Raw genomic sequence first — 57,671 nt, 5'->3', positions numbered from 1 at the left:
CCAGGTGCTTGACGATCAGCGGACGCGAAATCGCAGACACCAGTGGGTACTGCTTCATGTACATGCCATTGGCCTGGACCGTCGGCAAGCAATATTCTTCAGCGAACTCGTCGCGAGCATCGACGACAATGGATTCCACAGCGCCGCAATCCAGTGCACGCTGACGGACCGATTCCATGTCTTCGCCCCCCTGGCCCAGGTCTAGTGCCACGGCGACAACTTCGCCTTCCGTTTGGCGTGCCAGGTATGGAATAGCTACTGAGGTGTCCAAACCTCCGGAGTACGCAAGTACGATGCGGTTTTTCATGATCGTTCCTTTACTGTTGTTTGTTGCTTTCGGTTGTTCCGGGCGCTATCGACGAGAAGCGTGACCCGCCGTTGGTACGGAGCCAACACCGTCCGGATTCAGTGTAGAGGCCCGCCATTGTTTAACAATGTTCGGGGTTTTGGGTACTTTTCGCGCTGGGGTTACTCGGGGTCAATCGTGGCTGCCCCATCCGCCAAGGAGTCGATGAGTTCTTTTCCAGTGAGCGGATCACGTGCGAGCACAAAGACGGTATCATCACCAGCAATCGTGCCGACGATGTCGGATACACCCACTCGGTCAATGAAACTCGCGAGGTAGGGCGCGGCACCGGGCGGCGTACGCAGCACCGCTGTATTCGCCGAGTGATCAGCTGCAACCACGAGATCAGCCATCATTTTGCGGAGTTTATCCCGAGGCCCGGACGCAGACGGTACTTGTAGTGATTCGGCGTCGCCGACCACATAAAAGCTGCGCCCGTCGACGGGTTTGACCTTCCGAGCGCCGAGCTCGTCAAGGTCTCGAGACAGCGTGGCCTGGGTGGTTTCGAAGCCTTCGGCCAATAAGAGCTTGGATAGTTGCGCCTGCGAATAAATGCGCGTCTGTTCCAGCAATTCCACGATCCGTGCTTGGCGCCCGGTACGGGAGTAGGTGTGTGTCATAGCTTCCTCGCTTTCGCTACTGGATTACCGGAGGCAATGCCCAGCAACCACACAAGCACGGCCTTTTGTGCATGCAGACGGTTTTCTGCCTCGTCAAAAACACGTGAAGCTGGGCCATCAATGACCTCTGCCGTGACTTCATTACCACGATATGCCGGAAGGCAGTGCAGGAAAATCGCGTTTTCTGCGGCCTTGTCCATGATTTCTTGCGTTACCCGATACGGCACGAATGGCGTGGTGCGATCTTTACCGTCGCCTTCTTGCCCCATGGATACCCAAGTATCAGTGATCACGACTTCCGCGCCCGCCACATCTGCCGGATCCGCACTCACGGTCACATTGCCGCCAGTAATTTTTGCTTGTCGACGAGCACGATCAACGAATTTCACCTGCGGTTGGAAATCTTCGGGTGAAATGATCCACACATCCATACCAGCCATCGCCAGGCCCAGCATGTAGGAGTTAGCCATGTTCTGGTCGCCGTCGCCCAGATATGCAACTTTCTTGCCGGACAATCCTGCTGCTCCTTTGTCTGGGCAGAGAGATTCCGTCATGGTCTGCAGATCTGCCAAGATCTGGCACGGGTGGAAATCATCTGAAAGCGCGTTGATGACAGGCACGGTGGCGTGTGCCGCCATATCTTCTAAGCCTGCTTGCTCGTACGTGCGCCAGGCAATCGCCTCGACGTAGCGCGAAAGCACCCGCGCAGTATCGGCAACAGTTTCACCTTTGCCCATCTGGGAGGCGCCGGCCTCGGTAACGATGGCACTTCCTCCCAGCTGAGCGATACCGGCATCGAAAGAAAAACGGGTACGAGTCGAAGTCTTATCGAAGACGACTGCCACACTGCGGCCGCCGGACAATGGGCGGTGGCTCAGCGGGTCGGCTTTCAATTCAGCAGCGAGAGCAAGAATTTCTTTTTGCTCAGCGGGAGTAATCGAATCATCCGCCAATAAATGACGAAGCTGTGAAGGTTGTGCTTGCGATGTCATAAAAGTCCTTAATCGAGTATTTCTTGCAGTATTGTTACGCATTCATCGACGTGTCGTCGTTCGATAATTAGCGGTGGAGTCAAGCGCACGACCTTGTCACTTGGAGCGTTAAGGATCAGGCCGCGCTCGAGACCTGCAACGACGATCTCTTTCGCGTTCGCTGACTCGAGCACCACTCCGAGCATCAAACCGGTACCGCGAACTTCCGAGACTGCGGAAAGCTGCTGCAGCTGGCTGCGAAGATACGCACCGATTTCACGTACGTGCTGCAAGAATCTTTCATCCAGAGTGTTAAGCACCGTGCGGGCTGCTGCCAAGACCACAGGATTTCCACCAAACGTGGTGCCGTGCTGGCCGGGCTGGAGGTATTGTGCAGCTGCACCGCGAGCCAGCACTGCCCCCATCGGCAGACCACCGCCGAGGCCTTTGGCCATGGTGACGACGTCTGGAACCACTCCGGCGTACTCATGGGCGAAAAACTTTCCGGTTCGTCCTACCCCGGTTTGTACCTCATCAGCGACCATAAGAATGCCGTAGTCGTCGCACAGCTGACGCACTGCAGCCAGGAAACCTTCCGGCGCGGGAATCACCCCGGTTTCGCCTTGAATTGGCTCGGCGAAAATCGCGGCAATGCCGTCAGGATCTTCCTCGACGATCTCACGCAGTTTCTGCACGTCGCCGTAGGGGTAGAAATCCACACCACCTGGCAGCGGTTCAAATGGGGCTCGTTTTTCTGGTTGTCCCGTCAGCGCGAGTGCGCCCATAGTGCGCCCATGAAAGCCGGCCTCTGCTGCCAATACCCGGCCACGACCTGTCAGGCGGGCAATCTTGAACGCAGCCTCATTAGCTTCCGCCCCGGAATTGCAGAAAAACACCCGAGCGCTGTCGTCTTTGCCATCAGCGAAGCGCTGTTTCAGCGAAGTAGCAACCTCAACAGAATGCGGGGTGGCGAAGATGTTTGAGGTATGCCCCAGTGTGGCGATCTGCGTGCTCACAGCCTCGACAATATCCGGGTGCGCTTGCCCCAAAGCATTGACCGCGATGCCAGCTAGCATATCGAGATAACGCTTCCCCTCAGTATCTGTGAGATACATGCCTTGCCCACCGGTTAAACTGATAGCGGGGATCCCGTAGTTATTCATCAATGCACTAGACCAATCGTTTGCTGTTTTCTGCATCATGCGTGATCATCCTTTCGCAGCACGGTTCCGCCGGGATAGTCCCTGCTTCGGTGATTATTTGGCAACACCATGGTGCCCACACCGCCTTCGGTGAGTAGCTCCAGCACCACCGAGTGCGCTTCCCTGCCGTCGATAACATGGGCTGCATTAACGCCACCGCGAACTGCATTGAGGCAGGCTTCCATTTTCGGGATCATGCCGCTATCCAGCCCCGGTAACAAGGCGTCGAGCTCGTCAACTTCAATGGTAGAAACCAGCGAATCGCGGTCCGGCCAGTCTTTATAAAGGCCTTCCACATTGGTCAGTACCAACAAACGTTCCGCCCCAATCGCAGAAGCTAATGCTCCAGCAGCAATATCGGCGTTAATGTTGTACACCTCGCCGTCGTGATCAGGCGCAATTGTGGAAACCACAGGAATGCGCCCGGCAGCAATAATGTCCATCAAGGCTTCCGGGTTGACGCTGACGATATCACCCACGTGTCCGATATCTACTTGTTCTCCCTCGATATCTAGATAGCGCTTTTCTGCGGTAAACAGCCCCGCATCTTCGCCAGAGGTTCCGACCGCATACGGCCCATGGGAATTGATAAGACCTACCAAATCACGGCCAACTTGCCCAAACAACACCATGCGAACGACATCCATGACCTCTGGAGTAGTAACCCGAAAGCCGCCCTTAAACTCCCCTTCAAGGCCAAGACGCTCTAGCATCTCCGTAATCTGCGGTCCACCGCCGTGGACGACTACGGGTCGAGCCCCGATCGTGCGCAACAACACCATGTCTTTCGCAAACGCTGCTTTTAACTCGTCATCCACCATGGCATTGCCGCCATACTTGACGACGACTATCTTGTCGCGAAGGTGTTGTAGCCATGGCAATGCTTCAGACAGCACTGCTGCTCGGTCGCGGTTACTGAGGTGTTCCAACATGGCCACGGGCTCCTTATTTCCTGGTTTTTGTCTTGGGGACGCGTTATGAGCTGTATGCCGAATTAATTTCGACGTAGTCATGAGACAGGTCAGTGGTGCGCACGAAAGCGCTGCCCGGACCACCGGTGCCAAGATCTACTCGGACGTCGATATCAGCCCCAGACAGGTCGACCTCGCGTGCAGCCGGCGTACCAGTGGTGGCTTTGCAGACCGCATGATTGTTGAAATAGACGCTGATGTTATCCGGATCCATGTCCGCATCAGCCATACCGACGGCGGCCAAAACGCGCCCCCAGTTGGGATCTGAACCAAACATGGCACATTTGAAAAGGTTGTCGCGGCCCAGCGTGCGAGCGGCATTGAGCGCCTGTAAGTCATCCGTGGTGCCTTCGACAGTGATTTTCACGCGCTTGGTGACACCTTCGGCATCCGCTTGCAATTGGTCTGCCAAGTCCGCACAGGCCGCGAGAACCGCTTCATTCAATGCTTCTTGCGTGGTAGTCTCACCGGATGCCCCGCTGGCCATCAGTACCACGGTGTCGTTCGTGGAGGTCGATCCGTCCACATCGAGGGTGTCAAAAGTCAGCGCAGTTGCTTTCTGCAACGCAATAGCGAGTTGTTCTGGGGTAGCTGACAAGTCCGTCGTCAAGCACACCAACATGGTGGCCAGCGATGGTGCCATCATGCCTACACCTTTGCCCATTCCACCGAGGCTCCAGCCATCGCCATTCACCAGAGTTTGTTTCACCGTGGTATCGGTGGTCATGATCGCTCGTGCTGCACCCTCGCCATGGTCTGGGCTATTTCCCAACACACCAGGTAGTTTTTCGATACCAGCCGATACGTTGTCCATCGGCATCGGCTCACCAATCAGCCCGGTTGAACATACAGCTACGTGGTTGGAGTCGAAATTCAGTAATTCAGCAAGTTCAGTCTGCATCTGCTGTGCGTCGCGAAGCCCCAGTGCACCATTGCACGCGTTGGCATTGCCAGCGTTATACAGCACTGCGCGCAACTGACCGTCGGCAAGAGCTTCACGCGAGACCTTAACCGGCGCAGCCACCACGCGGTTCCGAGTGAAAACACCTGCCGCGGAAAATTCTGGGCCATCGTTGACAACTAACGCTAAGTCAGTCTTGCCGGAGGGCTTGATTCCCGCTTTGACACTCGCCGCCCGAAATCCCTGTGGCACGGTAACTCCGCGGGCACTATGGGCAGATTCGCTATTCGATCCTGCCTGTGGCGTGGAGCTATCTGCGCTGCTCTCTAGGTTGGTCATAGGAAATCCTCGTAGTTTTATGGTTGGCTAAAACATTTGTGCCGGCGCTGTGCGCAAAGCTGGTATTAGCTTCGTTGGCGTTTTATTCGGCGCATCTACGGTTCGCCCTCGTCGGGTTAGGGCGCTAGGCCTGGGTGAGTAAGCCCGGCGGTTTCCTCAAACCCCAGCATCAGGTTCATGCATTGCACAGCCGCTCCACCGGTCCCTTTGGTTAAGTTGTCGAGTACTGCGGTGATCAACAAAGTGTTGGTTGCTTCGTTGACCTCGGCTTGTATCTGGCAAGTGTTTGCGCCAATGACATGCTGCGTTTCCGGTTGCTGACCTGCAGGGAGCACCTGAATGAATGGCTCATCACGGTAGAAATCATGAAAGATATCGGTGATTTCTTCTTGCGACAACGGCGCCGTAAGTTGTGCGGTAGCCGTGGTCAAAATTCCGCGGGTTGCGGGTGCAAGCACCGGCGTGAAGTTGATGCGGTAGTCCTGATCGCGGATTTCGCGGAGGTTTTGCACCACTTCTGGGTTGTGGCGGTGCTTGCCGGAGGTGTTATAAGCACGCAGGTTACCCGTGGTTTCAGACCCTAACAGCGCAACCGCGGCCTTTTTACCAGCACCAGACGTACCGGTAATCGAGACGATGTTGATTGCCGGTTCGATTACTGCTGCCGCTACGGCAGGCAGTAAAGCAAGCGTCATTCCCGTGGGAAAACACCCAGGAACAGCTACCTTGTTTGCTGCCGCAATTTCAGCGCGGTGCCCTGGCATTTCTGGAATACCATACGGCCACTGGCCTGCATATTCCCCGCCATAGTACGCATCCCAGTCCGCTTTCTTCTGTAGCCGGAAATCAGCCGCACAGTCAATGATTATGGTGTCGTTTGGCAGCTGCTTCGCGAATTCTGCAGAGTGCCCGTGTGGCAGGCCCAAGAAAACAACATCGTGACCAGACAGAACTTCGACTGTGGTGTCTTCAATCATACGATCACGTAGCTGTAACAAATGCGGCATCTGCTGTGAAACAGGCTTACCGGCATGTGAGTGGCCAGTCAGTGCACCGATTCGCAAGTCACCATCCCGATAACGCGGATGGTTCAGCAACAAGCGGAGAATCTCACCGCCTGCATAACCGGTGGCTCCTGCTACAGCAACTGAAATCGTCATAGCGCCACCCTAGCAAACTTTATGCAAGAAAGTGCAAATTATTCAATCATGAATATTTACCGGCCTTTCTTCGCAGAAAACCGCGGCGTGGCCACCTTTAGGCGTACAGTGGGACACATATCGTAACCCACATCACCTGAAGGAGTGACCCATGTCTAGCACTGGTTCGATTTCTGCTTCACCCGACGGCTTGCTCATGGCCCTTGTGCAGTACCGCGTCCCCATCGTTGAAAGCCCAGAAGACGTACAGAAAAACGTGGACGAGATCTGCCGCCGTGTAGCATCAACCAAAGCCGGTTATCCGGACTTGGACTTGATCGTTTTCCCGGAATACTCCACATCGGGGCTCAACACCGCAATCTGGTCCTATGATGAATTCCTCATCGCAGTTGACTCTCCTGAGGTCGATCAGTTCCGCAAAGCGTGTAAAGACAACGACGTTTGGGGCGTCTTCTCCATCATGGAGCCACACCACGAAGAAGGAAAGCCGCCATTTAATACCGCGATCATCATCGACAACAATGGCGAACTAGCCCTCCACTACCGCAAGCTACAGCCCTGGACACCAATCGAGCCCTGGTCGCCCGGTGACCTCGGCATGCCTGTTTGTGACGGGCCAAAAGGGTCGAAACTCGCTGTTAACATCTGCCACGACGGCATGTTCCCGGAACTGGCCCGCGAAGCAGCATATAAAGGCGCAAATGTCTATATCCGCATTTCTGGTTACAGCACGCAGGTGCAAGATCAATGGATAATGACCAACAAGACCAATGCGTTCCAGAACCTCATGTTCACCGCATCCGTCAACTTGGCAGGGTACGACAATGTCTTCTATTACTTCGGTGAAGGCAATGTGTGCAACTACGACGGAAACCTCATCGCGGAAGGCCACCGTAACCCAGACGAGATTGTCACCGCCGAGATCTTCCCGGCGCTTGCCGATAAGGCTCGCATCAACTGGGGCTTGGAAAACAACATCTTCAACCTGGGCAATCGGGGCTATGTCGCTGTTCCTGGTGGCGCCACCGAAAACTACCTCACCTGGATCGATGATCTCGCCAAGGGGCAGTATAAGCTCCCGTGGGCGGATGAAGTACGCATTAAAGACGGCTGGAAGTACTACCCAGATGGCCCACAGCTGGGACCATTACCAGAAAAGTTCAAGAAATAAGAGGCCGTCTTTCCGGTAAAGCTTTCGTTCCAGAAAGCCCTAAAGCCAGAAAGCCTTAAAGGCTGATTGTCTCCTGTGGCTAACACGATGTCAGAGCGATGTCGTGTTAGCCACTTTTTGTTTAGCGATGCAGACTCGCCATGCTCAAAAACACCCCCCGCTGGCGGATTCATAGAAAATCCGAAAGCTGTTCAACAACCCCAGTTGTTTTCATAACCTGAGTCACTTATTCTAAGAACACTTGGGCGTAGCCCGTGTCACATTCTCTTTATGTGATGCCGCCAGGCACTTTAGCCTGCCGAGCGTTACACTCCACCGACTGGAAGGTGAATAAGTCATATGTCAGAACAAAAACCCCAGCCGCACGGCGGCGCAATGGGGCCGACAACAGACGGAAGGCGTGCATCCTATCTTGATGAGGATCAAGGCCTATCCAAAGGAATGGGTCAACGTCAACTACAAATGATCGCTATAGGTTCTGCGATCGGAACCGGCTTGCTGTTAGGCACCGGGGGACGTCTGGAACAGGCCGGACCATTCCTGGCAGTCCTCTATCTAGTTTGTGGTTTCTTCGGCTATATCATTCTGCGCGGACTGGGCGAGCTGATCGTTTACCGGCCGTCATCGGGTTCGTTCGTGTCGTATGCCCGTGAATTCTATGGCGAAAAAGCAGCCTTTATTACAGGGTGGCTGTATTGGGGCAACTGGGCGATGACCATCATCGCAGACTCCACCGCGGTGGCCCTCTACATCCTTTGGTTTGATCGCTACACGTCCGTTCTGGACAGCATCCCGCAATGGCTGCTGGCACTGGGAGTCGTTGTATTCATCCTGGGCTTCAATATGCTTTCGGTCAAGATTTTCGGCGAACTGGAATACTGGTTCTCCTTGATCAAGATCGTTGGGCTCTTGGTATTCATGGCTCTGGGTATTTGGGTAGTTCTCACCGGCCATCCGCAGGGATACGACACTGGATTCCAGCTCATTAGCGAAGGCGGCGGATGGTTACCAAACGGCTTGTTGCCTGCCATTGTCGTTATCCAAGGTGTTGTTTTCGCATACGCAGGTATCGAACTCGTTGGTACAACTTCGGGTGAAACCAAAAACGTCGAAAAGATCATCCCGAAGGCCGTCAATGCGGTGTTGTTCCGCATCATCTTCTTCTACTTTGGTTCGGTTATGCTGTTGACCATGGTTCTGCCGCACACCGAATACATTGCCGGCGTCTCACCATTCGTGACCTTCTTTGATTCTTTCGGCATTGGCGTAGCTGCACCGATTTTCCAGCTGGTTCTAATCACTGCGGCACTGTCCTCGCTCAACGCGGGTCTGTATTCCACTGGTCGAGTGATGTACAACATGTCGATTTCCGGTTCTGGTCCAAAATTCGGTAAAGCACTGTCAAAGGACGGTGTGCCTTACGGCGGTATCCTGCTTGCCGGAGCCATCGCATTCGCTGGCGTGTTCTTGAACTTCGTGGTCCCAGAAATGGCCTTCGAAATTGTGCTGAACCTGGCAGCTCTGGGAACCATGGCCAGTTGGGCAGCAATCAGCATGGCACACTGGAAATTCGTCAAACTTTCCAAGACCGGTGAGTACGAACGCTCCAGCTACCGCAGTCCGTTTAACGCCTGGGGCGATATCGCAGTTGTGATCTTTATCGGTGTTGTGATCATCCTCATGGCTTTCGACTGGCCGGTGGGAACCTACACATTGGCAGCGTCTCTGCTGCTCATCCCGATGTTCTGGTTAGGCTGGCGGGCGTGCAAACCGCAGGTAATGGCACAGCTAGAAGCTCGCCAAGCTCGAATGAACGCGTACAATGAAGGAAGCAATAGCCAGGAATCTGGCGAATAAATAGCTTTCGAACAGCTCTTCCGGCCAGCCCAAATAATCTTTAGCGGTCGGCCCGGAACGAAGAAGCACAATCCGAAAGGAGACCAAAAATATGGTCAAATTTGTAGATGTCGACAATATGGCACGCTGGATCCAGCGTGAAGGTGTCGAAAAAATCATCACCGGTATGGTTAGCTACCTGGAGAAGGATTACTCCGAGTGGGAGCGTTTCGATCTCATCCCTCGCGTTGCTAGCCACACCCCGTTTGGCGTCATCGAGCTGATGCCGACGTCGAACGGCGAAGAGTACTCCTTCAAGTACGTTAACGGTCACCCATCCAACCCAGCACGCGGTTTCCAGACTGTTACCGCGTACGGCATGCTTGCCGACGTCGACAATGGTTACCCAACCTTCTTGGCTGAGATGACGTTGCTGACTGCATTGCGCACCGCAGCAGTGTCTTCCATGGTGGCCAAGAAGCTGGCTCGCCCAGATTCCAAGACCATGGCCATGATTGGTGCCGGTTCGCAGGCTGAATTCCAGGCTTTGGGCTTCCGTGGAACCCTGGGCATCGAAGACATCCGTATCTACGACGTAGACCCTGAGGCCTTGGAGAAGGTTCGCCGCAACCTGGAACCGCTGGGCTTCAACATCACCGTCTGCTCCACCACCGAAGAAGCTGTCGAAGGTGCCGACATCATCACCACTTGCACCGCGGATAAGGCACAGAACCAGATTCTGGGCACCCAGCACGTCAAGCCCGGCGTACACATCAACGCAGTTGGCGGCGACTGCCCTGGCAAGACCGAGTTGGTAGAAGACATCCTGGATATGTCCACCGTCTTCGTCGAACTGCCTGAGCAGACCCGCATCGAAGGCGAGATCCAGCAGAAGCCAGACGACTACGAGGTTGTTGAGTTCTGGAAGGTCATCACCGGCAAAGAAAAGGGTCGTTCATCCGATGAGGAGATTACCTTGTTCGACTCCGTCGGTTTCGCCATCAATGATTTCTCGGCCTTGCGTTACCTCCGCGACGATGTCGCCGGTACCGAGCTCGAGACCGACATCGACTTGATCGCCAACCCAGAGGATCCAAAGGATCTCTTCTCGCTGGTCGCGGAAGTTCCTTCCCTGGTCTAACTCTGGTCTAAGCGATCTCAAGGGCTTAAGCACGCGGCTTATAAGCGCCTAGGCAGCTCATTAGTAGAGATGCTTAGGCACTAAGCTGAAAGGCACTAAGCTGAAAAATGCGCACTACCGGTTGGTAGTGCGCATTTTCTATCTGCAACTCTATTCCTTCAGCAATTCTTTTCCATGCTTGAGAGACAGTCCCCCACGCTGTAGATCGAAATCGCAGGCTGATGCTGCCCCAAGAAAAGCTGAAAGAAGCACCAGCACAGTCGGAAACTTTTTATGCACGCATGTGAGCTCCCAGCTCGACGCGAGCCTTCTCTGCAGCTTGCACACGGTATTCATTGACCTCATCATCAGTCAAGGTCCGATCATCGGCGCGGAATACCAAGTTAAATGCTAGCGACTTCTTGCCTGCTCCCAGTTGTTCGCCACGGAAGACATCGAAAAGCTCCACGGATTCCAGCAAGTCACCTGCTGCCGATTCAACGACGCGGCGCACAGTCTCGGCAGGTACCTCGTCGTCGACGACCAGCGCCAAATCTTGGTGCAAAGCCGGGAAGGCCGACAGGCGCGGCGCCGGGAAGGATTCGTCCAACGGCAAAGCGGAAAGATTCAATTCCATAGCGCACGCACGCGCAGGAAGTCCAAGAGCTTCGACAACCTGTGGGTGCAGCTCACCAGCGTGACCAACCACGGTGCCCGCAACACTCAGTTGCGCGCAGCGTCCCGGGTGCCACGGCAAATATTCTGCGTTCGCAATTTCCAGTTCTACCCCACACGCACGCGCCACGATGCGCGCAGACTCGATAGCATCTGCATAGGTGTAATGACGACCGCTACCCCACGGTCCGGTAAATTCCAGCTCACCGGAACCTACGGTTGCCACGTGCAGCGGCTGTCGCGGCAAACTATTGATTACGCTCGCCACGGTGGCATCATCCGGCCGCGCGGCAACCGACGGCATAGGGGTGTGATCCGCAACAGCGAAGCTCACCTGTTGGAGACCGAACAAACCAACCGAGTCACGGCCCCGTGCGACGTTACGGCGTACCGCATCCAGCATCGAAGGCAGCAGCGTGGTTCCCAAAACCGCATGGTCAGATTCCAGCGGGTTTTGCACTGCCACGGTGTTGCGGCGTGGGTCGTCAGCAGCCAATCCCCAAGTATCGAAAATATCATTAGCAATGAATGGCGTCGGCAAGATCTCCGCATAACCGGAATACGCCAAAGCATGACCAACTGCACGGCGGCGCTTTTGCGCAGGGCTTAACCCGCGCCCTGCCGATGGTGTCGGCAAGATGGTCGGAATATCTTCCAACCCTTCCAAGCGCAATACTTCCTCCACCAGGTCGACAGCAACCGTCAAGTCAGAACGCCAAGTTGGTGGAGTCACACGCAATTGTGCACCGTCCTGGGAGACTTCCGCGCCGATCTCTTCCAGACGCCCGATAACAGTTTGTTCCGGGTAGTCAACGCCAGCGATCCGAGACGGGAAATTGATATCCATGGCAATTTCCGGCGCCGCGGGAACTTCCCCCTGCACACTTCGGGTGGCTTCTACCGTTCCGCCAGCGATCTCCGCGAGCAACGCGCAGGCCAGGTCCAGGCTAATCTCAACCAATGCTGGGTCAACGCCGCGTTCAAAACGACGGGATGCTTCCGAGGACAACTTATGCCGGCGCGAAGTACGCGCCACTGTGATCGGATCCCAGTTAGCGGCCTCGAAGTAGACATCAGTGGTCTCAGCGCTGATTTCAGAGGTGGTACCCCCCATAACACCAGCCAGGGACTGGATGCCAGACTCATCACAGATCACGACGTCTTCTGCATTCAGGGTACGGTCGACGTGATCGAGCGTCTCAAATTTCTCGCCTTCTTCTGCACACCGCACCGTGAGGCCGCCTTGAATCTTGCTGGCGTCGAACGCGTGCATTGGCTGGCCTAGCAGCAACATCAGGTAGTTCGTGATATCCGTAGCAGCATTGACTGGACGCTGGCCGGAAAGCATCAGTTCGCGCTGCATCCACCATGGTGACTGCGCTTTCGGGTCAATTCCGGTGACTTTGCGGAGACCAAAACGACGAGTCTTAGTGTCCTCGGCGATGTTGACGGACAGGGTTTCGCCGTCGGCAGCAGGCACTCCTTCAGTGCTCAGTCCTGCAACAGAAGGGTCGACTGCGGGATCCACATATTTCAAGTCAAACGCCGAGGCGATCTCACGAGACAAACCACGAGCGGAAAGAGCGTAGCCACGGTCCGGAGTGATGTTGACATCGAAGATGACATCGTCCAAGCCCAAATAACCACGGGCATCCTCGCCTGGCTCACCGGCATCAGCCGGGAGAGTCAAAATACCATCAGATTTATCAGTCAGACCCAGCTCAGCTACCGAGCAAATCATGCCGCGAGACATCTTGCCGTAGGTCTTGCGCTCGCCGATGGCGAAGCCCCCGGGCAACACGGTTCCGGGAAGAGCGATAACCACTAGGTCACCTTCTGCGAAGTTCCGTGCACCACAAATAATTTCCTGCAGCTCGCCTGTGCCATTGGCTTTACCAACGTGCACATGGCAGTATCGGATCGGCTTTTTGAACTCGGTCAGTTCTTCGATGTTTTCCACACGCCCAAACACCAGAGGTCCAGTGGTTTTTTCGATTGCCTCATAGCCTTCAGTTTCAAAACCAACGCGGACATAGCCACCGTCGAAATCGGCTGGGCTGACGGCCCACTCCGGGTTGTGCTGGTTCAGTAGACGGCTAACCCAGTTCTGGGTGATCAACATTGTTGCGGCTCCTTATTCTGGGTTGATGGTTAAGCGTGGATTCCGAATGGCAAGGTAAAGCGGACGTCGCCTTCGACCATATCGCGCATATCCGAGAGACCATTACGGAACTGCAGGGTGCGCTCCAGCCCCATGCCGAAGGCAAAACCAGTGTATTCGTTCGGGTCAACACCAACGGCAGTCAAGACGTTGGGGTTGACCATGCCACATCCGCCCCATTCGATCCAGCCGGCACCGCCCTTTTTGTTTGGGAACCAGACATCGACCTCAGCGGAAGGCTCAGTGAACGGAAAATAGTTTGTACGCATACGCGTGGTGGTCTCTGGGCCGAAAAGCGTTTTTGCCAAGTGATCGAGAGTGCCGCGCAGGTGGGCCATGTTCAGCCCCTTGTCGACGGCTAAACCTTCAATCTGATGGAACACCGGGGTGTGAGTGGCATCGAGTTCATCGGTGCGGAACACTCGGCCCGGGCAAGCAATATAGAGGGGCACATCGCGTTCAAGCATAGACCGAACCTGCACCGGCGAAGTGTGGGTGCGCAACACCTGCTGTGAGCCTGGTTTACCAACGTGGAAGGTATCCTGCAGCGTCCGAGCCGGGTGGTCTGGCTTGAAGTTCAGCGCATCAAAGTTGAAATATTCGGCCTCGACCTCTGGTCCATCAGCGATCTCCCAGCCCATACCGATGAAAATATCTGAAATCCGCTCAGACAAAGCAGTGATTGGGTGCAGCGCTCCAGTTTGGTGCCGTGTGGTCGGAACAGTGACGTCAACTCTTTCCCGGATCAGTTGGGCTTGTCGCTCTTGTTCCTCTAATTCTGCATGAATTTGCGAATAAGCCTTTTCCGCTTTACCACGTGCCATATTAACGGCTTTTCCAGCGGCTTTGCGTTGGTCCTTGGGCAATGAGCCTAATGATTGTCGAGCGCGAGGAATATAAGCGCCATCCCCAAGATGTTGCCGTCGTGCTTCGGCAAGTTCTTCCATAGTGGATGCCGCTGAGAAATCTGCCATAGCTTTCTCAGCAGCAGCATCCAAAGCTTCCTGGCTCAAATCAATATCAGTTCCGTTATCAGGTGCGTTCGACACGTCAGCAGTCCTCGCAGTAATCGGTAGTAGTTAAGAATTCGGTTTCGTCCGCATGCCAGTCTAGCGATCAACAATACGTAACAGGTAGCGGAGTAGCCTTTACGTGCTCAGCACAAATGCTTTAGCGACGCCGGTTTTGCGCTTTGGCGGATTCGTAAAGGCAGATTGATGCAGCCGTCGCTAGATTCAGTGATTCCGCGTTGCCACGAATAGGGATTGACACTCGGTGATCAGCGCGAGCAGCCACACCCGCAGAAAGACCATGCGCCTCATTTCCCAACAACCAAGCAGTGGGTTTGTGCAACATGCCAGATTCTTCAGCTTCTTCTAGAGTTATCTCCCCATCGGCGGACGTCGCCAAGATCTGCAGATTTGCCGCGCGTAACTGGCCCAATACATCGTTAACGCCTGTTTCTCGCGCCACGGGTGTATGGAATAGTGAACCCGCAGATGCACGCGCCACTTTGTTGGAGTGCGGATCAACAGTGTTTCCCGCGAATACGACGCCGTCTGCACCAAGGGCATCCGAAACGCGGATTAGTGTGCCCGCGTTCCCCGGTTCTGAAGTTTCCACAGGTATCGTCAGCAAGCTCGGGGAAGATTTGATGATTTTGCCGGCACTAAACATCACGGGTAAACAAACCGCGAAGATACCCGGGGTGGTTGTCGTTTCCGAAAGTAATTTCGCCGCACCGTCAGTAATCGGGTGAATATACACATCCATAAACCCTGCGGTGCTCACAATATGCTCGAAACGCTCAGCAGCACTCTGCGTTACAAACAGATCAGTCGCTGCACCCGTCGAGACTGCCGCGTCTACTGAATTCTCGCCTTCGATAAGGAAACGTTGTTCTTTCTTACGGACGGCGGCACGGTGCAGCTTCGCTGCTCGGGACACGCGCGGTGTGCGCTCGGTAAACGGGGCGGAAAAATCTAGCGTCATGGTGGCTTAGTCTACGGGATCAGAGTTAAGGTCTGCAGAACAGCAAAACGCCCCCGGAATCTTCCGAGGGCGTGTGGCGCATACGTACGGTGTTGCGCGGAAAATTAAGCGTTTGCCGGTGCGTTGACGTCGGCAGGCAGTGCGGACTTGGCAGCCTCACACAGTGCGGAGAAAGTGTCAAAATCATTGACAGCCAGCTCTGCAAGCATCTTGCGGTCAACCTCGATCTCAGCCAAACGCAGGCCGTGGATCAGACGGTTGTAGGTGATGTCGTTCATGCGGGCTGCAGCGTTGATACGCTGGATCCACAGTTTGCGGAATTCCGACTTACGCGCGCGACGGTCGCGGTAAGCGTAAGTCATGGAGTGCAACCACTGCTCTTTTGCTACGCGGTAGCGGCGGGAGCGCTGACCCCGGTAGCCCTTTGCGGACTTCAGGATTGTGCGACGCTTCTTCTTGGCGTTAACGGACCGCTTTACTCGTGCCACGGTGAAACTTCCTTAAATCTTGTTGTTGGTACTGATGTGGGATGAAACGAGTGGGCCTTTAGGCCTTGCCAAGCAAACGCTTGATGCGCTTCTGATCAGCCTGTGCAACGTCAACGTCACCCTTCAGACGGCGGGTGCGCTTAGAAGGCTTGTGCTCCAGCAGGTGGCGACGATTCGCCTGCTCACGACGCAACTTGCCGGAACCAGTCTGCTTGAATCGCTTTGCTGTGCCCTTGTGGGTCTTCTGCTTCATGGAGTTTCCTTAATCCCTTTAATTGACGGTTCGTTATTTCTTGCCCTTGCGTACTGGACCAAGCACCATGGTCATGTTGCGACCATCCTGCTTCGGTTTGGCTTCCACGACGCCATATTCTTCGACATCGTTAGCCAAGCGTTCCAGTAAGCGGAAACCAAGTTCAGGGCGCGACTGCTCACGACCGCGGAACATGATGGTTACCTTGACCTTGGAGCCCTTTTCCAGGAAGCGGACAACATTGCCCTTTTTGGTCTCATAGTCATGGTCGTCAATTTTTGGACGAAGCTTTTGCTCCTTGACGACGGTCTGCTGCTGATTCTTCTTGGACTCACGGGCTTTTTGGGCTTGTTCGTACTTGAACTTGCCGTAGTCCATGATCTTTGCGACAGGTGGCTTTGCGTTCGGCGCAACCTCAACTAGATCAAGATCGGCCTCATAGGCAACTTTGCGGGCGTCGTCTGTACGAACGACACCAACCTGCTCACCTTCAGGACCGATAAGACGGACTTCCGGTACTCGAATACGCTCATTAATGCGAGCTTCAGCGCTGATGTGTGACTCCTAAGTTCAAAAGGGGCGAATGAAACGTCTACCCTGCCACAATAAGAGCACTCCCCCCGAGAAAGCACACGTCAGGGATCAACACAGAGATCACTCGACGTATGCACCTTTACCCGTAACCAGCTCACGGAGCGGTATAAGGTGGGAGGAGACTCCACTTGCGACCTAAGTTCCTGGACGGAACCCTAGGTGGTAGTACACATCAATCTAGCACGCATTAATCAATCACACAAATCGATGAGCACCTTCCCCATAGGAATGCCGCTGCATTGCGGTCACTCGCTCCGAACAGGGCCATCACTCGCTCTAAGCATGCAGGATTTCCGCCAAAAATTGCCCGGTATAAGAGGCTTCCACCTTGGCCACATCCTCTGGAGTACCTTGCGCCACCACAGTGCCGCCACCAGAGCCGCCTTCGGGCCCCATGTCGACAATCCAGTCTGCTGCCTTAATTACATCCAGGTTATGCTCAATAATCAGCACTGAATTCCCTTTGTCCACCAGGCCTTGAATTACCAACATCAAGCGGCGAATGTCCTCAAAGTGCAACCCTGTGGTCGGCTCGTCCAGAATATAGACAGTGCGACCATGCGAACGCTTTTGCAACTCCGATGCCAGTTTCACCCGCTGCGCCTCACCACCGGACAGCGTCGTCGCTGATTGCCCCAAGCGCACGTAGCCCAAGCCGACGTCGACAAGCGTCGCTAGATAGCGATGGATTGAAGTAATCGGCTCGAAGAACTCGGCTGCTTCCGAAATCGGCATATTCAACACTTCGGCAATGTTTTTGCCTTTATAATGCACTTCCAGTGTTTCCCGGTTATAACGCGCGCCCTGACACACCTCACAAGGCACAAACACATCAGGAAGGAAGTTCATCTCAATCTTGAGAGTGCCTTCGCCTTGGCAGGATTCGCAACGCCCTCCCTTCACGTTGAAGGAGAAACGCCCAGGCTTATAACCGCGCACCTTAGCCTCTTGTGTTTCGGCAAATAGGTTGCGGATCTTATCGAACACACCGGTATAGGTCGCTGGATTGGAACGCGGAGTACGCCCAATCGGTGACTGATCGACCTGCACCATCTTGTCCAGGTTTTCGATACCTTCCACGCGCTTCGCCCGCCCCGGAACCTGACGGGCACGGTTAAGCTCGTTGGCCAAAGTCTTCGCCAAAATGCCGTTGACCACGGTAGATTTTCCCGATCCCGAAACTCCCGTGATGCAACACAGCACCCCTAGCGGAATGGTGACGTTGATGCCACGCAGATTATTTTCCCGAGCACCAACAACGGTCAGCTGCCGCTCCTTATCAATTGGACGACGCTTTTCTGGAACTGCCAAAACCTTACGCCCAGACAGGTAATCCCCGGTTAACGATCCCGGGCAATCCACAATCCCTGCAGGGGCCCCCTGATAAACGACCTCGCCGCCATATTCACCGGCGCGCGGGCCAATATCGACCATCCAATCCGAGGCACGAATCGTGTCTTCATCATGTTCCACGACAATCAAGGTGTTACCCAAATCGCGCAAGCGCTGCAAAGTAGCGATTAACCTGTGATTATCACGTTGATGCAAACCAATGGACGGCTCATCCAACACGTACAACACACCGGCGAGCCCGGCTCCGATTTGCGTGGCCAAGCGGATACGCTGGGCCTCACCACCAGAAAGGGTGGAAGCACCACGGTTGAGCGTGAGATAGGTCAGTCCGACGTCGACAAGAAATTGCAGACGCGCTTGGATCTCTTTGAGTACTGCACCAGCGATGATTTCGTTACGGTGATCCAACTGCAGCGTATCCAGGAACTGCGTGGCTTCTTCAATCGGTAGCTCTGCCAGCCCGGCGATCGAAAGCTCACCATGCGAGGTAGAAGCCAGCCGCACAGCGAGGATCTCCGGTTTCAAGCGTGTGCCCTTGCACTTCTTGCACGGCACCTGGCGGGTATAAGCCATGAAACGGTCTTTTTGTGAATCCGATTCGGCAGTATCCAACTTGCGACGCACATACCCTGCCGCACCTTCGAACGGGGCCGTCCAATCGCGCTGCCGACCGTAACGGTTTCGGTACCGCACACGAACTTCAGTTTTCGTGCCATTAACCAGCGCATCACGCTGCTGCTTAGTCAGTTGTGAAAATGGTGTCTCCGGGTCAAAATCCAGCGTCTTGGCCAGACCTTCGACTAATTTAACGAAATACCGTTGATTCGGGCTGGCGTACCAGGGCTGCACCGCCTTATTGGCTGGGGCATCCGGATCCGGAATCAACAAATCCTGGTCCACCTCGTGGCGTGAGCCTAAACCGTCACAACTCGGGCAAGCACCGTACGGCGAGTTAAAGGAAAAGGAGCGGGGTTCATACTCATCAATCGTCAGAGCATGCCCGTTTGGGCAGGCGGAGTTCTCAGAAAACATCCGAGTAGAATCCGGATCATCAACAAAATCAATGGTCACCAGGCCGTCGGCAAGACGCAAGGCCGTCTCCACCGAATCGGTCAACCGTTGTTTTTGTGAAGCCTTAACCTGCAAACGGTCCACGATGACGTCGATATCGTGCTTGATCTGCTTTTTCAGTGTCGGTGGATCACTCAGCTGATAGATTTCACCATCAATCCGTGCGCGAGAAAAACCTTGTGCAGACAAATCAGCAAACAGATCCACAAACTCGCCCTTGCGTGTGCGCACGACTGGCGCTAGCACCTGGAATTTGGCTTTTTCCTCGTGCGCAAGCACCTGATCGACGATCATTTGTGTGGTTTGCCGTTCGATCACGGCATCGCAGGTAGGACAATGCGGGGTGCCTGCACGCGAAAACAGCAAACGCAAGTAGTCGTAAATCTCAGTGATCGTCCCGACAGTCGAACGCGGGTTGTGGTTGGTTGACTTTTGGTCAATTGAAACCGCTGGCGACAAGCCTTCAATAAACTCGACGTCCGGCTTGTCCATTTGCCCGAGGAACATACGGGCATACGAAGACAATGATTCCACATATCGACGTTGCCCTTCGGCAAAAATAGTATCGAACGCCAGTGAGGATTTACCCGAGCCAGAAAGCCCGGTAAACGCGATCATCTTATCGCGTGGCAAATCAATGTCCACGCCTTTTAGGTTATGTTCGCGTGCACCTTTGACCACCAAACGATCCGCCACGGATCCACCAAGCCTTCCCACAATTTTCTGTTTATATATCCGGCTGCAACCAGCACGCTTTAGACGCTCTCGTCCCTTCAAAACTACCAGGTTGTATGCAGCAACCATTATCGACGTAAACTGTCTGCATGAGCACCCTAGCGTTACATTCTGTGTCCATATCAGAGATGGACAACCAGTGTTATTTTCTTGTCGACGGCGACCAGGCGTTACTAATCGACGCCGCAGACGATGCCCCACGGCTGCTAGCTTTCGCTCAGGAATTAGGAGTCACCATCACCACGGTGTTGACCACCCACCGCCACTGGGATCACACGCGCGCGTTGGAAGAGTTGTTGGAAAAAACTGGCGCAAAGCACTACGCGTCATACCTGGATGCCCCAGCAATCCCCGGCAACATCGATGTGGAGCTACAGCATGGCGACGTTCTCGAATTCGCTGGCAAGGAATACCCAGTGATTATCTTGCGTGGGCATACTCCCGGTGGAGTCGCTTTAGCTGCTGTGATTGATGGTGTACCAAACTTGTTCGTCGGCGATTCGCTATTCCCGGGCGGTTTAGGAAAAACCGATTCCGAAGGCGATTTCGTGCGCTTGTTCCACGACGTCAGCGACCGGATTTTTGACCAATACCCCGATGAAACCAAAGTTTGGCCCGGGCACGGTAACCCAACCACTTTGGGAGAAGAGCGCGGCAAACTTACAGAATGGTGGGAACGACGCTGGTAAGTAACGAACAATGCCCACCACACTTTGTAGGCAGATAACGTAGAATTAGCGCTTAGTACTTCAAGCTACTATTACAAGGAGCATTACTAGCTATGATCCGCAAGATCGCACGACCAATGCTGGCTTCAGTCTTCATCCTCGACGGCGTTGATGCGCTGCGTAAGACTAACGAACGCGTTGACACCACCGAAGACCTGATCGCGCGTGTGCGCAAGATCGTCCCAGCAGACATCGCGGACGCTATTCCTAACAGCCCAAAGACCGTCGCTCGCGCTTTGGGCGGCATTAAAGTTGGTGCTGGTTCCCTGTTTGCTATCGGTAAGGCACCACGTCTGGCTGCTGCAACCCTGGCAATCACTAGCTTGCCGACGCTTTTCACCCGCGATGCTTTCTGGTCTGCAGACGAAGATGACGAGCGCCGCGCACGTCTAAACAACTTCGCTACTTCCTCAGCTTTGCTGGGTGGCTTGTTCATCGCTTCCCAAGACACCGAGGGCAAACCAGGCCTGAAGTGGCGCGCAGAACACGCTTCGAAGCAGGCTGGCAAGAAGATGCAGCAGGCACTGCCAACACAGTCTGATTCCGAAAAGATGCTCCAGGATGCCCGCGAAAAAGCAGGCGAATTCGGTGGTCAGGCTAGCGACTGGATCAAGGATTCCAGCGAAAAGGCGCAGGCCTACGTCAAGGACAACAAGGGCGACTGGTCCAAGAATGCCAATGAATGGCTGGATGCTGCACGCTCCAACGCCAAAACCGCCAAGAAGAGCACCGTAAAGGCCGCTAAAAAGGCCCAGGACAAGGCCAATGATGCTCTGAAGGACGCCGAGAAGAAGCACGGCAAGAAGGCAAAGAAGGCCCGCAAGAACGCCGAGAAGATTCAAAGCAAGGCAGACAAAGCTCTGTCCAAGGCTATGAAGAAGCTCGACAAGAAAATCGATTTCTAGGAAAATACTGACCATTGTCTCCCCGTAGAACTACGGGACAGCAATCCACGGGCTCGCAGAGAACCAAACGGGTACATCACTCGAACTATTCTGCAGAGCTCGCTGCCGAACAAAGCTATGTTGATGCTTTGTTCGGCATTTTGGATTCAGATGTCTCTCAAGCACGACAGCGTCTTGCCGACGCACAGCTAACTATCGACCCTGCCAATGCTGATTCCGATGCCTTGCTGCGTCGCGAAACCGAATATCACCGACTGCAAGAAAAACTCGACCAGTTGAACCTGGCGCAGATCGGTCTGGTTTTTGGACGCATAGATGTGGACGCGAAAGGTGAAAACCCGACGTCAGAGGGTCTGGACCGCCGATATATCGGACGCATCGGTCTCATGGATCGTGATGACGACTACCGTTCACTGCTGATCGACTGGCGCGCCCCTATGGCTCGGCCGTTCTATTTGGCCACTACTGCCCACCCAGAGGGAGTACGGGTTCGCCGACATATTCGCACCGCGGATCGCGTCGTCAAGGATATCGACGACGAGCTCCTATCTGGCACCGCTCCAGGCGACGCGGATCGCGCTGATGTAGCCGGCGAGGCTGCACTGCTGCACGCAATGAATAGCGCTCGCGGTGAACACATGGAGTCCATCGTAGAAACCATCCAGCGAGAGCAGGATGCGATCATTCGCGATAGCACCCGCGGGGTTCTCGTCGTGGAAGGAGGACCCGGCACAGGGAAAACTGCCGTCGCGCTGCACCGAGTGGCCTACTTGTTATACACCTGGCGGGAGCAGCTTTCACGGACCGGCGTATTGATCATCGGGCCGAACCCGACTTTTTTGAACTATATTTCGCAGGTTCTTCCCGAATTGGGGGAAACTGGCGTGGTTCTAAGTACGATTGGCCGTCTCTACCCGGGGTTGCGCCCTACCTTGCACGACACTGCTGAAACCCGACGGGTCAAAGGCTCGCTGCAGATGGTCGATGTATTGAAGGCAGCGGTCAAGGCTTATCAACACGTGCCGAAGCATAGCCGGGAAGTGGTGCTAGAAGGCACTCGCGTGGAGCTGACACCAACCATGGTGAAAACAGCTCGTACAAAAGCACGACGGTCGCGAAAACCGCACAACGAAGCCCGTGAAATCTTCAGTGAGCAGCTCCAAGAGCTTCTTGCGCAGGGTTTGGCTGAAATCATAGGCCACGATCCACTAGATGGTGGCAACCTACTCAATAGCGCGGATATTTCAGCGTTGCATGAAGATATTTCCGATGAGGCCATCGTCGACGAGCTTGTAGACGAGTTCTGGCCGCAGTTAGGGCCGCGCCAAGTATTGCGCGAACTGTTATCCGACCGCGAGACATTGCACGCTGCTTGTCGCGGTAACGGGGGCGAAGAATTCGCGTCTGCCCTATGGCGTTCGGAGCAAGGATGGTCGGATTCTGATGCCGCACTGTTGGATGAGCTTGCCCAGCTGCTGGGCAGCGGTGATGACGAACAGCAAGCTGCTGCGGATGAGCAGGAATGGCGCGAAGCACTGGAAGAAGCCGAGGGTGCACTGGATATCCTGGCTACTTCGGAATCCACCGATAACGATGATGTCTTCGACTCAGAAATACTGTCTGCGCACCACGTGATCGACGCGGAAACCTTAGCGCGTCGCCAGCAGGCACGCGATTATCGGACCACCGCAGAGCGGGCAGAAGGCGACCGTACCTGGGCATTCGGACACGTTGTCGTCGACGAAGCGCAGGAACTTTCTGCGATGGAATGGCGAATGGTGTTTCGCCGGAGCCCTAACCGATGGATGACGGTAGTTGGGGATCCTGCCCAAACGAGTTCACCGGCTGGCTGTGATAGCTGGAGCGAGGCATTGGAGCCGTTCGTCGGCAAGCGCTACCGGCAGCATCAACTGACGATTAATTATCGAACACCGGTGGAAATCGCTGAGCTGGCCGAAAGCATCGTGCACAAGTACAGCCCAGATACCACAGTGGCCCAGGCTATCCGTAACCGGAAAGGCGCTGTGCGCTGGCTACCAAGTGGTACCTCACCTGAGGAGGTTCGTGATCAATTGCGCGCAGACGAGACTGCCGCGAGTGCGGAAGACGATACCGCTGACCAAAACCAGCGCAGTTATGCGATTATTTCTGCCCACAATGCCACCACGTACAAGGGCCTAGAATTTGACCACGTGATCGTCGTTGAACCGAAAGAAATCATCGCTGCTTCCTCGCGCGGATGGCAGGATCTCTACGTTGCATGTACCCGCGCAACGCAGACGCTCAGCATTATCGGAACGTTGGACTTAGCAGGGTGGGACTAAGAAGGCTTGGACTTAGCAGGGTTGAGATTAGACAGGCACTAGTACCACGCCGGTTTTCACCGGTCGGTGCCTGTCTAACTGTGGTGGCTATGCCACGGTGTGCACGATAATCACGTCACAATCGGATTGTCGTGCGATATCTGCTGGCACCGAGCCCAATAACCGCCCCGTCAAGGTATTGATGCCACGGTTTCCTACCACGAGCACATCAGCATCGTGTTGGGAAACTATGCGCATCAGCGCTGCGACGGGGCTTCCAGTTTCCATAGCTGCAGCCACTGTCTGTACGCCAAGCGCTCGGGCCTCTTCACACGCTGGTTGCAATATAGAATCGGCATGTTCTTGTCCGACTACTGGATGTTCACTTTGGCATTCTTGCTGACCGACTGTGTCTTCAGGTTCGTAGTAGGCGCACGCGATGATTAACTCGGCGTCGAAGGCTGCGGCCAAACGCGCAGCACGCCGGACCGCTAATAGTGATGACGGGGAGCCATCGCTGCCAACCACAATGGTGGAATAATCTTCGTTGCTAGGATCGGCGGGTGGCTTCCCCATGCCGGAGGATTCAGATCTCATGATTCCCGGAGCCCTGCTCCCCTATGCTTGCGCTTCATCTGCTTGTTCATGATGATCACTGTTGACAACCAACACGTCTACATCAAAACGCCGAGTAACCTCACTGGGTATGCTGCCGAAAACACGACCGGACAGCGTCTTTAGGCCGCGGTTGCCGATGACCACAAGATCGGCTGCGGATTCTTCAACCACCTCCCGTAGCACTGCTACCGGGCCCCCATTAAGTGCACGTAGCTCGATGTGCCCTGCACCTTCGTCCGTAGCTACCTGTTGGGCTTCGAGCAGGATATTTTCGGCGGCATCGCGATTAATAACGGGCAGCGCATTTGCGTCGGCTTTGGCATCAATCATGAGACCATTTTTCTGGTAAAAAGCAGAAACGATGATCAGCTTGGCTTGAAATGCCCGCGCCAGACTCGCAGCTGACCGCACAGCATGCAGTGATGAGTCTGATCCGTCAGATCCAGTAACGATAGTGGAATATGCGACCACGGGGAGTTCCTTCCGAACTTGGCAATAGTGCGATTCTAACGCCTTATCTCAAACTCCACGGAAAAATCACCGGAGAATCCGGCAAATATGACGCGATTATCACCACACTGGCTGCAAGTTATATACCAGCTTCTTTCACTCCGCGCAGTTCCTTTTTCAGATCCGCGATCTCATCACGCAATCGGCCTGCCAACTCGAACTTGAGATCCCGGGCGGCAACCTTCATTTGCTTCGTCAGATCGTCGATAAGAGTTTGGATCTCGCCTTCTGCCATGGATGACACGTCTGGCTTGTCGACGAGGGCCGCATCGCCGGATTCCGAGTTATTTTCCGCTTCCCCGTCATCACCAGATTCGTAAACTTGGTCCAGGATATCCGCGATCTTTTTCCGCAGTGGCTGCGGGTCGATGCCGTGTTCCTTGTTGTAGGCGATCTGCTTTTCCCTGCGGCGTTCGGTTTCTTCGATAGCGTTGTTCATTGATTCCGTGATCCGGTCGGCGTACATGATCACTTCACCTGAGACGTTACGAGCGGCACGACCAATCGTTTGAATCAGCGACGTCGTCGAACGCAGAAAGCCTTCTTTGTCTGCATCCAAAATCGCCACCAGGGAAACTTCTGGCAAGTCCAAGCCCTCACGCAACAAGTTGATGCCGACAAGCACATCGAACTCACCCAACCGCAACTGCCGCAGCAATTCCACACGTTGCAAGGTGTCAATGTCGGAGTGCAGGTAGCGCACCTTGACACCGTGTTCCAGCAAGTAATCAGTAAGGTCTTCGGCCATGCGTTTGGTCAGCGTGGTCACGAGCACGCGCTCATTCTTTGCCGTGCGCGTTTTCACCTCATCGATAAGGTCGTCGATCTGGCCTTTGGTTGGTTTCACGGTGACCTTCGGGTCCACCAGGCCCGTCGGACGAATGACCTGCTCTACGTATTCACCACCGGCCGCGGTGATTTCGTAGTCACCCGGGGTGGCAGAGAGATAGACAGTCTGGCCGACGCGTTTTTCAAATTCGTCGAAAGTCAGTGGCCGGTTATCCAGAGCAGAGGGTAAACGGAAACCGAAATCCACTAAATTCCGTTTACGCGACATATCGCCTTCGAACATGCCCCCGATCTGTGGGACGGTCACGTGTGACTCGTCGATGATCGTGAGGAAGTCTTCTGGGAAATAATCCATTAATGTTGCTGGCGCGCTGCCAGCCTCTCGTCCGTCGATATGGCGAGAGTAGTTCTCGATCCCTGAGCAGAAACCGACTTGTTCGATCATTTCCAGATCGTATTCGGTGCGCATGCGTAACCGTTGGGCTTCGAGAAGCTTGCCGCGGTTTTCCAATTCTGTAAGACGCTGTTGCAGCTCCTTTTTGATGTCCGCAATGGCTTTTTCCATGCGTTCTGGCCCCGCGACGTAATGTGTGGCTGGGAAGATGCAAACCTCGTCGACTTGTTCTAGGATGTCGCCGGTCAAAGGGTGGATATAGTACAACGCGTCGATGTCGTCGCCGAAAAATTCGATTCGCACAGCGCGTTCTTCATAGGCCGGGATGATATCAACTGTATCGCCGTTGACGCGGAAGGCACCGCGGGTAAATCCGACGTCGTTGCGTTCGTATTGAATATCGACCAGCAAGCGCAGGAAGCGATCACGCTCGACTTCGTCATCGACCTTCATGACGACGGAGCGGTCCAGGTAGGACTGTGGGGTTCCCAGACCGTAAATGCACGAGACGGAAGAGACCACGACGACGTCGCGGCGTGAGAGCAGCGCGGAGGTCGCGGAGTGCCGCAGGCGTTCGACGTCCTCGTTGATTGAGGAGTCTTTTTCGATATAGGTGTCTGTCTGCGCGACGTAGGCTTCCGGCTGGTAGTAGTCGTAGTACGAAACGAAGTATTCCACCGCGTTGTGCGGGAGAAGCTGTCGCAATTCGTTGGCTAGCTGCGCCGCGAGGGTTTTATTCGGCGCCATGACTAGCGTGGGGCGCTGCTGTTGTTCAATCAGCCAGGCTGCGGTGGCGGATTTACCAGTACCGGTGGCGCCGAGTAGGACGACGTCGGATTCGCCTTCTTTCAGGCGCCGATCGAGTTCTTTAATTGCTGTTGGCTGGTCACCGGCCGGTTGGTACTCAGAGACGACCTCGAAGGTCTTTTTCCGGCGCTCGATTGCGCCGACTGGGCGGTGTTCGGATTCAGATAAAACAGGGTACTCAGCAGCAAAAGCCATAGTCGCCAGTCTACTCTGCTATCTCGGCTGCGCTTGCTTGGTCAACTGTTTAATCTTGTCGACGGCTTGTGCGATTTGTTGCGTTAGGTCTTCTTCAGTGCCGTTGTTGTCAAGGAGGATGTCTGCGTATTGTTTGCGCGTTTCGTCGTCGATTTGCGCGTTGATGCGACGGCGGACATCGTCTACGTCGAGGCCACGCTTGGTAGTCAGCCGTTCGAGGCGCACGTGTTCTGCGGCGTGCACGACGATGGTTGCGTCCATGTCTTTGTGTAGGCCTTTATCAATCAGGAGGGGCATGTCGTAGATGACGGCTTCTGCCCCATTTTCGCGGGCTTCGTCGAATAGTTCTTGTGTGCGCTGGTTGATGCGTGGATGGGTGATGTTGTTGAGTCGCTGGGTGGTGTCTTTATTTGTAAAGGCGCGCGATGCAAGCAGTCCGCGGTCAAGGGAGCCGTCGGCATTGAGGATGTCTTCGCCGAATTCTTTGGCGAGTTCGGCCAGTGCGGGTTGGCCGGGTTCGACGATTTCGCGTGCGATGAGGTCGGCGTCGACGATTGGGAATCCGTGTTCTTGCAGGATTCGGGCGACGGTTGACTTACCGCTGCCGATCCCTCCGGTAAGTCCGATAATTTTCATAATCCCAGTGTAGAACGCAAAAACCCACTTCTCAATGCCCGGGTTAAGGCAGAAAGAAGTGGGTTCTTATGTTTTTGCGGCGCTAGCTGAGAACTTTGGCTAGCTAAGCGGCTTGTTTAGTTGCCAGCCAGCTTGTCGCGCAGTGCAGCAAGCTGCTCGTCGGAAGCCAGGGAGCCTGCATCCTCGGTGGTGCCTTCGGATGACGGAGCGGCATCCGATGCGCCGGACTCGGAGGAGTAGTTAGCGGCTTCGTCGCTGTTAGCAGCGGCTTCTGCTGCGGCACGGTTGCGCTCGATTTGCGCGGTGTGCAGCTGGAAGCGACGCTCGGACTCGGCGTAACGAGCTTCCCAGGCTTGACGCTGTTCGTCGAAGCCTTCTTTCCACTCGTTGGTCTCTGGGTCGAAGCCTTCTGGGAACAGGTAGTTGCCCTGCTCGTCGTAGGAGTCGGCCATGCCGTACTTGGATGGATCGAATTCCTCGGTGTAGTCCTCGTCTGCCTGCTTCAGGGACAGGGAGATGCGACGACGCTCGAGGTCGATGTCGATGACCTTGACCATGGCTTCTTCGCCAACGTTGACAACCTGGTCTGGAACCTCGACGTGGCGCTGGGCCAGCTCGGAGATGTGAACCAGGCCTTCGATGCCTTCTTCGACGCGAACGAACGCACCGAATGGAACCAGCTTGGTGACCTTGCCTGGAACGATCTGACCCACAGCGTGAGTGCGGGCGAATACGCGCCAAGGATCTTCTTGGGTTGCCTTCAGCGACAGCGAAACGCGCTCGCGGTCCAGATCAACATCCAGAACCTCAACGGTTACCTCGTCACCAACGGTGACAACCTCGGATGGGTGGTCGATGTGCTTCCAGGACAGCTCGGAAACGTGTACCAGACCGTCGACACCACCCAGGTCCACGAAGGAACCGAAGTTGACGATGGAGGAAACGACACCCTTGCGAACCTGACCCTTTTGCAGCTGGTGCAGGAATTCGGAGCGAACCTCGGACTGGGTCTGCTCCAGGTATGCACGGCGGGACAGAACAACGTTGTTGCGGTTCTTGTCCAGCTCGATGATCTTAGCGTCAAGTTCCTGACCGATGTAAGGCTCCAGGTCACGAACGCGGCGCATTTCTACCAGGGAAGCAGGCAGGAAGCCACGCAGACCGATGTCCAGGATCAGGCCGCCCTTGACAACCTCGATAACGGTACCGGTGACGTGCTCGTCGTTTTCCTTGAGGTCCTCGATGGCACCCCAAGCGCGCTCGTACTGTGCGCGCTTCTTGGAAAGCAGCAGACGGCCTTCCTTGTCTTCCTTCGTCAAAACCAAGGCGTCGATCTGGTCGCCCAGCTGAACAACCTCATCTGGGTTGACGTCGTGCTTGATGGACAACTCACGAGAAGGAATTACACCCTCGGTCTTGTATCCGATGTCAAGCAGTACCTCGTCGTGATCGACCTTGACGACGGTGCCTTCTACAATGTCACCGTCATTGAAGTACTTGATGGTCTCGTCGATCGCGGCGAGAAAATCCTCAGCGGTGCCGATGTCGTTTACGGCTACCTGAGGGGCCTTAGAAGCTGTCATATTGTTGCGTGCTCCGAAATGGATAGGAAATCGATTGTGTACATTTGCAGTCTCTCGCGGACTTCACTTCAGGCACTGAACCTAAGAGAACGGTTCAGTGCCTCATGCAAGCTCACGATCTCGCGCCACAAGTGCGTCAAACTTCCTATCAGAGTTCACGCACTTCTAACGCATAGACGTGCCTTATAAAGCATAAACCCGTTCAGTGAGCCATGCAAGCTTTTTGTCCGATTTTCCGCTCGAACCGGGAAAGTTTTTGAGATCTAATCGCCAGACACGACACCCTAGAACTACCCTAATGTTCACTACATTCCCACTGGTGAAGACCCTCCCCGCTGTAACCCATTGCCCCAAATTCGTTCAACAATTTAAGCTTGGCTAAATAAAGGGTGAATCAAAACACACGAAAATTTCAGTGAGAGAGCAGTCACTGCTATACTTTGCGCAATCCCGCGATCTCACCGAAGCAAAACTACCTATACGTATTTGCATTGATATTTCAGTCGCCGATTGACGCCATCGCGTGGAGCTTTGAATTCGACACTCACAGGAGAATGTTATGAAGATGACGAAATCCATCGGAGTTCTGGCAGCTGCCGGGCTCTCATTGACGCTGGTTGCCTGCAGCGACGATTCTGGAAGCTCCAGTGCTGGCGGCGCCGAGGGCAGCACTAACTACATCCTTGCCAACCTCACAGAGCCACAAAACCCGCTGGTCCCAGGAAACACCAACGAGGCTGGCGGCGGAACCGCAATTCAGTTCCTTTATTCGGGACTGACCTACTACGATGCCAAGGGCGAATCACACAATGACCTCGCTGAAAGCATCGACTTCGACGGCGACCGCACCTATACCGTCAAGCTGAAAGATGCCAAGTGGGAAGATGGCACCCCGATTACCGCGAATGACTTCGTCGATGCCTGGAATTACACAGTCTCGGAATCTTTGCTCCAGGAGTCTTTCTTCACACCAATCAAAGGTTATGCAGAAGGCGCAGAGTCAATGGAAGGCCTGACCGTCGAAGACGACAAAACCTTCACCATTGAGCTTTCCGAACCAACCGCTGACTTTGAGCAACGTCTCGGATACGGCCCGTTCAAACCACTGCATCCTTCAGCATTTGACGACATCGACGCCTACGGCGAAAAACCGATCGTTAATGGTCCATACAAACTTGCTGAGTGGAACCACAACGAAAACATCCTCCTCGTTCCTAATGAGGAATACGAAGGCGACCGCAAAGCACAAAACGACGGCGTCGACTTCCGCATCTACACCCAGCAGGATGCCGCCTATGCAGATCTGCTGTCCGGAAACCTAGACGTCATTGACTCCATTCCGGAATCCGCATTGTCCCAGTTTGAAGACGAGCTGGGCGATCGCGCAATCTCGCAGCCATCCGCTATTTTCCAGGCGTTCACCATCCCGAGCGAGCTGGAACACTTCGAGGGCGAAGAAGGCAAACTTCGCCGTCAAGCCATCTCTCTCGCTTTTGACCGGGAAGAAATCTCCAAGACGATTTTCCGTGACACCGTCACCCCAGCTAAGGACTTCACCTCCCCGGTTATCCCTGGCTACGAAGAGGATCTAGAGGGCAATGACGTTCTTGAATTCGATCCCGAAAAGGCGAAGGAACTTTGGGAGCAGGCCAACGATATCAGCGAATTCAACGGCACGTTCGAAATCGCTTATAACGCCGATGGTGGCCACCAAGCGTGGGTTGATGCCCTCACCAACCAGTTGTCAAATAACCTCGAAATCGATGCGATCGGCAACCCATACCCTGACTTCAAGGGTCTGCGCGATGACATCACGAGCGGAAGCATCGACACCGCTTTCCGCTCCGGCTGGCAGGCCGACTACCCGTCTTTGGGTAACTTCCTGGAACCGAATTTTGCCACCGGCGGTAGCTCAAACGACGGTAAATACTCCAGTGAAGAATTCGATGCCAAGTTGGCTGAAGCACAGCAGGCAGAAAGCGCCGAAGAAGCCACCAAGCTCTACTCGGAAGCACAGAAAATCCTCTTCAAGGACCTGCCAGCAATCCCAATGTGGTACTCCAACGCTGCAGCCGGACATTCCGAAGCTGTCGAGAACGTAGAATTCGCATGGAACCGAGTTCCAGTGTTCTACGCCATCACCAAGTCTTAAGAAAAACTAATGAGTGTTACAAAACACTCAGATAGGTTACACTAAGGCGACGTCAATCCGGTCAGTCCGAATACGACTGACCGGATTTCGCCCGTTATAAGTTAAGGAAAAACCTATGTTGCATTACATAGGGCGCCGAGTCTTGCAAATGGTTCCAGTCTTTTTCGGAGCCACATTCTTGATTTTTGCCCTCGTGTTCTTGATGCCAGGTGATCCCGTCGAAGCCCTCGGCGGCGACCGTGGTCTCAGTGATATTGCCCGGCAGCGTATCCAGGAAGAATACAACCTGGATAAGCCTTTCCTCGTGCAGTACCTGCTCTACCTCAAAGGCATTTTCACCCTTGATTTTGGCATGACTTTTTCTGGCCAGTCAGTCTCATCGCTTATGGCCAATGCCTTTCCGGTGACGATCAAACTGACAGTAATGGCTGTCGTGTTCGAAACCATTTTTGGTGTGCTGTTCGGTTTCATTGCCGGAATTCGCCGCGGCGGAATCTTCGACTCCACCGTTTTGGTGCTGTCTCTGCTGGTAATTGCGATCCCATCCTTCGTGATCGGTTTCGTGATGCAATTTTTCGTCGGTGTGAAGTGGGGCCTGTTACCCGTCACGGTCGGTCGTAATGAAACCTTCCTCGAGCTGCTCATGCCCGCCATCGTGCTGGGTGCAGTATCGCTGGCCTATGTCATCCGCTTAACCCGGCAATCCGTATCGGAAAATCTCCGGGCAGATTACGTGCGCACCGCTCGCGCCAAAGGCATGTCGGGCGGCTCAGTAATGACCCGCCACGTGCTGCGGAATTCCATGATTCCCGTGGTTACCTTTATCGGCGCCGACCTCGGCATTCTGATGGGCGGTGCAATCATTACCGAAGGAATCTTCGGCATTAACGGTATTGGTGGCACTTTGTACCAGGCGATTATCCGTGGTGAACCCGCCACCGTCGTATCCATCACCACCGTGCTGGTCATCGTCTACATCATCGCCAACTTGCTGGTCGACTTGATGTACGCCGTGCTCGATCCAAGGATTCGCTATGACAAATAAGAACTACTTCCAACGCCCGCGCCTGGAACGCTACGTCGCAGACACCGATGAACAAGGCCTGGGCGCAGTCGACGCCGTGAACGACGACCGCCCGCCACGTTCCCAATGGGGCGAAGCCTGGGCTAGCCTGCGCAAACGCCCCCTATTTTGGGTCTCGGCAGTTTTGATTCTGTGCACCATCGCCTTGGCACTGTTCCCGCAGCTGTTTACCTCGACTGATCCACGCTTTTGTGAATTATCAAATTCCCTGGGTAAACCAACTTCCGGTCACCCATTTGGCTTTGACCGTCAAGGCTGCGATATTTATGCCCGCACCGTTTATGGCGCACGCGCTTCGGTGGCCGTAGGAATTCTTGCAACCGCCATGGTCATGATTATCGGTACCATCATTGGCGCAACCGCCGGCTTCTTCGGCGGCTGGGTGGACTCGGTCCTCTCTCGCTTTACCGACGTTTTCTTCGCCGTGCCACTGCTGTTGGCCGCCATCGTCGTCATGCAGATGTTCCGCGAATCGCGCTCGCTATGGTCTGTGGTCCTGGTGCTGTCATTATTCGGTTGGACGAATATCGCACGTATTGCCCGTGGAAGTGTGATGAGCGTGAAAAATGAAGACTTCGTTACCGCCTCCCGCTCACTTGGTGCCTCACGCTGGACCATGCTGACCAAACACATCCTGCCAAATGCCGCGGCTCCAATCATCGTCTACGGCACCGTCGCACTCGGTGTGTTCATCGTCGCCGAAGCTACCTTGTCCTTCCTGGGTATCGGGTTACCACCAGAAGTCGTGAGCTGGGGTGGCGATATTTCTTCGGCACAAAGCTCGTTGCGTACCCGACCTGAAATTCTGTTCTATCCAGCCGGAGCACTGGTAATTACCGTGCTGAGCTTCATCCTCATGGGCGATGTCGTCCGCGACGCCCTAGACCCGAAAGCGAGGAAACGATGAGTTCTTCCGAGAAACACTCCAGTGGTGCCAAAACCGACGTAACAAAAACCAGCGAAGCTACCTCAACTGCAGACTCACCACAGCCTTTGCTGCGCATGGACGACGTGAAGATTTCATTCCAGTCATCGACAGGTGTCGTCGAAGCAGTCCGCGGAGTCAGCTTCGATATTTATCCCGGTGAATCCGTCGCGATCGTCGGCGAGTCGGGATCGGGTAAATCCACCACCGCGATGTCGATCCTAGGGCTATTGCCCGAAAACGGTTCAGTCACTGGTGGCTCGATCATCTTCGACGGCCAGACCATCAACGAGATGAGCGAACGGCAGATCCAGCAAATTCGAGGTTCAGAAATCGGACTGGTCCCGCAGGACCCGATGTCCAACCTGAACCCGGTATGGAAGATCGGCACGCAAGTCGCGGAATCTCTGAAGGCGAATAACGTCGTCGGCAAATCCGATGTGAAAAAGCGCGTCAATGAATTGCTGGCAGAAGCCGGTTTGCCTGATCCAGAATCGCGCGCGAACCAATACCCTCACGAGTTTTCTGGTGGTATGCGCCAGCGAGCATTGATCGGTATTGGCTTGGCAGCGAACCCACGTCTGCTTATTGCTGACGAACCAACCTCCGCGTTGGACGTGACCGTGCAGAAAAAGATCCTGGACCACCTGAAAACTCTGACTGATCAGCACGGCACTGCCCTGCTATTTGTCACCCACGACCTGGGGCTGGCGGCAGAGCGTGCAGAGCACCTGATCGTAATGCACCGCGGACGCATTGTAGAAGCCGGACCTTCGCGGGAAATCCTGGAAGACCCGCACCACCCGTATACGCAACGCCTGGTCAATGCTGCTCCCTTGATGGCCTCGCAGCGCACCCACACCACCGCACAGGTAAGCGTCGGCAAACAGGCTGATGAAACCGCCGCGCAGGATCACAAGCCAGCGCACGACAAAGCTGCCCCGCAGGAGATTATCCGAGTAAAAGACCTGACGAAGGAATTCCCGGTTCGCGGCAAACGCGGTGAAATGTTTAAGGCCGTTGATAACGTCTCCTTCACGCTGAACAAGGGCGAAACTTTGGCAGTCGTCGGAGAATCTGGTTCCGGTAAATCCACCGTGGCGAATATGGTGCTGAACCTGCTGGAACCAACCTCGGGCGAAATTCTGTACCAAGGCGAAAACGTGCAAAAGATGACGGCGAAAGAAATCTTCCGCTTACGCCGCAAGTTGCAAGTTGTGTTCCAAAACCCGTATGGCTCGCTGGATCCGATGTATTCGGTATACAAGTCCATCGAGGAACCGCTGGTACTGCACAAGGTTGGCAACCGGAAGTCGCGTGAAAAGCGAGTCGCCGAATTGCTGGATATGGTGGCCATGCCAGCGTCCGCTATGCGCCGCTACCCCAACGAGCTTTCTGGTGGTCAACGCCAGCGCATCGCTATTGCGCGCACTCTAGCGTTGGAACCAGAAGTTATTGTGCTCGACGAAGCCGTGTCTGCTTTGGATGTCCTGGTGCAAAACCAGGTCATCGAACTGCTCAATGAACTACAGCAGAACCTGCGTTTGTCCTATCTGTTCATTACGCACGATCTGGCAGTGGTCCGCCAGACCGCCGATAACGTGGTGGTGATGAAAAATGGGCAGATTGTGGAGCGCGGCCCGACAGAATCGCTGTTCGACGATCCGCAGCAGGACTACACCAAGGAACTCATCAACTCGGTTCCAGGTCTGTCCATCAAACTCGGTTCTGGGTTGCAGCAGGGCTAAAACCTGGGGTAGAACCGGGCTAGCACAAGGCTAAGCCCTGGCTACGGGGGATGCCGGGGTACAACCGCCACAGCTGGGTCAGCAAAGTACGACTAAAATGGGCTTATGGTCCGCACACGTACTTCGTACCCAGCAAGCACCCGATTTCTGCAGGTGCTGCGCGTCCAGGATGTCACCGACGGCATGCGTCGGGTCACCCTGGGCGGCCCACAACTAGCAGCGCATACTGCCGACAACGGCTACGTCGTCCCAGAGTTTCGCTCAGATAATTTCGATGACTCCATCAAACTAATCCTGCCCAATTCTCCTGGACAACAACCCGTGGGCCCATCGCAGCGCGATGGAAAATTGGATTGGCCTGCAAAATCTTCGTCGTCGCCACGCCGAACTTATACCGTGCGCCGTTTCAATAGCCAGCACGGCGAGCTGGATATAGATTTTGTTTTGCATGGCTCCGGCCCCGCCACCTCGTGGGCGTCACAAGCTCAACCTGGCGATACTGTGCAAATCGCAGGCCCGAAGTCGACGTCTTCCCAACCGCAAGGCGCTGACTGGATCCTTGCCGCTGGTGATGCTACCGCGTTGCCCGCGCTGAGCCGTTGGCTAGAAGAATGGCCTGCCGGGCAGCGCGGCAAATTTTTTATTTTGGTTGACGAGCACTCCCACCGCCAACAATTCCCCTGCCCAGAAGGCGTGGAAATCACCTGGTTGTTCCACAGCGATGGGGACACACTGTACGATGCCATCACTGCCACCGACTGGTGGGACGGCGAAGTTTTCGCCTGGGTAGCTGGCGAGTCTGCCAGTTTGAAACCAATTCGCCGGTGGTTGCAGGAGGCCAAGGGGCTACGTAAACACCAGATGCATTTTTCTGGTTATTGGAAATCCCGCACGAAGCACTACTCCACGCCACCACGCCGGGCGCCAGAAACGTTGGCCAGTCCCAGCGCACATACCGCAACAGCGAACACTGCCGAACCAGCACAATTAACACCGCACGAGGGCGGGCACGCTGGGAACGGTACGTCAACCCGCAACACTCAGGCAGAATTTGCTGCTCTGAGTGACCTCACCGCGGCTTTCGCCATTCGCACGGCAGTAACCGTGGGACTGGGCACCACCTTGGCCACCGCCCCACGTGATGTGCACGAGCTTGCTGCAGCCACGAACACCCAAACGGCTGGGCTGGAAAAGCTTTTGGTGTACCTGGAAACCCTGGGCTTGGTTTCCCGTGCCGCGTCTGCGCAGTGGCAGTTGACTGCTTCTGGCCGGATTCTGGCTGAAGACGCCACCGTCGAGCAGCTATCTGATAACAATCAGCGCAACCAAGCAACTTTGGCGGGTCTCGTGCACCTGCGTACCGCGCTTGTCGACGGCTACCACCCGGGAATTGCGGCTGCGGCCGGGACAGCCACGGGATCAGGCACCGCAGCAGCACCAACCGAAGCAACAGAAACAACAGACGCAACTAACTCAGTCATCCCGGTGACTGCAGATCTGGCCCAACGCGACGATGCGGCGGCAACCGAGTATCTGCAGGATCTCTACCGCAAGCAACAACAAACCGGGGCAGATTCGCTGCGGCTTGCTTGCCAGTGCCGAGTGCCGGATTTCACTGGTGAAACCGGTGCCACCGCACCGTCTGCTGCCTCACGTTCTGCCACCGCGCAGTCTAGTGCTGAGCGGTCTAGTGCCGAGAGCGCACTGGTCACCTTCGCACTGTACGGCGAGCAACTGCGCAGCCGGGAAGAGCTGTATTATCTCTTCGGCCGCGCAGGGTTACCAGTGCCGACCGTCGGCAAGCACGGCTCCGATCTGCCAGATGCAGGCAGCTTAGTCTTCGAGTTTCGGACCTAGAAGAAGTGGCTCACGCCCCGACCGCAATGCCGAGCAACTCGCGGTTGGCTCTCGAGCACTCCAGAATGCTGCCGGGTGCTAGCGAGGCTAGTGCTCGGCGGCTTGCCAGTTGGTGCCCGAGCCGGTGGAAACCTCCAGCGGGACGGTCAGCGTGATGGCTTGATCCATTTCGCGTTCCACCAGCTCGCGGACCTGCTCCAGCTCGCCTTGCGCGATTTCCACGACCAACTCGTCGTGCACCTGCAACAACACCCGGGAACGCAACTTCGCTTCCCGCAGCGCGTCGTCGACACGGATCATCGCCACCTTAATGATGTCTGCGGCCGTGCCCTGAATCGGCGCATTCAACGCGGCCCGTTCGGCGTTCTCCCGGGCAACGCGGTTATCTGAGTTCAGCTCCGGCAAATAACGGCGCCGACCAAACACCGTTGCGGTAAAGCCATCATGCCGGGCCTTTTCGACGACCTCATCCAGGTACTGCTTCACCCCACCGAAGCGGGCGAAGTAGTTTTCCATGATCTTTTTTGCCTCCCCCGGTGGAATATTCAGCTGCTGCGATAGGCCGTAGGCAGACAAGCCGTACACCAGGCCGTAGGACATTGCCTTAACCCGGCGGCGCAGTTCCGGGGTGACTTCTTCCACCGGGACGTCGAACACGCGCGAACCGACATAATTGTGCAGGTCTTCGCCTTCTTGGTAGGCCTGGATTAGCCCCGGATCGCCGGATAAGTGCGCCATCACGCGCATTTCGATCTGCGAGTAGTCCGCACTCAGCAGCGTTTCAAAACCTTCACTGACCTGGAATGCGGAGCGGATCTTCCGCCCGGCCTCGGTACGCACCGGGATATTCTGCAGGTTGGGGTCTGACGAGCTCAACCGGCCGGTCGAGGCCACCGTTTGGTGGAAGCTGGTGTGAATGCGCCCATCGCCTTGCACGGTTTTGGACAGCCCTTCCAGGGTGGTCTTCATCTTCTGGTATTCGCGGTGTGCCAGCAGCCGGTCCAAAAATGGGTGCGGGTGCTTCGCCGCCAAAGCCTCGATCTCACCAGCGGCGGTGGAATAACCAGTTTTGGTTTTCTTCGTCTTCGGCAAATCTAGGGTCTCAAACAGCACGGTTTGCAGCTGTTTGGGCGAATTCAAGTTCAGGTTTTCATCACCGGCCAGCTCGCGGGCGGCGTCTTGTTCTTCGCGCACCATCTCGGCGAAGGTCTCGGCTTGCTCGTCCAATACCTCACGATCGACGGCAATGCCGGTGGCTTCCATCGTTCCTAGGATCTGCACTAGCGGCAGCTCCAGGTCGCGGTAGAGCTCGAAACTTTCGATCTTCAGCAGCTCGGCGGTCAAAAGCTCCGCTAGCTCGAGGATCGCCCCGGCTTTTTCCAACAGCTGCTGGGTTTCCCCCTCCCCGCCCGGCAAGGTTTTCTGCAGGTGGCGCTGGTAAACATCGGCCAGATCATAACCGCGCTGGCCTGGGCGCAGCAGATATGCGGCGATCGCGGTGTCGTGGCTGATGCCGCGCAGCTGGTAGCCGCGGCCTGCCAGCATGTGGAAGGCCGCTTTGGCCTCGTGCAAATATTTGCTGGCGCTGTCGTCGGCAAGCCATTCTGCCAGGGCTTTGTCTTCGTCGGCGGAAAGATCTTCCAGCACCACCGTGATGCCCTGCCGGTTCGTGTCGACGAGCGCAATCGCTGTGGCATCCCCCTGGCCCGGCGCGCCGTTGCCGTCGACGAACATGGCGACGCCTTCGGTGTGTTCGGCGAGCCAGTCGGTGAGTGTGGCTTCGTCGTGTGAGATGGCGGGTAATTCGGGGGTGTCGTCAATCTCGGCTTCAGCGCCAAATACGCCGAGTACGCGGTCGCGTAGGTTGGGGCCGAATTCGAGGTCGTCGAAATGGGCGGCCACTTGGTTGGCGTCGACGTCGGCAAAAGAAAGATCATCCGGGCTGTGCGAAAGCTGCATATCAGTGATCATTTGCGTGAGTTCACGGTTGAGGCGCACTTGTTCGATGCGTTCGCGGAAGCTGTTGCCGGCTTTGCCTTTGATGTCGTCGGCGTTGGCGATCAGCTCGTCGAGGCTGCCGTATTGTTTGATCCATTTTTGTGCGGTTTTTTCGCCGACGCCGGGGATGTTGGGAAGGTTATCGGATGGGTCGCCACGTAGCGCGGCGAAGTCCGGGTATTGCTGCGGGCTCAAGCCGTATTTTTCTTCTACGGCATCTGGGGTGAAGCGGTGCAGCTTGGATACCCCGCGCATGGGGTACAACACGGTGGTGGTGTCGTTGACCAGCTGTAGGTAGTCGCGGTCGCCGGTGACGATCAGTGTTTCGTATTCGCCGGACTGTGCCCCGGCCGCGGTGGCCAGGGTGGCGAGGATGTCGTCGGCCTCGTAGTTTTCGACTGAGAGCGTGGTGATGCCGAGTGCTTCGATGACTTCGCGGATGAGTTCAACTTGGCCCTTGAATTCTTCTGGCGTGGCCGCGCGCTGGGCTTTGTAATCCGGGAATTTTTCGGTGCGGAAGGTCTTGCGCCCGACGTCGAAGGCCACCGCGATGTGGTCGGGTTTTTCATCGCCGACGATGCCGGTAAGCATGGTGAGGAATCCGTAGACCGCGTTGGTGTGCTGGCCGCCGCCGGTGGAGAAATTTTCTGCCGGGAGTGCGTAAAAAGCACGGAAGGCCATGGAGTGTCCGTCGATGAGCAAGAGGCGTTTCATGCCCTACACTTTAGCCGCCACCGGCAGCACACTACAGCCACAGCGCTAGAGCCCAACCGCCGCAGCTAGAGCACCGTGGCCTGCTGCCCCGTTACGCTTGCCGACGGTCAAGCTCCTGCCATTCCACACTCAGTTCAGGGTTCAGCACAGCGCGCACCCGCTCGACGAGGAAGCAGTACAAGTTATCGGTGCCGTCTTCGATGCCGTCAGCAACGTCTTCTCCGGCGGAAGTGATCGCCACGATGGCCCGGCGCGAGTGTTCCCCGGCGTGTACTAACTGTGCTCCCCATCCACCTTCGCCACGATGGCCGTCTTCATCAGCCGAGAGGCTTTCCAGCCAGGCTTGGGCTAATGCGCAGGCGTCAGCACCTTCGAGGACCGCACGCACGGTAGCAGCGGTGCCGTCATTCCCGGGTGGTGTGCCCCAGAGCCAGTCCAGGTTCACGCGGTAGGGATGAAGCATTGGGGGGTTACCTTTCGCCGTATTCTTCCCTGGCATTCTAGCTCTGCGAGAATGGAAGAATAAGCGCTATGGAATATATTTGCTCACCGATAAAGGCGAAGAGCTTCTTGAGCTTTGACTCTTCAACGCGTGCAGTGTTGAAAAAATGCGCCCCAGTATCATCAAACCAGCTGCAACGGTAATTAAATCCCGAATGGTCCCCATACTTGTGGGACCTGAATGAAAGGAATCAACACAATGACCTTAAAACAAGCATCCGCCCTAGGAGGAATCGTTGTTGCTGCAGCGTATTCGATCATTGCTGATTCTCCGATCTGGGGGATAGTCGTGGCACTCGCGGCACTATCTGGCTACAACTTAGCGACGGCCGCTTCCTCCAAAAAGAAAGACAGTGCAGCATAGAATCATTAACGCGGGCACTGGCCAGGAACCATAGGCTGGGCAAGGTGCACCAAGCACCTCGACCCGCAACCTCGTAAGGCATAATCGGTGCATGGCTACGTTTGAAGAAGTTCTGGACCAGCTACGTGAGAATCAACCGCAGGGCAAGTACGGTATTGCCTTCGAAAAACTCATGGTGAACTTCTTCCGCACCACACCATCGCTGGCCGAGCAGTTCGATGAGGTCTGCCGCTGGTCCGATTGGCGCTATAACAACGGCCAAACTGACACGGGCATCGATATGGTGGCCCACCGCGTGGCCGATGACAGCTGGGTCGCCATCCAGGCAAAGTTTTATAAGCCAACCACCAGTATCCAAAAAGGCCACATCGACTCCTTCTTTGAGGCCTCTGGAAAATCCTTCGAAACGGAAAAGGGCCGGGAACATTTCTCGCACCGCTATATCATCTCGACGACGGATAAGTGGTCCTCGAATGCCGAGGCCGCGCTGGCGAACCAAATCATTGAAACCAGCCGTATCGGTATCGCAGATATTGCTTCTGCCCCGGTGAACTGGGATGTGGCATTCCCTGGCTCAGAAATCCAAGTGAAACTGGAGCGTAAGCAAGCTTTCCAGCCCCGCAAACACCAATCTGAGGCAATCGAAAAAGCCCTGGCTGGTTTCGCTACCCATGATCGCGGCAAGCTGATCATGGCCTGCGGTACGGGCAAGACGTTTACATCGCTGCGCTTGGCTGAGCAGTTCGCGCGCGAAAACGGGGGGGGTAAAGCCCGGGTTTTATTCCTGGTTCCGTCTATCGCGCTACTCTCACAAACCCTGCGTGAGTGGACTGCACAGGCCACGGTGGACATGCGCAGCTTCGCGGTGTGCTCGGATACCAAGGTGGGCAAAGGCGCCGAGGATATCGCGCCGTATGATCTAGAAGTTCCGGTATCTACAAATGGTAAGCGCCTAGCGGAAGTTTTTAATACCGGCAAGCACTCTGCTGGTCTGCACGTGGTCTTTTCCACCTACCAGTCGCTGCCTACGGTACACGACGCGCAGCACAACGGCCTTGACGATTTCGACTTGGTCATTTGCGATGAAGCGCACCGCACCACTGGTGTGACCTTGGCCGGTGAGGACGCCTCCAACTTTGTGCGCATCCACGAAGGCGACTACATCAAGGCCGACAAGCGTCTGTACATGACGGCCACACCAAAGCTTTTCGACGACGATGTGAAAGACAAAGCCGCGGACCACTCGGCGGAGCTGGCATCGATGGATGATGAAGGTGTCTACGGCCCGGAATTTCACCGGTTAGGCTTCGGCGAGGCCGTCGAGCGCGGGTTGCTTACCGACTACAAGGTGTTGGTGATGACGGTCGACGAGGACGTCGCCGCAGAAGCCCTTGCCAACGCCCCAGGGCAATTAGTGAACCTCACGACGGCTTCGGCGATCATCGGCGCGTGGAATGCACTGGCAAAACGCTCCGGCAAGTTGCAGGGCACCAAGGACGGCTTCGAGGTTAATGCCAAGCCGATGCAACGCACGGTCGCTTTTGCGAAAGACATCAAGCATTCCAAACAGATCGCAGATTCCTTCCCTGCTTTGGTGGCCGCACACCAGGAATCGCTGCACGAGCACGCCGCGCTGGAAGACATCAGCCTGCATAACACGGATGTGGCTGTGGCAGCCCAGCATGTCGACGGCACCATGAACGCGATGCAGCGTTCTTCGCGGATTAACTGGCTGGAAGCTGATATTGCCCCGACGGAATCCCGGGTTTTGACCAACGCGCGCTGCCTGTCGGAAGGCGTGGATGTGCCGGGGCTGGATTCGGTGATCTTCTTCCAACCGCGTAACTCCATGGTGGATGTGGTGCAGTCTGTCGGCCGCGTGATGCGTAAGGCAGAGGGCAAAGACTATGGCTATATTATTCTGCCGGTCGCGGTGCCTCCTGGGGTGAGCCCATCGCAGGCTCTGAACGACAACACGCGTTTCAAGGTGGTCTGGCAGATCCTAAACGCGCTGCGTGCCCACGATGATCGCTTCAATGCGAAGATCAACTCCATCGCGTTGAACGAAGGCAACCCAGACGAGCTGCCGGTTGTCGTGGACCCAGTTGCTAACCCGAAAAAGCCGATCGTCGATCCTGCTCCCTCCCCGACCGATAATCCCACTGACGAAGACACAGCGAAGCAGATCGCGCTGTTTTCTTTGGAGCGGTGGCAGGAAGCCATCTACACCAAGTTGGTGGATAAGGTTGGTTCGCGCACGTATTGGGAAGACTGGGCCGATGATGTCGCCAAGATTGCCGAAAACCAGGTCACCCGCATTACTAAGCTTGTCGACGGCGCGGATAAGCACTTGCGTGCTGAATTCGATGATTTCGTCGATGGCCTGCGTAATAACCTGAACGACGGGATTGGTGAAGCCGATGCCATCTCGATGCTTTCGCAGCACTTGATCACTGCCCCGGTGTTCAACGCGTTGTTCGATAACCACGACTTCATTGAGAACAATCCGGTGGCCCAGGTGATGCAGCGTATGACGGATGCGCTACAGGACGCACACCTGGATAGCGAAACGGAATCGCTGGAGAAATTCTACGAGTCCGTGCGCGTTCGTGCTTCTGAGGTTACCTCTGCTTCGGGTAAGCAGCAGGTGATCAAGGATCTTTACGAGCGCTTCTTCCGCAAGGCCTTCAAGAAGCAAGCAGAAGCCCTGGGCATTGTCTACACTCCGGTGGAAATAGTGGACTTCATCCTGCGCACAGCCGATGAGGTCTCCCAAAAGCACTTTGGCAAGGGGCTCAGCGATGAAGGCGTGAGCATACTCGACCCCTTCACTGGGACCTCGACGTTTATGGTGCGCTTGTTGCAGTCCGGGCTGATCAAACCAGAAGACATGGCACGCAAATATACCAACGAACTATTCGCCACCGAAATCATGCTGCTGGCATACTACGTCTCCGCCGTCAATATCGAGACCACCTACAACGCCCTGCGTGAAGAAGCCGCACAGCGCAACGGTGAACCAACACCGGACTACGTACCGTTTACGAATATCGCGCTTGCCGATACCTTCCAAATCCACGAAGACGGCGATATTCCAGACCTCAACATTTTCCGCGAGAACAACGCCACCATCGAGCGGCAAAAGAACGCGCCCATCAATGTAGTCATTGGTAATCCGCCATATTCTGCGGGACAAAAATCCGCGAATGATCTCAACGCTAACCAGAAGTATCCCAGCCTGGATAAGCGAATCGCGGACACCTACGCAGCTAGCTCAACCGCGCAGAGAAAAGGATCCTTGTACGACTCGTATCTGCGCGCTTTCCGATGGGCCACCGATCGCATTGGTGACCAAGGCATAGTCGCATTCGTCTCGAACGGCGGCTGGATCGACGGTAATACGGGTGACGGAGTGCGCTTGTCGATGGCCGAGGATTTCACGGATCTTTATGCTTTTAACTTGCGCGGCAATGCTCGTACTGCGGGCGAACAGCGCCGCAAAGAAGCCGGTAACGTGTTTCGGGATGGAGGTCGCACAACTATTGCAGTCATGATCGGCATCAAAGATCCCACAAAGTCTGGCTTCCAGCTGCACTACCAAGACATCGGTGACTATCTCACCGCCGAAGAAAAGCTTGGCATCATCGATGACTCCTCGATAGAAACCATCGACTGGCAATCTATCGAACCGAATAAAGAAGGCGATTGGCTAAATCAACGCTCTGAAGAATTTGATACGTGGCCGGTTATCGGTGAAAAGAAGGGAAGCTCAGAAAAAATTTTTCACAGTTTTTCAGCGGGTGTAAAAACTTCGAGGGATTCATGGTGTTATAACTTCAACCCTCGTAGGTTATTCAACAATGTTAGTGAAACCGCAGCATATTACAACGCTACAGTAGATCTTGCTCAGGAAATTTTGTGTGAGAACAAGAGTATAGAATTCGAAGATTTAAAATCTCATCTCGATATAACAAAATTTTCGTGGGATCGCACGAATCGACGCCAGGTTCTTCAAGGCAAGAAAATACGGATAGAAAAATCCAAAATAAGGAAATCGCTATACCGTCCATTTACTAAACAAATATGTTACTTTGATTCGAACCGGCAATTAAATAATGATACTTACCAATTGTCATCAATATTTCCGACTCCATTACATGAAAATGTCGGGCTAGGAGTTTGTTCGGCGTCAACGCGAACTCCATTTTCGGTACTTGGGTTAGATGTGCTGCCAAATCTGGGACTTTTCATGGATCCAGTCCAGTTCTTCCCCCGCTTCACCTGGTCCCCAGTCAATGCTGAGGACGGTGGCCTGTTCGGTGAGGAGAACGTCGTCAAGCAGGGCGAAGCCAGTATCTACGGTCAGGTTGGTGAGGTTGTTGATGGGTATGTACGGGTAGACAACATCACCGACGAGATTAAGCAGATTTACCGGGATGCGTTGGGCGGTGATGTCTCGGGTGATGACATCTTCCACTTTGTGTACGGCAAGTTGCATGATCCGGGTTATCGCACGCAGTATGCGGCGGATTTGAAGAAGATGTTGCCGCATATTGAAACACCGACTTCACGTGCGGAATTCGATAAGTTTGCTGTTGCTGGCAAGGAACTCATGGCGCTGCACGTGAATTATGAGTCCGTGGAACCGTGGCCGCTGGATATTCAGGTCAAGGGTGATGAGTCCAACCGCGAGACCTGGCGCGTGCAGAAAATGAAGTGGGCCAAGCGCAAGGCCCCGGAAACGGGCAAAAACGTCAATGACGTTACGAAGTTGATCTACAACAAGCAGGTGACCATCTCCGGTATTCCGGCAGAAGCAGACGAATACATGCTGGGCTCGCGCTCTGCGGTGGCATGGTTGATTGACCGGTACCAGGTGAAGAAGGACAAAGCCTCCGGGATTGTAAACGACCCGAATGATTGGGCCGATGAGGTGGGCAATCCGCGCTACATCGTGGACCTAATTGGCAAGGTCACGCGGGTGGCGATGGAAACCGTGCGGATTGTTGATGGGTTGGAAAACTAGTACCCACGGAGTCCTCTCCACCACCAATCAGCATCTGCTGCCCGAAGGTCTTAGTCCAACAAGGAATCGAAAAGAGGACCTGACCCCCGGAAAGTGGACACGTCGGGGGTCAGGTCCCTAATGATCGAAGCGAATGGGCCTGCAGTACTATTCCGAATAGCCTTATGGGAGTGTTAGCAGTTCCCCCAGAGTAAATACGATTCAATGACATTATTCTCTAGTATTCGACGCGCCTGATCGCGGTTGTTTAAGGTAACAATCACCCGCGAGTTGCATTCATTTAAAAACATAAGCCACAAATCTGAATGCCATGCTGCGGTAGCCATAACGACACCTTCAGAATCATTGTGCGTCTCCTCGATTAGTGAGCCAGCTACGTAATGCCATCCGTTTAATTCTCGTTCTTCACAGTCGCCTATCTCATAGCCTTCCGGGAGGTACCAGCAATATTCAGGCCTTCCAAGTTCGGCGCGAAGCGGATACCATAAGAGGCTTAGGTTCGTATCGAAGGGCCATGACACCTTGTTTGCTATCTCAGACCTGAATTGAGTTTCGCTCATTTTTCCGAAAGCATTTCGGAAAGAACGAGCAGGGAGAACTGGTCGATTAAGGGCCATTCCCACTTCCCGCCATGTACAGGCTCTATTGTCACCTAACGGTGGAAAAATGGAGGACTCCATCCGCACTTCTACTGCATACGAGTAGTTCCGACTAAGCGTAGCGAGACAACCACCGTCATTAATATCGTAAGGGAATATATCTGGGAATGGGACCTCTACAGAGCTTTGAAAATCCCATTTTGGTTCCCCAAATGAATCGTATCTATTGTATGTCTGCATCTAACTAGTATCGTTCTGTAGTTGGCCACTTATAGAAGCCACGTCGACTTATATAAACCGAAGTTTTCTTTACTGCTGGAACCTTCAGAAAACTGTACTGTAGCTAGACTTGGCTCGTCTCCCCTATAGGTCAGCAAATATCTTCCGCCACCGTTGTCTTCGAAGGAACATTTTTGACGGTTACCGCTACCGCTCTTGACGCAGTTTATCGCATGCTGCTCGATGGGCTGAAAGTTGCGGTCTAATTGAGAAGTAGAAACCTCTCTCCTCGCCCGTACCCGTGTTCACTTCAACAGTCTGCTGTACCGCAGGATGGGTGACTGAAGGAGGTACTTCCCCGTAACTCAGACCACTGGGACGGGAAGTTCGGCATGTTTCGACGTTTCAACTCGACGGAGCCCCGCGAAACCTCGCGCCCCACTTTCTGCCCTGCGAGTCCTCGGTTATGGAGACCAACCATGTAATCGGCGAGTTGACCAAGGGGCATTGCCCCCTTCGCCGGGACCTCGACGTTCATGGTGCGCTTGTTGCAATCTGGGCTCATCAAACCAGAAGACATGGCACGCAAATATGCCAACGAATTATTTGCCACCGAGAGCATGTTGCTGGCGTATCCCGCCGCGCGTTTGCACCCAGTTCAACGGCCACGAGCAGAGCCATCAATAGGTATGCGGCGGCGTCAAAAGGTTAAGAGTTCGTGTTGAGGATTCCATACTGAGAGGCCCAACGGTGCTGACGCAATGAGATTCTTTCGGCTTTGGTTGATGACGATCGCTACCGAGTACTGTGCCCGGGTCACCGCTACGTAGAATCCACAAGCACTCTTGTCTTTAAGCTCTTTACCTTTGAGACAGAAGTCCTGGATTGCTCCCGTCGCCAGGATGATCACCCGCTGGTAGGTACGCCCTTTTGAATTGCCAAAGGTTATCGGATTGCGCGCTGTTTGACCTCTCCATGAGCTACTTGAATACCTCAGAACAGTTGGGGTGAACTCAGCAACGTAATGGTCAAGATCTTCTTTTGCAACCAGAAAAATTCCATCGTGGGAAGACTCGTCGCTCATCCTTGACACGGTTGACGAGAATCCGAATCTTTTTGGGAAAATAGTGTCTGAGAAGTCCGCGATAGCCTGGTTGAATCGGTAGGTTTCAACTTTCTCGTCGATATTCAGACGTCCCGAATTCTCAAATTCCCGGTACCACCCCATGAGATTCTGCCGGTCGGCTTTCTTGTTCTTCCGGGAGGATAAGCTGCTGTCAAGGAGGGACTGTCGACTATCACCCACTAGCAGGCACCGAACCGAATCCTGACGCAGTAGACGTGTTATGACGTCTAAACCGCTACGGCTGATATCCTGCGCCTCGTCGATGAGGATTTCATCATAAATGAGGCGGAGACGGTTTTCTACCAGTCCGTCAGCTTTATCAATCAGTCCGGTAGCTAGCTCCTCGAGGTAGTCCTTGTAGATCATCCCGGTTTCATTAAAGTAGCGTCGAGGGTCTGTTTTTTCCTTATACAACAGGCTCATTCGTACATCGCCGGAATCAAAGATAAATCCGGTGACTCGTTGCTCGGGAAAGAGCAGCGGAAGATATGGGCGAACGACGTAGTTTATCAGGAATGCATACCAACCTGTTACGTCTGGCGCGGGTGCTGAGGGGTCGATGTTTTTCTGGAGACGTCCTTCGAGTTCATTCTGCCCGGTCAGCGTCAGTGTGATGATTAGTCGCCGAACGTTGGGTTGACCCTGGCTGCAGTGGTCTATAACGTGCTGGGTTTTTCCCGAACCTGCGCAGGCGTGGACGAATTGGTGCGTCATGACTCTGAGCCGATTCTTCTCTCGAGGGCATCCAATACGTCCTGGATGTATGGCGGTGGATTCAGGGTGTGCTCTGATGCGGCGATGGCTAGGGCCGCATCCGTCTTATTCTTCTGCATCCAAGCAGCAAACGGAGGCACTTTTGCTTTAGGGAACACGAGTTGCAGAGACTCGTTCGTGTTTGCACTTTCAATCTGGGGCTCTAACGTGTTTCCCAGATCCGGATCGCCAATGGACAGGATTCTCTGTCCTTCCTGGAGGTAGGATCTCATTTTTTCTTGCCAATGCTCTGGGGTATAACCGTCGTTGTCCCGGATAGCGAATAGAGAGCGGCCCAACAGAGTTGCCAGTTCAAAGCATCGTTCGAATGACACGCCATTGATGGACATCACGTCTACGCCACAGTCCAATGGTTCACGGCCAAACCTGTCGGTGAAAAACCTGGTGAAGACAATCTCATCGGAGGGCCCCTCTACGACCACGATCGTGTCAGCCAGGATGAGTCGGAGGGTGTCGAATCCGGAGAGCTTCTGGAAGTACCGGATCGTGTCATTTTTCAGCTTGTTGAACCGTGCGGGCGTCCCGTTGCTGAGCAGGGTCACTTGATCAAGTCCGAGTCGGTTGAGGATATAAGAGCTATGCGTTGTGATGAACACTTGCCGGTTTTGAGCAGAGCGTTCAATGTAGGAAATAAGCTGCCGCATTCGGGTGTAGCTGAGGTGGTTCTCTGGTTCTTCGATGAAAACGAGGCTGCTGGTGTCCGCATTTCGCCCCATTGCGAGGATGGTTTTGGCCACCGCCTGATTTCCCTGCCCAGCCATCGACAACGGAACGTCATCGACATCGGGGATGAGCGTGGCTTCCCATGAGGCTGAGCGAGACTGATCGATCTGTACCCCCACCACTGCTCCTGGGATCGACTGATTCTCTTCGGCAAGTTCCTCGTTGAGGTCGCACAGAACCTCGCGGCCAAGGGTTGCGCGGAGCTTGCGATAATCAACAGAGACACGGCTGCGGTCTTTCGGGTCGAGACGAGTTTCTAAGATTTGTCGCGTGTAGTATTCAACGCCACGCTCTGAGCGGATTGTTCGACTATCGATCAACGAGGTGCCGAGTTCCTTGGGGCGTCGCAGCACTGGATGTCCACCAAAGTTCAGCCATTCAACCATGTAATACTCGACTGGGAGAACTTCAGGGCAGTCTTCTTGCTGGAAGTACTCATTTAGCTCCTGCGTGTATTCCGGGTCAGGGTGTGCCCAGATGGACAGGCCAACCGAGTCCGCGTTCTCCATATTATTGACACCTCGGAGTTTTTCCAGCTCACCGCTTTCGACATCCAGGTAGACGTCAATGCGAAACGTTGGTGCATCGCGGTGACTGCGTTCGCTGGGCGGTTTCTCGAAAAAGTCGTGAACCATGGTGTGGTTAAACCAATAAGGATTCAGGTAATCTGCCGCGCGAACCCCGTTGACTCGCCCGGCTAAGGCTAACGTCATTGCTTCCAAAAGCGTTGATTTACCCGCCTCATTTCCACCGACGATAATGTTGGTTCCCACCTCAGGTTCAAACGTAAAGTCCTTGAACCTTCGATATCCTCGAATCTGCACTTTCGTGATTACTGGAGTCATTAGGCCACCACTTGTTTGATCATGGTCACGATGTCGTCGCGTTTGAGTTGCGGGGCGAAGTGGACAGAGACGTTCCCATCGCTGATCGACTCGAAGAACTTCCGAGCGGCCTTGATGCGTAGTTCCTCGGTTCCTCGCAAGTCAGCCTTGGAATCAACGTCCTTAGTCTCGACGATGAAGTTCAGCGACATTTTGCCATCAGCAGTTTTTAGCACGTACATGAAGTCCGGGCTGGTGGTCCCACCAAAATAAACCGGCACTTGGATCGATCGGCGTGGGATTTTGCCGTAGACAACGACCTCGTCGAGAACAGAGTCACGCATCGTGGTCTGTTCCTTCGGGGAGTCGTAGACGAACGCATCGTAGAGGAACTTCTCTGACACCTCGGAGGTGGTGTCGCGGTAGACACCGACGTTTCCTTGCGCAATCGTCTTCAGCGGTTGCCCATCAGGGTCGGTCAGCGCGGTGGCCCCCAGCGGCCCGTCGATACGGGTGTAGGAGAACCGTTTGACATATTCGCGCTGCATCCAGCCATGGAACTGCGCAGCAAACTCACCCAGTGTGGACTTGTTGAAGAAATCGCTAGGAAGCTTCTTCTTTGCGTTATGTCGCACCAAGCCAGCGTGGATCTCGCTGATGGGGAGATAGGTTTGGGTGTAGGCCAGTCTCAGCCACTGTCCATAGGGTATCGACCCGTCAACGGCGTAGGTTTCCTTCGTCGACGAGATGGTCGTCAGCACCCCGTCCGCGCCGGTCGTGAGCAGGTCTTGGGTGAACCTACCGGTTTGTGCCTTGTAGATGCCCTCGTCCAGGATCTCATCGATGCAGGTACTGATTTCGGCTGGTGTGAGGTCATCGAGTTTGAGGTAGTACTTGGCGTTGACTGCCTCCCATAGTTGCTTGAGTTCGGAGTAACGCTCCTTACGGATGCCGACTCGGGCTTTCTTTTCGTCGGTGACAACCTTGCCGGGTTTGAGCTTGCCTTCTGCGAATTGCGGATACAGCTCAAAGAGCGCCTCGGCTTTGCCTTCGATCAAGTTCTTGTCGCTATCAACCAGGCCCTTTTGGAGCAGTTCAATGAACAACTCAGTCTCGTCCCTACCTAGCTGGGCAGCCACACGCGGCAGCAACTCCTTAACCGACGGTGTATGGCCGCCGATGTCTGAGTTGATTTCAGTCACAAGACTGTTGGCGAAGGATTCCTCAGTGTAATCGATGAGGTAGGTCAGCCGGAAGTCCTCATCTGACAAACGGCTACCACTGACATCAACGGGAAGGCGCAGCCCGCGCCCGACCTCTTGGAGTTTCGAGATTTCCGATCCCGACGAGCGTAGTTTCACGATCTGGAAGACATTGGGGTTATCCCAGCCCTCACGCAGCGTCCACTTCGAGAACACAAACCGCATCGTGTTCGGCGACCCATCCGCTCTCGTGAATGACAGCATCGATTGCTTATCGCGAAGAATCAGGTCCACCTCGGCCTGGATCGCCTCATCGGTGGACGCATTATCAGCAGAGAAATAACCACCGTTTGTTGCCGATACATCAGCCAGCGAATTCTTCAAGTATGCGACATAGTCTTTGGCTGCCTGTGAGGTCTTGTCGGCGTGTTCGGCGATAACCTCCTTGAGCTTCGCAGCCAGCAGTTCCTCAAACCGGACGCGTAAGTGGCCTCGACCATCCTCGCCACGGTAGGACTCGATCGAATCAATGAAAAACAGTGTCAAGGTTTTCACACGGGTAGCGCGCCGGAAGTTCTCCCACTCCGTCTCGAAGTGGTTATCCAGCGCACGAGCGATCATCAGCTCTTGATAGGTCTGGGAGTACACTCCAGCCACCACGGTGTCGCCCTTGCCAAGGATCTGGCCGTTGGACAGGCTCACCCCAGACTTAATCGCCGGGTTCTCCGTCTTGCCGACCGCCTCAATCGTGATGCCAGCGAACGCTCCATCTGCCTCAGCCAACGAGCCACCCAACCCCACCGTCAAGGTCTTAGAAGTGTCAAGGTTGGTAAACGTTGCCTGCTTCGGTTTCCGAGCCGACAAACTTGTCAACTTTAATCTCGTGGAGTCTTGACCATCATCCTCCGGGTACTGCACAGCTACGCCTTTGACGAGTTGTTCGTTGAACGCCTCGACCGCACCGAGGTTGAACACCAGATTGTTGTAATCAATGTGACTGGTCTTATCGTCTTTCGGGAAGGTCGCACCAAACCTGATCACGGCTTGGGGTTGAATCTGGTCGATGATCGTCTGGTAGGCCTTATTCTCACGGCGGAACCGATGTGGCTCATCAATAATCACGACCGGACGAGTCGCTGCCAACGCCTCATACGGCTGGCTCGACATCCCCAATACGGTCTGGTCATAGATAGCACCCATCGTCGCTGCCGAGCGCAACATGCCATCAGTCATCAACAACGCATGCACACGGCCCTTGGTTAGCCGAGATGTCGACATGAAATTCGCCACCGCGCTAGGAAAGAACTTCCGCCCCTTTGACCGCTTCTGTGGATCAAGAACATCCAGATCCAGCTTGATGCTGCCACCATAGGTGTCATCGAAATAGCTACGCGCATAATCGGACGTAACGAATGACCTGGTGCCCTGCTTGATCGCTGTCGACGGCACCAGAACGATGAACTTGGTAAACCCATAAATCCTGTTGAGTTCGTACATCATCTGTGTGTAGACCAGCGTCTTACCCGTGCCGGTCTCCATTTTCACGTCGATACCGAGCACACCATCATCCACCCGGCCCCGCCAAGCACCTGGAATTGCAGGTACACCCTCAACCGCACCGTTCTGCAACTCAGAAATGTTATGAGCCAACTGCGGATCAGCCAGATCAAAGACCGGGTTGGCCTCCATCAACCCGCCAGAATCAAAATCCACGCCATGAAAAACACGGGTAATCGCCGTCAGCGCCCGCTGTTGGTGCTCAAGGGTCTGTAGCCTGATCTGCATCGCCTTACAGCCTCTCAATCACAGACACGGTACGACCAGATTTCAGCACCGAGAGATTCTTCTTCAACTCGTGCATCACACCAAACGTGACCGAGTACCCGAACACCACAACACGAGAAACCGCAAGATCCCCGTTCTCAAGCAGGCGAACAAGCTCCACCACATCATCACTCGTTAAACCTGGCGAAATGATATAAGCAGAATCACCACACACATCCAACTTGTAGCCAGCCAAGGCGACCTTCTGCGTGTGAGTGGTCAAACCGTGACCGTCCTCCACCAGCCACGTCGCCAACACCGTGTCATGGCCAGGCGTACCGTTCAGATCGAACTTTGAAACGTAATCGGCAGCCAGCAACGTGTCGTCCTGCTCTGGATCAAACGTCAACAGATCGTCAAGAACCCCACCAGAGGGTTCGTTCAGCCTGTAAAGCTTGAAGCCGTAATCGATATCTGCGCCAGTTTCTTTCTTTATCTTCGCCGCCGCGCGCGCAACGCGCTCACGCCCAATTTCATCAATCTTGCGAAAACCAGTCTTATAAGCATGCGCCGTCGGTTCTAAAACTTCAGGTAGCTGCACGAGTATCCACCGCCGATTCCCAGAGTCCTTGGCGTTCTGGCGCATTAGAGCCTCAGCCGTAGTAGCGGAACCCGAAAAGAAGTCGAGCACAATGTCCTGCTCGCTTTTTGTCCGAATCGTTGCGCCTTCAATTGCTTGCCGCACCAATTCCACAGGCTTGGGGAAACTGAAGTCGGCGGCTAGATTCAACCTATCAAGGTCATTCACTCCGAGTTTATTAAGATATTTCGCGTACCCGTCACCATCGAACTTCTTTAGGACTGTGTAAAACTTAGAGGTATCCTCGGAAATCTTCCTTAATCTACCTACAAGATGGTAGCCGCCCTTCGGAACAAGAACATAGTTCCCGCTCTCTAGTTCTTGATTAACTTCGTGAAGCTTTTGTTCGCCGAGAATTTCGGCAATCTCTTCATAAGGGCAGGTTCCGTACTTTCCAAACTCCTTTCTAAGCCAGTCAGTTTCAACCCAGTAGTCCTCTCCTCCTTTAGAGATAACTTGACCGCGTATATCTTTAGGCCGACCTAGTGGAACAAAGGCGTCGACATTCTTGCAATAGGCCGGTAGATAATCATGACCAATCACTGCCTGCTTGGCCAGACCTCCGCCTTCGGAACGAACGACAACAAATCCTGCGACAAAGTTTTGTTCACCAAAGACCTCATCACACAAAAGCCTAAGGTTAGCCTGTTCGTTATCGTCAATACTGATAAAGATTACGCCATCGTCAGCTAGGAGTTCTTTTGCAAGTTGCAGGCGTGGGTACATGAAAGTGAGCCATGCGGAGTGTGAGGACTTGCCACGCAAATCGAGAACTCGCTCTGCTTCATCTTCGGTGAGTCCGACTTTCTCAACTAGCTGTGGCGCGGTGAAGCTGAAATCGTCGTTGTAGACGAATCCGTCTGAGCCAGTGTTGTAGGGGGGGTCGATGTAGATGCACTTCACTTTCCCTGCGTAGGAGCCGATCAGGTGTTTAAGTGCATCGAGATTGTCACCGACAATGTAAAGATTCTCGGAATCCGCATTTATAGGCTTCGAGTTGTGCCCAAGGTCTGGCACAACCACCGTTTCGGTCTTTGTAGACGTGAGGTACTTCGCATAAGATTTGCCAAGAAAATTCAGCTCATATCCTTCACGAGTGAGATCAACGTCTCCGTCTTGGAACGCCTGTTGAAGTCGATCAATCTTGAAGTTGCCGTCACCGTCGAAGTACTCAGGTAGTAAAGATCGGATCCGTTCGATTTCATAGTCGTTAGGCTTAACAGTTTCGTTGTGTTCGCTAGTGTGTCTGATCATTTCGTTGGCTCCTCGGTAGCTTCACAGATGCCCACTATATCAACCACTATTGCCGTACATATTCGTGCAAGGACGTTGGTTATGACATTGCCGTCCCGCCCATCTTGGCGATGATGGCATCAGACAGACCGGTGGCTACGCGCAAGACTTCTTTGGTCAGACCTCGGCCGATCAGGAGTTTCCATATTGGCTTGAATCTAGCTGATAGAACCCCCCGCAAGGAACCAACCAGCAAATGATGTGCGCAATCTGCGGGCTAAAATCAAAAGGCTTATCAAAATCAGCCACTTGTTCGCACTGCAATAAAAACTGATTCGACTCTTATCCTTGCGCAATATCAATTGACGCCAAACTGCGCAGTCATGAGAGAAGACACAGTGCTTGAACTCAACGAAGCATTCAACTTCGCGACTGCGAGTCCGAATACTCGTTTCGCAAATGTGGAAGCCTGGTCACTAAAAATCGAGAAAATGCGAAACACGAGTTCACAGTTAGAATTTGCAAATTCGCGAGTCGAAATCGACAACGATACAGACATCGTAGCCTTCTACTATGAACCTCAGAGTAACAGGCAATCTGATACCTTGAAGCGCGCGCAGGAAATTTGGGATGCTTCGCGAGTGCAATATCTGCCGATTGACGCTGTGGAATCGCGCGCAACCGAGTTAAGCAAGCGACTAGCCGCATGACATTTCGGAATTCGATGCGCCATTATTCATCTGACAAGACCTGGTCACTCCCACACGCCAGGCTGCGTTCGACCAGATAATTGAGTGGGTCGTTGAATTAGAGATATGCGACAAAAGGAAATACGGATTTTAGCAGTAGCCAGATTTTAACAGGTAGTACCTGGTAATAATCCTTCATTTCCGCCTGCCTTTTGGCATAAAATCAACTCCCGACCTGATAGCAGCCAGGGGTTGTTTTGAATGTGTTTTGAGTGCCGGAAAACGACATAAATTTAATTTAATTCAAGTTTACTAATGCCGTACCAGTACGGTAAAGTGATTAACATAAGGCGAAACGGCATTACAACAACTAAATAGAAGAGCTGAGAATGTCAATTACACAGACATCATTGCAACAATCACCTTGATTGTCATGATTTTAATCCGGCTCGACACTCGCAAGTAGTGCCGAATAGCCACTAACAAAAGTCCCGGCCATAATGAGGATGGCCGGGCACCCCCTCACTATACAACACGAAAGGAACATCATGCGTTTTACACTCATCTCCACCGCTGCAGCCACCATCATGACCTTGGCGGGCGCAAGCGCGTTCTTCATTCCTGCATTCATTGCCGTCGGCATTGCCATCGACAAGAATGAAAGGAAAAACTATGCAGCCTAAGATCATTGACGCAGACACGGGGAAAGAGCTTTGGCGCGCCGTAGAGTGCGCCAAACACTGCGACATCACCACTCGCACGTGGGCGAGTTACTACGCGAATGGGCGCACGCCCGACCCTGTGGCCATGCTCGATGGCCGTAGCGCATTGTGGTTCGCCGAGGATATTAAGCACTGGCACGCAAACCGGCCAGGCTCTCCGGCCCAGCTACGCCGGTAGCATTACCCTCCAACCGTTTCCCAGTTGTCAGCGATGCTTGGTTCGAAGCGATTCCCCGTGGGCCTGCCTAATTCTTAAGACCGAGCGGTTTGAGTTCCGGAAAACGACACAAAATTAATTTAATTCCAATTTACTAATACCGTACCAGTACGGCGGAATGATTAATGTAAGGTCGAAAGGCATTACAACAACTAAATAGAGAAGGGGGTGAAAGATGACGTCGATGGTGCGGCTTATCGCCCTAGCGATCATCTTGCGGCTATCGATAGAAGCAGCAAAAGTAATCTCAAACTACAAGATTGAGATGAAAAAGCTGGAGCTAGATAGCTAAGCCCCCCCGGGAGCTGAATATCTCTACTACTCAGCTCCCGGGGCGCACCCCCTCAAAATACCACAACCCAGAAAGGACACACCATGGACATCATGTCTAAAATTTCCACCGCACTAATCGTGCTCGCGATACTTATCGCAGTTACCCTAGGGAACACCCCACTATTCTGGATAGTCATGGCCGCCGTTGCGGTTACGCTCACAATTGAGATCGCCCAGCTCGTCCAGAAATGGCGGGAACATGCAGCCTAAGATCATTGACGCGGACACTGGCCAAGAACTGTGGACCGGCGCAGATTGCGCCGACCACATTGGAGTGAGCTACGCAGCGTGGCGTAACTACTCAGCCAATCACCGCACCCCAGAGCACGTCGCCATGATTTTAGGCCGCACACGGCTATGGCTTGCGGACGAGGTGCGCGAGTGGCACGCGAACCGGCCCGGGTCTCCCCATCAACTTCGTAAATAGTGCTAGTCCGCAATTCCGCTAGATCTCACATAGGCCCCTCATTAAGCAGACCCCATCCCTAACGCTGCGCGAATCGCCGCGCCAGCGGTATTGACATCATCAACCCTAAGTTCAATATCGGGTTGGCCCCATTTTTCGCGAACAACAGCAAGTGCTTCAGGCACCGTAAGATCATTATCCGCACAATCAATAATTAGCCCTTGTAATTTATTTCCGGCATCCCAGTCAACGATGTCATTATATACAGTTGAATCATCACAGGTGAAAATCCGTTTTTCATCGCAACACACTAGGCGCAACCGCACAGCCAGCAAAAACGCCCCAAAACTAGCCCACGTGACCCAGATTTGACCCACGTAATTCATTCAGCTTCACAGCCACAG

General features: G+C 54.5%; 46 protein-coding genes (2 of these 46 running past the window's edge). 18 read left to right on the top strand and 28 right to left on the bottom strand.

The genetic code is table 11. The features are described 5' to 3' along the window. The 7 genes from O146_RS0104925 to argC form a co-directional block, all read right to left on the bottom strand. On the bottom strand, nt 1–307 hold the 5' end (the start) of the coding sequence (locus O146_RS0104925) for an argininosuccinate synthase (protein WP_021352201.1). Its footprint begins 896 nt before the window's first position; 307 of the gene's 1,203 nt are visible here — the first part of the coding sequence; its start codon is at nt 305–307; its stop codon lies beyond the left edge, outside the window. Between the two features lie 161 nt (nt 308–468). After that, on the bottom strand, nt 469–966 hold the full coding sequence (locus O146_RS0104920; protein ID WP_021352202.1) for an arginine repressor: 498 nt from the start codon (nt 964–966) through the stop codon (nt 469–471). Next, complete coding sequence (gene argF, locus O146_RS0104915; protein WP_027017831.1) at nt 963–1,958, bottom strand: ornithine carbamoyltransferase; 996 nt, start codon at nt 1,956–1,958, stop codon at nt 963–965. The genes O146_RS0104920 and argF overlap by 4 nt, the downstream gene beginning before the upstream one ends. 8 nt (nt 1,959–1,966) lie before the next feature. Then, nucleotides 1,967–3,139: an acetylornithine transaminase gene (locus O146_RS11175; RefSeq protein WP_051619259.1), complete on the bottom strand. Its 1,173-nt coding sequence runs from the start codon at nt 3,137–3,139 to the stop codon at nt 1,967–1,969. Then, nucleotides 3,136–4,071 (bottom strand): acetylglutamate kinase, encoded by a 936-nt coding sequence (gene argB / locus O146_RS0104905; protein ID WP_027017830.1) that lies wholly within the window; start codon nt 4,069–4,071, stop codon nt 3,136–3,138. Before argB ends, O146_RS11175 begins: the two co-directional genes overlap by 4 nt. A 43-nt stretch (nt 4,072–4,114) precedes the next feature. Then, the gene (gene argJ, locus O146_RS0104900) at nt 4,115–5,350 is read right to left on the bottom strand and encodes a bifunctional glutamate N-acetyltransferase/amino-acid acetyltransferase ArgJ (protein ID WP_238633875.1); all 1,236 of its coding nucleotides are present in this window, start codon (nt 5,348–5,350) and stop codon (nt 4,115–4,117) included. A 116-nt stretch (nt 5,351–5,466) separates the two neighbouring features. Further along, nucleotides 5,467–6,510: an N-acetyl-gamma-glutamyl-phosphate reductase gene (argC, locus tag O146_RS0104895; protein ID WP_027017828.1), complete on the bottom strand. Its 1,044-nt coding sequence runs from the start codon at nt 6,508–6,510 to the stop codon at nt 5,467–5,469. 151 nt (nt 6,511–6,661) lie between these two features. On the opposite strand from argC, the gene O146_RS0104890 reads away from it, so the two are divergent. The 3 genes from O146_RS0104890 (at nt 6,662) to O146_RS0104880 (ending at nt 10,658) form a co-directional block, all read left to right on the top strand. Then, entirely contained in the window at nt 6,662–7,681 is a 1,020-nt protein-coding gene (locus tag O146_RS0104890) for a formamidase (RefSeq protein WP_027017827.1), read from the top strand. A 441-nt stretch (nt 7,682–8,122) separates the two neighbouring features. After that, nucleotides 8,123–9,538 carry an amino acid permease gene (locus O146_RS0104885; RefSeq protein ID WP_255364749.1) on the top strand — a complete coding sequence of 472 codons (1,416 nt, stop codon included), beginning with the start codon at nt 8,123–8,125 and terminating at the stop codon, nt 9,536–9,538. A 91-nt stretch (nt 9,539–9,629) separates the two neighbouring features. After that, the gene (locus tag O146_RS0104880; protein WP_021352210.1) at nt 9,630–10,658 is read left to right on the top strand and encodes an ornithine cyclodeaminase; all 1,029 of its coding nucleotides are present in this window, start codon (nt 9,630–9,632) and stop codon (nt 10,656–10,658) included. Between the two features lie 271 nt (nt 10,659–10,929). Here O146_RS0104880 and pheT read toward each other — a convergent pair whose 3' ends face one another. From pheT to uvrA, 7 genes are all read right to left on the bottom strand, one after another. Beyond that, nucleotides 10,930–13,434: a phenylalanine--tRNA ligase subunit beta gene (gene pheT / locus O146_RS0104875; RefSeq protein WP_027017826.1), complete on the bottom strand. Its 2,505-nt coding sequence runs from the start codon at nt 13,432–13,434 to the stop codon at nt 10,930–10,932. Between the two features lie 29 nt (nt 13,435–13,463). Further along, nucleotides 13,464–14,522 carry a phenylalanine--tRNA ligase subunit alpha gene (pheS, locus tag O146_RS0104870; RefSeq protein ID WP_021352212.1) on the bottom strand — a complete coding sequence of 353 codons (1,059 nt, stop codon included), beginning with the start codon at nt 14,520–14,522 and terminating at the stop codon, nt 13,464–13,466. Between the two features lie 121 nt (nt 14,523–14,643). Continuing rightward, nucleotides 14,644–15,465: a TrmH family RNA methyltransferase gene (locus O146_RS0104865; RefSeq protein ID WP_021352213.1), complete on the bottom strand. Its 822-nt coding sequence runs from the start codon at nt 15,463–15,465 to the stop codon at nt 14,644–14,646. A 104-nt stretch (nt 15,466–15,569) separates the two neighbouring features. Further along, nucleotides 15,570–15,953: a 50S ribosomal protein L20 gene (gene rplT / locus O146_RS0104860; protein WP_021352214.1), complete on the bottom strand. Its 384-nt coding sequence runs from the start codon at nt 15,951–15,953 to the stop codon at nt 15,570–15,572. A 58-nt stretch (nt 15,954–16,011) separates the two neighbouring features. Next, nucleotides 16,012–16,206 carry a 50S ribosomal protein L35 gene (rpmI, locus tag O146_RS0104855; RefSeq protein ID WP_018120128.1) on the bottom strand — a complete coding sequence of 65 codons (195 nt, stop codon included), beginning with the start codon at nt 16,204–16,206 and terminating at the stop codon, nt 16,012–16,014. Nucleotides 16,207–16,239: 33 nt separating this feature from the next. Next, a complete protein-coding gene (gene infC / locus O146_RS11170) occupies nt 16,240–16,761 on the bottom strand; it encodes a translation initiation factor IF-3 (RefSeq protein ID WP_081703749.1) in 522 nt (173 codons plus the stop codon). Between the two features lie 315 nt (nt 16,762–17,076). Continuing rightward, nucleotides 17,077–19,920 carry an excinuclease ABC subunit UvrA gene (gene uvrA, locus O146_RS0104845; RefSeq protein ID WP_027017824.1) on the bottom strand — a complete coding sequence of 948 codons (2,844 nt, stop codon included), beginning with the start codon at nt 19,918–19,920 and terminating at the stop codon, nt 17,077–17,079. A 128-nt stretch (nt 19,921–20,048) separates the two neighbouring features. Between uvrA and O146_RS0104840 the strand changes: the two genes are divergently transcribed. From O146_RS0104840 to O146_RS0104830, 3 genes are all read left to right on the top strand, one after another. Then, the gene (locus O146_RS0104840; RefSeq protein ID WP_021352216.1) at nt 20,049–20,648 is read left to right on the top strand and encodes an MBL fold metallo-hydrolase; all 600 of its coding nucleotides are present in this window, start codon (nt 20,049–20,051) and stop codon (nt 20,646–20,648) included. Nucleotides 20,649–20,740: 92 nt separating this feature from the next. Next, nucleotides 20,741–21,592 (top strand): DoxX family protein, encoded by an 852-nt coding sequence (locus O146_RS0104835; protein WP_021352217.1) that lies wholly within the window; start codon nt 20,741–20,743, stop codon nt 21,590–21,592. 14 nt (nt 21,593–21,606) lie between these two features. Then, nucleotides 21,607–23,916, top strand: a complete 2,310-nt coding sequence (locus O146_RS0104830; protein WP_027017823.1) for a HelD family protein — start codon at nt 21,607–21,609, stop codon at nt 23,914–23,916. Between the two features lie 87 nt (nt 23,917–24,003). On the opposite strand, the gene O146_RS0104825 is transcribed toward O146_RS0104830, so the two are convergent. The 5 genes from O146_RS0104825 to rpsA form a co-directional block, all read right to left on the bottom strand. Continuing rightward, on the bottom strand, nt 24,004–24,492 hold the full coding sequence (locus O146_RS0104825) for a universal stress protein (protein ID WP_081820569.1): 489 nt from the start codon (nt 24,490–24,492) through the stop codon (nt 24,004–24,006). A gap of 21 nt (nt 24,493–24,513) precedes the next feature. Beyond that, nucleotides 24,514–24,984, bottom strand: a complete 471-nt coding sequence (locus O146_RS11165) for a universal stress protein (protein ID WP_021352220.1) — start codon at nt 24,982–24,984, stop codon at nt 24,514–24,516. 118 nt (nt 24,985–25,102) lie between these two features. Next, entirely contained in the window at nt 25,103–27,208 is a 2,106-nt protein-coding gene (gene uvrB / locus O146_RS0104815; protein ID WP_027017821.1) for an excinuclease ABC subunit UvrB, read from the bottom strand. An 18-nt stretch (nt 27,209–27,226) separates the two neighbouring features. After that, on the bottom strand, nt 27,227–27,844 hold the full coding sequence (gene coaE, locus O146_RS0104810; RefSeq protein ID WP_027017820.1) for a dephospho-CoA kinase: 618 nt from the start codon (nt 27,842–27,844) through the stop codon (nt 27,227–27,229). A 116-nt stretch (nt 27,845–27,960) separates the two neighbouring features. Then, entirely contained in the window at nt 27,961–29,427 is a 1,467-nt protein-coding gene (rpsA, locus tag O146_RS0104805; protein ID WP_027017819.1) for a 30S ribosomal protein S1, read from the bottom strand. 559 nt (nt 29,428–29,986) lie between these two features. Between rpsA and O146_RS0104800 the strand changes: the two genes are divergently transcribed. From O146_RS0104800 to O146_RS11160, 5 genes are all read left to right on the top strand, one after another. After that, on the top strand, nt 29,987–31,579 hold the full coding sequence (locus tag O146_RS0104800) for a peptide ABC transporter substrate-binding protein (protein WP_027017818.1): 1,593 nt from the start codon (nt 29,987–29,989) through the stop codon (nt 31,577–31,579). Between the two features lie 115 nt (nt 31,580–31,694). Beyond that, entirely contained in the window at nt 31,695–32,624 is a 930-nt protein-coding gene (locus O146_RS0104795) for an ABC transporter permease (RefSeq protein ID WP_023019550.1), read from the top strand. After that, nucleotides 32,614–33,570, top strand: a complete 957-nt coding sequence (locus O146_RS0104790) for an ABC transporter permease (RefSeq protein WP_027017817.1) — start codon at nt 32,614–32,616, stop codon at nt 33,568–33,570. Before O146_RS0104795 ends, O146_RS0104790 begins: the two co-directional genes overlap by 11 nt. Before the next feature lie 95 nt (nt 33,571–33,665). Further along, nucleotides 33,666–35,336, top strand: a complete 1,671-nt coding sequence (locus O146_RS0104785; RefSeq protein WP_035000596.1) for a dipeptide ABC transporter ATP-binding protein — start codon at nt 33,666–33,668, stop codon at nt 35,334–35,336. 105 nt (nt 35,337–35,441) lie between these two features. Further along, entirely contained in the window at nt 35,442–37,193 is a 1,752-nt protein-coding gene (locus O146_RS11160; RefSeq protein ID WP_027017815.1) for a siderophore-interacting protein, read from the top strand. A gap of 87 nt (nt 37,194–37,280) precedes the next feature. Here O146_RS11160 and polA read toward each other — a convergent pair whose 3' ends face one another. After that, a complete protein-coding gene (gene polA / locus O146_RS0104775; protein ID WP_035000551.1) occupies nt 37,281–39,905 on the bottom strand; it encodes a DNA polymerase I in 2,625 nt (874 codons plus the stop codon). Between the two features lie 91 nt (nt 39,906–39,996). Further along, nucleotides 39,997–40,368, bottom strand: coding sequence for a hypothetical protein (locus O146_RS11155; RefSeq protein WP_027017813.1), 372 nt, complete (start codon nt 40,366–40,368; stop codon nt 39,997–39,999). 237 nt (nt 40,369–40,605) lie between these two features. Here O146_RS11155 and O146_RS12595 point away from each other — a divergent pair, with 237 nt between their 5' ends. After that, nucleotides 40,606–40,770, top strand: a complete 165-nt coding sequence (locus O146_RS12595) for a hypothetical protein (protein ID WP_153246883.1) — start codon at nt 40,606–40,608, stop codon at nt 40,768–40,770. A 91-nt stretch (nt 40,771–40,861) separates the two neighbouring features. Beyond that, nucleotides 40,862–45,796 (top strand): DEAD/DEAH box helicase, encoded by a 4,935-nt coding sequence (locus O146_RS0104760; RefSeq protein ID WP_027017812.1) that lies wholly within the window; start codon nt 40,862–40,864, stop codon nt 45,794–45,796. A 1,128-nt stretch (nt 45,797–46,924) separates the two neighbouring features. Here O146_RS0104760 and O146_RS12590 read toward each other — a convergent pair. The 5 genes from O146_RS12590 to O146_RS0104735 form a co-directional block, all read right to left on the bottom strand. Beyond that, a complete protein-coding gene (locus O146_RS12590) occupies nt 46,925–47,227 on the bottom strand; it encodes a hypothetical protein (protein ID WP_155896231.1) in 303 nt (100 codons plus the stop codon). Nucleotides 47,228–47,314: 87 nt separating this feature from the next. After that, nucleotides 47,315–48,454 carry a UvrD-helicase domain-containing protein gene (locus O146_RS0104750; protein WP_027017810.1) on the bottom strand — a complete coding sequence of 380 codons (1,140 nt, stop codon included), beginning with the start codon at nt 48,452–48,454 and terminating at the stop codon, nt 47,315–47,317. After that, complete coding sequence (locus tag O146_RS0104745) at nt 48,451–50,082, bottom strand: ATP-dependent nuclease (RefSeq protein ID WP_027017809.1); 1,632 nt, start codon at nt 50,080–50,082, stop codon at nt 48,451–48,453. The genes O146_RS0104750 and O146_RS0104745 overlap by 4 nt, the downstream gene beginning before the upstream one ends. Beyond that, nucleotides 50,082–53,048, bottom strand: a complete 2,967-nt coding sequence (locus tag O146_RS0104740; protein WP_027017808.1) for a type III restriction-modification system endonuclease — start codon at nt 53,046–53,048, stop codon at nt 50,082–50,084. Before O146_RS0104740 ends, O146_RS0104745 begins: the two co-directional genes overlap by 1 nt. 4 nt (nt 53,049–53,052) lie before the next feature. After that, a complete protein-coding gene (locus O146_RS0104735) occupies nt 53,053–54,921 on the bottom strand; it encodes a site-specific DNA-methyltransferase (protein WP_035000550.1) in 1,869 nt (622 codons plus the stop codon). A 362-nt stretch (nt 54,922–55,283) separates the two neighbouring features. On the opposite strand from O146_RS0104735, the gene O146_RS0104730 reads away from it, so the two are divergent. From O146_RS0104730 to O146_RS0104705, 5 genes are all read left to right on the top strand, one after another. Then, nucleotides 55,284–55,610 (top strand): hypothetical protein, encoded by a 327-nt coding sequence (locus O146_RS0104730; protein WP_155896230.1) that lies wholly within the window; start codon nt 55,284–55,286, stop codon nt 55,608–55,610. Nucleotides 55,611–56,137: 527 nt separating this feature from the next. After that, on the top strand, nt 56,138–56,272 hold the full coding sequence (locus O146_RS13095) for a hypothetical protein (protein ID WP_255364721.1): 135 nt from the start codon (nt 56,138–56,140) through the stop codon (nt 56,270–56,272). Then, complete coding sequence (locus O146_RS0104720) at nt 56,262–56,489, top strand: hypothetical protein (RefSeq protein ID WP_027017805.1); 228 nt, start codon at nt 56,262–56,264, stop codon at nt 56,487–56,489. The genes O146_RS13095 and O146_RS0104720 overlap by 11 nt, the downstream gene beginning before the upstream one ends. A gap of 423 nt (nt 56,490–56,912) precedes the next feature. Further along, entirely contained in the window at nt 56,913–57,071 is a 159-nt protein-coding gene (locus O146_RS12760; RefSeq protein ID WP_208853940.1) for a hypothetical protein, read from the top strand. Beyond that, nucleotides 57,061–57,288, top strand: coding sequence for a hypothetical protein (locus O146_RS0104705; protein WP_021352245.1), 228 nt, complete (start codon nt 57,061–57,063; stop codon nt 57,286–57,288). The genes O146_RS12760 and O146_RS0104705 overlap by 11 nt, the downstream gene beginning before the upstream one ends. A 41-nt stretch (nt 57,289–57,329) precedes the next feature. On the opposite strand, the gene O146_RS0104700 is transcribed toward O146_RS0104705, so the two are convergent. Together O146_RS0104700 and O146_RS11150 are read right to left on the bottom strand one after the other, a co-directional pair. Next, a complete protein-coding gene (locus tag O146_RS0104700; RefSeq protein WP_027017804.1) occupies nt 57,330–57,644 on the bottom strand; it encodes a hypothetical protein in 315 nt (104 codons plus the stop codon). Next, nucleotides 57,616–57,671: the final stretch of a tyrosine-type recombinase/integrase gene (locus tag O146_RS11150; protein WP_051619257.1), read on the bottom strand. 673 nt of this gene lie beyond the right edge of the window; only the last 56 of its 729 coding nucleotides appear in the window; the start codon falls outside the window, past its right edge; it ends in the stop codon at nt 57,616–57,618. The genes O146_RS0104700 and O146_RS11150 overlap by 29 nt, the downstream gene beginning before the upstream one ends.

It is taken from the genome of Corynebacterium pseudodiphtheriticum DSM 44287, from assembly GCF_000688415.1.
Classification (GTDB): domain Bacteria; phylum Actinomycetota; class Actinomycetes; order Mycobacteriales; family Mycobacteriaceae; genus Corynebacterium; species Corynebacterium pseudodiphtheriticum.
Note: the sequence above shows the minus strand (reverse complement) of the source record. Positions and strands in the feature narration are given on the sequence as shown.

Coding starts and splice junctions, on each gene's coding strand:
- O146_RS0104920 (WP_021352202.1), bottom strand. CDS start 966: ATGACACACACCTACTCCCGTACCGGGCGCCAAGCACGGATCGTGGAA.
- argF (WP_027017831.1), bottom strand. CDS start 1,958: ATGACATCGCAAGCACAACCTTCACAGCTTCGTCATTTATTGGCGGAT.
- O146_RS11175 (WP_051619259.1), bottom strand. CDS start 3,139: ATGATGCAGAAAACAGCAAACGATTGGTCTAGTGCATTGATGAATAAC.
- argB (WP_027017830.1), bottom strand. CDS start 4,071: ATGTTGGAACACCTCAGTAACCGCGACCGAGCAGCAGTGCTGTCTGAA.
- argJ (WP_238633875.1), bottom strand. CDS start 5,350: ATGACCAACCTAGAGAGCAGCGCAGATAGCTCCACGCCACAGGCAGGA.
- argC (WP_027017828.1), bottom strand. CDS start 6,510: ATGACGATTTCAGTTGCTGTAGCAGGAGCCACCGGTTATGCAGGCGGT.
- O146_RS0104890 (WP_027017827.1), top strand. CDS start 6,662: ATGTCTAGCACTGGTTCGATTTCTGCTTCACCCGACGGCTTGCTCATG.
- O146_RS0104885 (WP_255364749.1), top strand. CDS start 8,123: ATGGGTCAACGTCAACTACAAATGATCGCTATAGGTTCTGCGATCGGA.
- O146_RS0104880 (WP_021352210.1), top strand. CDS start 9,630: ATGGTCAAATTTGTAGATGTCGACAATATGGCACGCTGGATCCAGCGT.
- pheT (WP_027017826.1), bottom strand. CDS start 13,434: ATGTTGATCACCCAGAACTGGGTTAGCCGTCTACTGAACCAGCACAAC.
- O146_RS0104865 (WP_021352213.1), bottom strand. CDS start 15,465: ATGACGCTAGATTTTTCCGCCCCGTTTACCGAGCGCACACCGCGCGTG.
- rpmI (WP_018120128.1), bottom strand. CDS start 16,206: ATGAAGCAGAAGACCCACAAGGGCACAGCAAAGCGATTCAAGCAGACT.
- O146_RS0104840 (WP_021352216.1), top strand. CDS start 20,049: ATGAGCACCCTAGCGTTACATTCTGTGTCCATATCAGAGATGGACAAC.
- O146_RS0104835 (WP_021352217.1), top strand. CDS start 20,741: ATGATCCGCAAGATCGCACGACCAATGCTGGCTTCAGTCTTCATCCTC.
- O146_RS0104825 (WP_081820569.1), bottom strand. CDS start 24,492: ATGAGATCTGAATCCTCCGGCATGGGGAAGCCACCCGCCGATCCTAGC.
- uvrB (WP_027017821.1), bottom strand. CDS start 27,208: ATGGCTTTTGCTGCTGAGTACCCTGTTTTATCTGAATCCGAACACCGC.
- coaE (WP_027017820.1), bottom strand. CDS start 27,844: ATGAAAATTATCGGACTTACCGGAGGGATCGGCAGCGGTAAGTCAACC.
- rpsA (WP_027017819.1), bottom strand. CDS start 29,427: ATGACAGCTTCTAAGGCCCCTCAGGTAGCCGTAAACGACATCGGCACC.
- O146_RS0104800 (WP_027017818.1), top strand. CDS start 29,987: ATGAAGATGACGAAATCCATCGGAGTTCTGGCAGCTGCCGGGCTCTCA.
- O146_RS0104795 (WP_023019550.1), top strand. CDS start 31,695: ATGTTGCATTACATAGGGCGCCGAGTCTTGCAAATGGTTCCAGTCTTT.
- O146_RS0104790 (WP_027017817.1), top strand. CDS start 32,614: ATGACAAATAAGAACTACTTCCAACGCCCGCGCCTGGAACGCTACGTC.
- O146_RS0104785 (WP_035000596.1), top strand. CDS start 33,666: ATGGACGACGTGAAGATTTCATTCCAGTCATCGACAGGTGTCGTCGAA.
- O146_RS11160 (WP_027017815.1), top strand. CDS start 35,442: ATGGTCCGCACACGTACTTCGTACCCAGCAAGCACCCGATTTCTGCAG.
- polA (WP_035000551.1), bottom strand. CDS start 39,905: ATGAAACGCCTCTTGCTCATCGACGGACACTCCATGGCCTTCCGTGCT.
- O146_RS11155 (WP_027017813.1), bottom strand. CDS start 40,368: ATGCTTCATCCCTACCGCGTGAACCTGGACTGGCTCTGGGGCACACCA.
- O146_RS12595 (WP_153246883.1), top strand. CDS start 40,606: ATGACCTTAAAACAAGCATCCGCCCTAGGAGGAATCGTTGTTGCTGCA.
- O146_RS0104760 (WP_027017812.1), top strand. CDS start 40,862: ATGGCTACGTTTGAAGAAGTTCTGGACCAGCTACGTGAGAATCAACCG.
- O146_RS0104750 (WP_027017810.1), bottom strand. CDS start 48,454: ATGACGCACCAATTCGTCCACGCCTGCGCAGGTTCGGGAAAAACCCAG.
- O146_RS0104745 (WP_027017809.1), bottom strand. CDS start 50,082: ATGACTCCAGTAATCACGAAAGTGCAGATTCGAGGATATCGAAGGTTC.
- O146_RS0104740 (WP_027017808.1), bottom strand. CDS start 53,048: ATGCAGATCAGGCTACAGACCCTTGAGCACCAACAGCGGGCGCTGACG.
- O146_RS0104735 (WP_035000550.1), bottom strand. CDS start 54,921: ATGATCAGACACACTAGCGAACACAACGAAACTGTTAAGCCTAACGAC.
- O146_RS0104730 (WP_155896230.1), top strand. CDS start 55,284: ATGAGAGAAGACACAGTGCTTGAACTCAACGAAGCATTCAACTTCGCG.
- O146_RS13095 (WP_255364721.1), top strand. CDS start 56,138: ATGCGTTTTACACTCATCTCCACCGCTGCAGCCACCATCATGACCTTG.
- O146_RS0104720 (WP_027017805.1), top strand. CDS start 56,262: ATGCAGCCTAAGATCATTGACGCAGACACGGGGAAAGAGCTTTGGCGC.
- O146_RS12760 (WP_208853940.1), top strand. CDS start 56,913: ATGTCTAAAATTTCCACCGCACTAATCGTGCTCGCGATACTTATCGCA.
- O146_RS0104705 (WP_021352245.1), top strand. CDS start 57,061: ATGCAGCCTAAGATCATTGACGCGGACACTGGCCAAGAACTGTGGACC.